General features: G+C 70.1%; 40 protein-coding genes. 21 read left to right on the forward strand and 19 right to left on the reverse strand.

Annotation, left to right across the window (positions count from 1 at the left end):
- The first annotated feature begins 214 nt into the window (after positions 1-214).
- The 4 genes from ACWGI8_RS02815 (at position 215) to ACWGI8_RS02830 (ending at position 7,415) form a co-directional block, all read left to right on the forward strand.
- Positions 215-1,174: a serine hydrolase gene (locus tag ACWGI8_RS02815; RefSeq protein WP_453658028.1), complete on the forward strand. Its 960-nt coding sequence runs from the start codon at positions 215-217 to the stop codon at positions 1,172-1,174.
- Between the two features lie 182 nt (positions 1,175-1,356).
- The gene (locus ACWGI8_RS02820) at positions 1,357-5,082 is read left to right on the forward strand and encodes an ABC transporter ATP-binding protein (RefSeq protein WP_453658030.1); all 3,726 of its coding nucleotides are present in this window, start codon (positions 1,357-1,359) and stop codon (positions 5,080-5,082) included.
- Between the two features lie 299 nt (positions 5,083-5,381).
- Positions 5,382-5,762: a hypothetical protein gene (locus tag ACWGI8_RS02825; RefSeq protein ID WP_453658032.1), complete on the forward strand. Its 381-nt coding sequence runs from the start codon at positions 5,382-5,384 to the stop codon at positions 5,760-5,762.
- 204 nt (positions 5,763-5,966) lie between these two features.
- Positions 5,967-7,415 carry a S28 family serine protease gene (locus tag ACWGI8_RS02830; protein ID WP_453658034.1) on the forward strand — a complete coding sequence of 483 codons (1,449 nt, stop codon included), beginning with the start codon at positions 5,967-5,969 and terminating at the stop codon, positions 7,413-7,415.
- 24 nt (positions 7,416-7,439) lie between these two features.
- On the opposite strand, the gene ACWGI8_RS02835 is transcribed toward ACWGI8_RS02830, so the two are convergent.
- From ACWGI8_RS02835 to ACWGI8_RS02860, 6 genes are all read right to left on the reverse strand, one after another.
- Complete coding sequence (locus tag ACWGI8_RS02835; protein ID WP_453658036.1) at positions 7,440-8,066, reverse strand: hypothetical protein; 627 nt, start codon at positions 8,064-8,066, stop codon at positions 7,440-7,442.
- 120 nt (positions 8,067-8,186) lie between these two features.
- Positions 8,187-10,040, reverse strand: coding sequence for a glycoside hydrolase family 3 protein (locus ACWGI8_RS02840; protein ID WP_453658038.1), 1,854 nt, complete (start codon positions 10,038-10,040; stop codon positions 8,187-8,189).
- A gap of 326 nt (positions 10,041-10,366) precedes the next feature.
- Positions 10,367-10,783 carry a hypothetical protein gene (locus ACWGI8_RS02845; RefSeq protein ID WP_453658040.1) on the reverse strand — a complete coding sequence of 139 codons (417 nt, stop codon included), beginning with the start codon at positions 10,781-10,783 and terminating at the stop codon, positions 10,367-10,369.
- Between the two features lie 200 nt (positions 10,784-10,983).
- Positions 10,984-11,769: a sugar phosphate isomerase/epimerase family protein gene (locus ACWGI8_RS02850; RefSeq protein WP_453658042.1), complete on the reverse strand. Its 786-nt coding sequence runs from the start codon at positions 11,767-11,769 to the stop codon at positions 10,984-10,986.
- Complete coding sequence (locus ACWGI8_RS02855; RefSeq protein WP_453658044.1) at positions 11,766-12,710, reverse strand: bifunctional helix-turn-helix transcriptional regulator/GNAT family N-acetyltransferase; 945 nt, start codon at positions 12,708-12,710, stop codon at positions 11,766-11,768. Before ACWGI8_RS02855 ends, ACWGI8_RS02850 begins: the two co-directional genes overlap by 4 nt.
- A 319-nt stretch (positions 12,711-13,029) precedes the next feature.
- On the reverse strand, positions 13,030-14,121 hold the full coding sequence (locus ACWGI8_RS02860; RefSeq protein ID WP_453658046.1) for a LacI family DNA-binding transcriptional regulator: 1,092 nt from the start codon (positions 14,119-14,121) through the stop codon (positions 13,030-13,032).
- 138 nt (positions 14,122-14,259) lie between these two features.
- On the opposite strand from ACWGI8_RS02860, the gene ACWGI8_RS02865 reads away from it, so the two are divergent.
- Genes ACWGI8_RS02865 through ACWGI8_RS02875 form a run of 3 tightly spaced genes read left to right on the forward strand, consistent with a single transcriptional unit; the run spans position 14,260 to position 17,410 of the window.
- Positions 14,260-15,411 (forward strand): Gfo/Idh/MocA family protein, encoded by a 1,152-nt coding sequence (locus tag ACWGI8_RS02865; RefSeq protein ID WP_453658048.1) that lies wholly within the window; start codon positions 14,260-14,262, stop codon positions 15,409-15,411.
- Positions 15,408-16,565: a dihydrodipicolinate synthase family protein gene (locus tag ACWGI8_RS02870; RefSeq protein WP_453658050.1), complete on the forward strand. Its 1,158-nt coding sequence runs from the start codon at positions 15,408-15,410 to the stop codon at positions 16,563-16,565. The genes ACWGI8_RS02865 and ACWGI8_RS02870 overlap by 4 nt, the downstream gene beginning before the upstream one ends.
- A 47-nt stretch (positions 16,566-16,612) precedes the next feature.
- Positions 16,613-17,410, forward strand: a complete 798-nt coding sequence (locus ACWGI8_RS02875) for a sugar phosphate isomerase/epimerase family protein (RefSeq protein ID WP_453658052.1) — start codon at positions 16,613-16,615, stop codon at positions 17,408-17,410.
- 19 nt (positions 17,411-17,429) lie between these two features.
- Here ACWGI8_RS02875 and ACWGI8_RS02880 read toward each other — a convergent pair whose 3' ends face one another.
- Positions 17,430-17,936 carry a DUF937 domain-containing protein gene (locus tag ACWGI8_RS02880; protein ID WP_453658054.1) on the reverse strand — a complete coding sequence of 169 codons (507 nt, stop codon included), beginning with the start codon at positions 17,934-17,936 and terminating at the stop codon, positions 17,430-17,432.
- 283 nt (positions 17,937-18,219) lie between these two features.
- On the opposite strand from ACWGI8_RS02880, the gene recD2 reads away from it, so the two are divergent.
- Positions 18,220-20,448 (forward strand): SF1B family DNA helicase RecD2, encoded by a 2,229-nt coding sequence (gene recD2 / locus ACWGI8_RS02885; protein ID WP_453658056.1) that lies wholly within the window; start codon positions 18,220-18,222, stop codon positions 20,446-20,448.
- 167 nt (positions 20,449-20,615) lie between these two features.
- On the forward strand, positions 20,616-21,905 hold the full coding sequence (locus ACWGI8_RS02890) for a citrate synthase (protein WP_453658058.1): 1,290 nt from the start codon (positions 20,616-20,618) through the stop codon (positions 21,903-21,905).
- A gap of 438 nt (positions 21,906-22,343) precedes the next feature.
- On the opposite strand, the gene ACWGI8_RS02895 is transcribed toward ACWGI8_RS02890, so the two are convergent.
- The 3 genes from ACWGI8_RS02895 to ACWGI8_RS02905 form a co-directional block, all read right to left on the reverse strand.
- Entirely contained in the window at positions 22,344-24,824 is a 2,481-nt protein-coding gene (locus tag ACWGI8_RS02895; protein ID WP_453658060.1) for a heavy metal translocating P-type ATPase, read from the reverse strand.
- A gap of 67 nt (positions 24,825-24,891) precedes the next feature.
- Positions 24,892-25,206 (reverse strand): heavy-metal-associated domain-containing protein, encoded by a 315-nt coding sequence (locus tag ACWGI8_RS02900; RefSeq protein ID WP_453658106.1) that lies wholly within the window; start codon positions 25,204-25,206, stop codon positions 24,892-24,894.
- A 118-nt stretch (positions 25,207-25,324) separates the two neighbouring features.
- A complete protein-coding gene (locus tag ACWGI8_RS02905) occupies positions 25,325-26,089 on the reverse strand; it encodes a TetR family transcriptional regulator (RefSeq protein ID WP_453658062.1) in 765 nt (254 codons plus the stop codon).
- A gap of 164 nt (positions 26,090-26,253) precedes the next feature.
- Here ACWGI8_RS02905 and ACWGI8_RS02910 point away from each other — a divergent pair, with 164 nt between their 5' ends.
- Both ACWGI8_RS02910 and ACWGI8_RS02915 read left to right on the forward strand, forming a co-directional pair.
- Entirely contained in the window at positions 26,254-28,524 is a 2,271-nt protein-coding gene (locus tag ACWGI8_RS02910) for an MMPL family transporter (protein ID WP_453658064.1), read from the forward strand.
- 41 nt (positions 28,525-28,565) lie between these two features.
- Complete coding sequence (locus ACWGI8_RS02915) at positions 28,566-29,621, forward strand: zinc-dependent alcohol dehydrogenase family protein (protein ID WP_453658066.1); 1,056 nt, start codon at positions 28,566-28,568, stop codon at positions 29,619-29,621.
- A gap of 39 nt (positions 29,622-29,660) precedes the next feature.
- On the opposite strand, the gene ACWGI8_RS02920 is transcribed toward ACWGI8_RS02915, so the two are convergent.
- The 3 genes from ACWGI8_RS02920 to ACWGI8_RS02930 form a co-directional block, all read right to left on the reverse strand.
- Positions 29,661-30,263: a GNAT family N-acetyltransferase gene (locus ACWGI8_RS02920; protein WP_453658068.1), complete on the reverse strand. Its 603-nt coding sequence runs from the start codon at positions 30,261-30,263 to the stop codon at positions 29,661-29,663.
- An 85-nt stretch (positions 30,264-30,348) separates the two neighbouring features.
- The gene (locus tag ACWGI8_RS02925; RefSeq protein ID WP_453658070.1) at positions 30,349-30,546 is read right to left on the reverse strand and encodes a helix-turn-helix transcriptional regulator; all 198 of its coding nucleotides are present in this window, start codon (positions 30,544-30,546) and stop codon (positions 30,349-30,351) included.
- Between the two features lie 257 nt (positions 30,547-30,803).
- Positions 30,804-31,715 carry a sugar phosphate isomerase/epimerase family protein gene (locus ACWGI8_RS02930; RefSeq protein ID WP_453658072.1) on the reverse strand — a complete coding sequence of 304 codons (912 nt, stop codon included), beginning with the start codon at positions 31,713-31,715 and terminating at the stop codon, positions 30,804-30,806.
- A gap of 130 nt (positions 31,716-31,845) precedes the next feature.
- Here ACWGI8_RS02930 and iolC point away from each other — a divergent pair, with 130 nt between their 5' ends.
- Genes iolC through ACWGI8_RS02955 form a run of 5 tightly spaced genes read left to right on the forward strand, consistent with a single transcriptional unit; the run spans position 31,846 to position 38,071 of the window.
- The gene (iolC, locus tag ACWGI8_RS02935) at positions 31,846-32,922 is read left to right on the forward strand and encodes a 5-dehydro-2-deoxygluconokinase (RefSeq protein ID WP_453658074.1); all 1,077 of its coding nucleotides are present in this window, start codon (positions 31,846-31,848) and stop codon (positions 32,920-32,922) included.
- The gene (locus tag ACWGI8_RS02940; protein WP_453658076.1) at positions 32,919-33,809 is read left to right on the forward strand and encodes a Cgl0159 family (beta/alpha)8-fold protein; all 891 of its coding nucleotides are present in this window, start codon (positions 32,919-32,921) and stop codon (positions 33,807-33,809) included. Before iolC ends, ACWGI8_RS02940 begins: the two co-directional genes overlap by 4 nt.
- A 16-nt stretch (positions 33,810-33,825) precedes the next feature.
- On the forward strand, positions 33,826-34,638 hold the full coding sequence (iolB, locus tag ACWGI8_RS02945; RefSeq protein ID WP_453658078.1) for a 5-deoxy-glucuronate isomerase: 813 nt from the start codon (positions 33,826-33,828) through the stop codon (positions 34,636-34,638).
- On the forward strand, positions 34,635-36,545 hold the full coding sequence (gene iolD / locus ACWGI8_RS02950; RefSeq protein ID WP_453658080.1) for a 3D-(3,5/4)-trihydroxycyclohexane-1,2-dione acylhydrolase (decyclizing): 1,911 nt from the start codon (positions 34,635-34,637) through the stop codon (positions 36,543-36,545). The genes iolB and iolD overlap by 4 nt, the downstream gene beginning before the upstream one ends.
- 23 nt (positions 36,546-36,568) lie before the next feature.
- A complete protein-coding gene (locus ACWGI8_RS02955; protein ID WP_453658082.1) occupies positions 36,569-38,071 on the forward strand; it encodes a CoA-acylating methylmalonate-semialdehyde dehydrogenase in 1,503 nt (500 codons plus the stop codon).
- Positions 38,072-38,165: 94 nt separating this feature from the next.
- On the opposite strand, the gene ACWGI8_RS02960 is transcribed toward ACWGI8_RS02955, so the two are convergent.
- From ACWGI8_RS02960 to ACWGI8_RS02970, 3 genes are all read right to left on the reverse strand, one after another.
- Positions 38,166-39,029, reverse strand: a complete 864-nt coding sequence (locus ACWGI8_RS02960) for a hypothetical protein (protein WP_453658084.1) — start codon at positions 39,027-39,029, stop codon at positions 38,166-38,168.
- Positions 39,030-39,405: 376 nt separating this feature from the next.
- Entirely contained in the window at positions 39,406-40,593 is a 1,188-nt protein-coding gene (locus ACWGI8_RS02965) for a S8 family peptidase (protein ID WP_453658086.1), read from the reverse strand.
- Between the two features lie 206 nt (positions 40,594-40,799).
- A complete protein-coding gene (locus tag ACWGI8_RS02970; protein ID WP_453658088.1) occupies positions 40,800-41,237 on the reverse strand; it encodes a GNAT family N-acetyltransferase in 438 nt (145 codons plus the stop codon).
- A gap of 142 nt (positions 41,238-41,379) precedes the next feature.
- Between ACWGI8_RS02970 and ACWGI8_RS02975 the strand changes: the two genes are divergently transcribed.
- Positions 41,380-44,163: an alpha/beta fold hydrolase gene (locus tag ACWGI8_RS02975; protein WP_453658090.1), complete on the forward strand. Its 2,784-nt coding sequence runs from the start codon at positions 41,380-41,382 to the stop codon at positions 44,161-44,163.
- Positions 44,160-45,038 (forward strand): ABC transporter permease, encoded by an 879-nt coding sequence (locus ACWGI8_RS02980; RefSeq protein WP_453658092.1) that lies wholly within the window; start codon positions 44,160-44,162, stop codon positions 45,036-45,038. The genes ACWGI8_RS02975 and ACWGI8_RS02980 overlap by 4 nt, the downstream gene beginning before the upstream one ends.
- 19 nt (positions 45,039-45,057) lie before the next feature.
- Here the strand turns inward: ACWGI8_RS02980 and ACWGI8_RS02985 are convergent, their stop codons facing one another.
- Positions 45,058-45,651 (reverse strand): DNA-binding response regulator, encoded by a 594-nt coding sequence (locus tag ACWGI8_RS02985; RefSeq protein ID WP_453658094.1) that lies wholly within the window; start codon positions 45,649-45,651, stop codon positions 45,058-45,060.
- Positions 45,652-46,035: 384 nt separating this feature from the next.
- Between ACWGI8_RS02985 and ACWGI8_RS02990 the strand changes: the two genes are divergently transcribed.
- Positions 46,036-47,607, forward strand: coding sequence for a YfbK domain-containing protein (locus ACWGI8_RS02990; protein WP_453658096.1), 1,572 nt, complete (start codon positions 46,036-46,038; stop codon positions 47,605-47,607).
- Positions 47,608-47,736: 129 nt separating this feature from the next.
- Complete coding sequence (locus ACWGI8_RS02995; RefSeq protein ID WP_453658098.1) at positions 47,737-48,198, forward strand: anthrone oxygenase family protein; 462 nt, start codon at positions 47,737-47,739, stop codon at positions 48,196-48,198.
- Between the two features lie 207 nt (positions 48,199-48,405).
- Here ACWGI8_RS02995 and ACWGI8_RS03000 read toward each other — a convergent pair whose 3' ends face one another.
- A complete protein-coding gene (locus ACWGI8_RS03000; protein ID WP_453658100.1) occupies positions 48,406-48,987 on the reverse strand; it encodes a cupin domain-containing protein in 582 nt (193 codons plus the stop codon).
- Positions 48,988-49,319: 332 nt separating this feature from the next.
- Here ACWGI8_RS03000 and ACWGI8_RS03005 point away from each other — a divergent pair, with 332 nt between their 5' ends.
- Entirely contained in the window at positions 49,320-49,838 is a 519-nt protein-coding gene (locus tag ACWGI8_RS03005; protein ID WP_453658102.1) for a flavoprotein, read from the forward strand.
- A gap of 126 nt (positions 49,839-49,964) precedes the next feature.
- Here ACWGI8_RS03005 and ACWGI8_RS03010 read toward each other — a convergent pair whose 3' ends face one another.
- Positions 49,965-50,168, reverse strand: coding sequence for an acyl-CoA carboxylase epsilon subunit (locus ACWGI8_RS03010; protein WP_453658104.1), 204 nt, complete (start codon positions 50,166-50,168; stop codon positions 49,965-49,967).
- Positions 50,169-50,206 lie beyond the last annotated feature (38 nt).

Consider the following 50,206-nt stretch of genomic DNA (forward strand, 5'->3'; position numbering starts at 1 on the left):
CACTTCATGAGTGACCCGCGGGTGAGTTCGCGCGGGCCCGACCAGGCCGCCTCCGGCTCCTCCTGGCCGGCGACGGCCACCAGAACGCCGCCCGGACCACCCCCGTTGTACCGAGTGCCGACGACCGTGCGGCTGCCGCGCCGATGAGACGTACGACTCCCTGCGGCGCCCAGGTTCCATACAACCTTTCGGGTGCTGCGGAGTCATGTGAGGCGTGAAGAGAAACCCCATACCCCGCCGCAGCCGCGGGGCCCTCTGCGCGGCGGTCGCCCTCGGCGTACTCCTGCCGACTGCCGCCACCGCTACGCCGGCCGCCGCGGCCGGGCCCGTCGTGGCCTGCACCTCCCAGAAGGCGGGCCTCGCCGCCAAGCTGGTCACGGACATCACCGCCGCCCTCAAGGGCCGCGCCTCGACGACCGCCGTGCTCGTCAACGACCGGATCACCAAGACCAGCTGTGTGCTGCGGCCGGACCAGCAGTTCGACTCCGCCAGCGTCGTCAAGGCGACCGTGCTCGCCACCCTGCTCTGGGACGCGCAGAAGAGCGGCCGAGCGCTGACGGCCACCGAGAAGTCACGCGCCACAGCCATGATCACCAAGTCGGACAACGACGCCACCAGCGCACTCTGGCGCCAGCTCGGGGTGACCAAGGTCAAGGGCTTCCTCACCGCCGCCGGCATGACCAAGACCGTCCCGGGCTCCGGCGGCTACTGGGGGCTCACCCAGATCACCGCGCGTGACCAGCAGAAACTGCTCGCGCTGATCACCGCGAAGAACACCGTGCTCACGGACGCCTCGCGCGGCTACATCCTGCAGCTGATGAACGCCGTCATCGCGTCGCAGCGCTGGGGCACCCCCGCCGGCGCCCCCTCCACCGCCAAGATCCACGTCAAGAACGGCTGGCTGTTCCGGTCCACCCACGGCTGGCGCGTCCACTCGATCGGCGCGTTCACCGGAACGGCGCACAACTACCAGATCACCGTGCTCACGCACGACAACGCGACGATGACCGACGGCATCAACACCATCCAGGCCGTCGCCCGCGCCGTCCACAAGGACCTCAACCCCACCGCGCGCCTCGGCTACACGCCGACCGCCACTCCGCAGGAAGCGATTCCGGCGGTCCCGGGCCGCCCGGCGCAGGACGCGGTGTCCGCGAACCCGGCGCTCCGCTAAGCCCTGTCCCGGCAGATCGGAAGGCCCTGACCTGGCAGATGAGCCACGATGGAGACGGTCCCTGGTCCTAGGACCGGGGACCGTACTTCGTTGCGGCCCGTTGCGGCTTGTTGCAACGGGATGAAATCCGATCGCGCCCGCGTTGGTGCCTTCCGGCGGAACGGAACAACGGGAGGCTTTTGGTGACGGCGGCGGCAGAGCATTCATGGGCACGGCGGCTGGCCGGATACGCCTGGCGGTACCGGCGGAACGTGGTGCTCGCACTCGGATCGTCCCTCGCCGGCATGGCGGTGTTGGCCGGCGTTCCGCTGATCACCAAAGTCGTCATCGACGACGTCATCGGCGGTCACAGCCGGTCGCTGTACGTGTGGACCGGACTGCTCGTAGCGGCCGCCGTCGTCATCTACGTCCTCACCTACATACGCCGCTACTACGGCGGCCGGCTCGCCCTCGACGTCCAGCACGACCTCCGTACCGACATGTACAGGACCATCAGCCGGCTCGACGGGCGCCGTCAGGACGAACTCTCCACGGGCCAGGTCGTCGGCCGTGCCACCAGCGACCTCCAGCTCATCCAGGGTCTGCTCTTCATGCTCCCGATGACGATCGGGAACGTCCTGCTCTTCCTCATATCCCTGGTCATCATGGCCTGGCTGTCCCTGCCGCTCACCCTCGTCGCTGTCGCCGTCGCACCTGCTCTCTGGTTCATCGCCAAACGCAGCCGGGTGAAGCTGCACCCCGCCACCTGGTACGCGCAGCAGCAGGCCGCCGCCGTCGCCGGAGTCGTCGACGGAGCCGTCTCCGGCGTCCGCGTCGTCAAGGGATTCGGCCAGGAGGAACAGGAGACCGCGAAGCTCAGGGACGTCGGCCGCACGCTCTTCGCCGGCCGGCTGCGCACCATCCGGCTCAACGCCAAGTACACCCCCGCCCTGCAGGCTGTCCCCGCGCTCGGACAGGTCGCCATGCTCGCGCTCGGCGGCTGGCTGGCCACCCACGGACAGATCACCCTCGGTACGTTCGTCGCCTTCTCCACCTATCTGGCCCAGCTGGTCGGACCGGTGCGGATGCTGGCCATGGTGCTCACCGTCGGACAGCAGGCCAGGGCCGGTGTCGAGCGGGTCCTGGAGCTCATCGACACCGAGCCGACCCTGAAGGACGGTACGAAGGAACTCCCGGCCGACGCCCCGGCGACCGTCGAGTTCGACAACGTCAGCTTCGCCTACGGGGACGGGGAGGGCTCGCGGCCGGTGCTGGCCGGCTTCTCGCTGGAGCTGCGCCCCGGTGAGACCGTGGCGGTGGTCGGCTCCTCCGGCAGCGGCAAGTCCACCGTCTCGCTGCTGCTGCCCCGCTTCTACGACGTCACACACGGAGCCGTCCTCGTCGGCGGCCACGACGTCCGCGAGCTCACGCTGGACTCGCTGCGGGCCGCCATCGGCCTCGTACCGGAAGACAGCTTCCTCTTCTCCGACACCGTCCGCTCCAACATCGCGTACGGAAAACCGGACGCGACGGACGACGAGATCCGAGAGGCGGCCCGCACCGCACAGGCGGACCGCTTCATCGACGAGCTTCCCGACGGCTACGACACCACGGTCGGCGAGCACGGCCTCACCCTCTCCGGCGGCCAGCGCCAGCGCATCGCCCTCGCCCGGGCCATCCTCGCCGACCCCCGGCTGCTGCTCCTCGACGACGCGACCTCGGCCGTCGACGCGCGCGTCGAGCACGAGATCCACGAGGCGCTGCGCGGCGTCATGGCCGGCCGTACGACGCTGCTGATCGCCCACCGCCGCTCCACCCTCGGCCTCGCCGACCGGATCGCAGTCCTCGACGACGGCCGGCTCGCCGACATCGGAACCCACGACGAGCTGCAGGAACGTTCCGCGCTGTACCGGCGGCTGCTGACCGACCCCGACGGGATGGGCGTCTCCCCGGGCCGCACCGTCCCCGTCGAGATCCCCGAGGACCGCACGCTCCGGGCCGAGATGGACGCCGAGTTCGACGCCGAGCGCGGCATCACACCCCCGCTCTGGGTCCGCAAGGAAGAGGCCGAGGAGGACGCGGTGGCCGGTGCCACCCCCGAACTCCTCGCCCAGGTCGCGGCGCTCCCGCCGGCCGACGACACCCCCGGGGTCGACGAGGCGCGGGCCGTGACCCCCGAGGAGTCGTACGGGCTGCGCCGGCTGCTGCGCGGCTTCGGCCTGCCGCTGCTGGTCAGCCTGCTGCTCGTCGCCGTCGACGCGGGCATGGGTCTGCTGCTTCCGGTGCTGATCCGGCACGGCATCGACGACGGTGTCGAGCGGGTGGCGATCGGCGCGGTGTGGGCGGCCTCCGCCCTGGCGCTGGTCACGGTGCTCGTCCAGTGGGCGGGCCAGATCGGCGAGACCCGGATGACCGGACGCACCGGCGAACGCATCCTCTACGCGCTCAGGCTGAAGATCTTCGCTCAGCTCCAGCGGCTCGGCCTCGACTACTACGAGCGCGAACTGACCGGCCGGATCATGACCCGGATGACGACGGACGTGGACGCTCTGTCCACGTTCCTGCAGACCGGACTCGTCACCGCGTTCGTCTCGGTCGTCACGTTCTTCGGCATCATGGTCGTGCTGGTCGTGATCGACGTGCAACTGGCGCTGGTCGTCTTCGCCACCCTGCCGGTACTGATCGTCGGCACGTTCTTCTTCCGCCGCCGGTCGGTGAAGGCGTACGAGCTGGCCCGCGAGCGGATCAGCGTCGTCAACGCCGACCTCCAGGAGTCGGTCAGCGGGCTGCGGATCGTCCAGGCGTTCCGCCGCGAGCGCTCCGGAAACCAGCGGTTCGTGGAGCGCAGCACCAGCTACCGCGAGGCGCGGGTGCGCGGCCAGTGGCTGATCTCCGTGTACTTCCCGTTCGTCCAGCTGCTGGCCTCGGTGGCCGCTGCGGCCGTCCTGGTCGTCGGCGCACGCCGGATCGAGGCCGGCACGCTCACGACGGGCGCGCTGGTCGCGTACCTCCTCTACATCGACCTCTTCTTCGCGCCCGTGCAGCAGCTGTCGCAGGTCTTCGACGGCTACCAGCAGGCGACGGTGTCGCTGGGCCGGATCCAGGAGCTGCTGCGGGAGCCGACGTCGACGGCGCAGGCCGGCGAACCCCTGGACGTGCGGTCGCTGCACGGCGAGATCGCCTTCGAGGACGTCAGCTTCGCCTACGGGGGCGACGGCGACGGCGCGGCGGAAGCCGCCCTGACCGGCGTCGATCTGCGCATCCCCGCCGGGCAGACCGTCGCCTTCGTCGGCGAGACCGGCGCCGGAAAGTCGACACTGGTGAAGCTGGTGGCGCGGTTCTACGACCCGACGTCGGGCCGGGTCACCGTCGACGGTTCCGATCTGCGCGACCTCGACCTCACCGCGTACCGCCACCGGCTCGGCGTCGTCCCGCAGGAGGCGTACCTCTTCGCCGGTACGGTCCGCGACGCCATCTCGTACGGGCGTCCCGGAGCGACCGACGCCGAAGTGGAGGCGGCCGCCCGCGCGGTCGGTGCCCACGACATGATCGCCACCCTTGAGGACGGCTACCTGCACGAGGTCGCCGAGCGCGGCCGCAACCTCTCGGCCGGCCAGCGCCAGCTCATCGCCCTGGCCCGGGCCGAGCTCGTCGACCCGGACGTACTGCTGCTCGACGAGGCGACCGCCGCGCTCGACCTGGCCACCGAGGCGCAGGTCAACCAGGCCACCGACCGGCTCACCGGCCGGCGCACCACGCTCGTCGTCGCCCACCGCCTCACCACGGCGGCCCGCGCGGACCGGGTGGTATTGATGGCCCACGGCAGGGTCGTCGAGGACGGCACGCACGACGAACTGCTGGCGCTGGGCGGCCGGTACGCCGAGCTGTGGCGGACGTTCATCGGCGCGGAGGCGCCCACTCCGGCCTGAGTTCAGGGACGCGTCGGAGTTCAAGGGCAGGGGCGCGTGGGGGTTCAGGGCTGCGTGGGAGTTCAGGGACGCGTGGGAGTACCGGGCTGCGTGGGAGTTCAGGGACGCGTGGGAGTACCGGGCTGCGTGGGAGTTCAGGGACGCGTGGGAGTACCGGGCTGCGTGGGAGTTCAGGAGTGCGCCGGGGCACAGCGGGCCGAGCCCGAGTGTGCGTGACCGAGCGATGGTGCCCGGAGGAAACCGCGCGGGCGTTCGCTGCGTCGTACGTCAGTACGGCGTGGTGCGGGAGGGGAGCAAGAGTGTTCGGAAAACTGCTGGTGCACATACTCGCGGTACTCGCGGTCGTGGTGGCCCTGTCGCTGACGGGCCCGGCGACGCAGCGGGCGGAGGCCATGTCCGCCTGCTCCGGGCGCCCTGTGAAGACAAAGAAGTTCGCCACGGGGGAGCTGCGCATCTACAAGAAGCGGGAGTACGTGTGCGCCCTCACGGTCGCCAGACAGCCCGGCGCTCGGCGGGCGATGTCGGTGTCGCTCCAGCCGCGCGGCGGTCGGGCAGCCGTCGACAAGGGCCGTTTCACCCGGCAGGCCGGCCCGGTCACCGTGTACGCACTCAACCGATGCGTCCGCGTCTCGGGCGCGATTGCGGGGAGGAGCGCCTCGACGGGCTGGATCCTGTGCTGAGCGTGCCGCTCGCCGTACGGGTCCGCTGATCCTGTGCCGCACGCCGCGCTGATCCTGCGCTGACCGCTGACCGCTGACCGCTGAAGCCGCACCACGCGCCGACTGCGCCGGCTGACTCCCGCCCGCCGGTACAACTGGGTCTGGCGGTACGGGTGTTACCCCCGCTAGGTTCACCGCGACCGCTGTGAACCAAGGGGAGGGTGCATGCGCAAGGCGCTGAGATGGCTGTTGTCGCTCGTCATGCTCATAGGCATGGCAGGCACGACGGCGAGCGCGGCCACCGCCGCCGATCCGGCCACCACTTCAGGCCCGGTCTCGGACATCAAGGACCGGATCCTCGCGATCCCCGGGATGAGCCTGATCGAGGAGAAGCCGTACCCCGGCTATCGCTACTTCGTCCTCAACTACACCCAGCCGGTCGACCACCGGCAGCCGTCCAAGGGCACGTTCCAGCAGCGCATCACCCTGCTGCACAAGGACACCGCCCGCCCCACCGTCTTCTACACCAGCGGCTACGCAGTCGGTACGAACCCCCGACGCCGTGAGCCCACCCAGATCGTCGACGGCAATCAGGTCGACATGGAGTACCGCTTCTTCACCCCGTCCCGGCCCAGCCCGGCCGACTGGAGCAAGCTCGACATCTGGCAGGCCGCCAGCGACCAGCACCGTGTATTCGCCGCGCTGAAGAAGATCTACGCCAAGAAGTGGATCGCCACCGGCATCTCCAAGGGCGGGATGACGGCCACGTACTACGAACGCTTCTACCCGCGGGACATGGACGGCATCGTCGCGTACGTCGCACCCAACGACGTGAGCGACAAGGAGGACTCGGCGTACGACCGGTTCTTCGAGAAGGTCGGCACCAAGGAGTGCCGCGACCGGCTGACCGCCGTCCAGCGCGAGGCACTCGGCAAGCGGCGGGCCGCGATCACCGCCAAGTACCAGGAGTGGGCCACCGCGAACGACGGCACCTTCCGTACCATCGGCTCGCTCGACAAGGCGTACGAGAGCCTCGTCTCCGACTACGCATGGGCTTTCTGGCAGTACAGCCTGCTCGCCGACTGCGCATCCGTACCGGACGCGAAGACCGCCACCGACCAGGAGATCTACGACTCCCTCGACGCGATCTCCGGCTTCGCCTCCTACACCGACCAGGGTCTGGAGCCGTACACGCCGTACTACTACCAGGCTGGCACCCAGCTCGGCGCGCCCACGCTCACCTACCCGCAGCTCAAGGACGTCCTGCGGTACCCGGGTTACTTCACTCCCCGGTCGTACGTGCCCCGCGCGATCCCGATGCCGGCGTTCGACCGGCGGGCGATGGCGAGCGTCGACACCTGGGTGCGTCACAACGCCCAGCACATGATGTGGGTGTACGGCGAGAACGACCCGTACGGCGCGGAGCGCTTCCGCACCGGCAAGGGCTCGCGTGACGCTTACGTCTTCACCGAGTACGGCGGCAATCACGGCGCCAGCGTCGCGGGTCTGCGGGACGCGGACCGCACGAAGGCGACCGCGCGGATCCTGGAGTGGGCGGGCGTGGCCCCGGCCGCCGTTCAGCAGAACCCGGAGCTGGCGAAGCGGCTGACGCGGTACGACGCGAAGCTCGACAAGCAGGACATCGAGCGCGAGCCGTTCGCTCTGCGGCCGTAGCGTGCTGTGCCCGTCGCCGCTGGGTCAGAGGCGACGGGCACAGCCCACCGGCCTTTCGCCGTCGAGCTGCACGTAGAGATCGGTCGACGGCGGGCACTGGGCCCGCTCGTCCACCGCCGACGCCACCTCGAACTCGGGCCGCTGCTCGCCCGAACCGTCGCAGGCGGATTCCTTCACCTGCCCCTTGCGAGAGGTGGAGACGCAGTCACCGACGACGGTGTGCGGTCCACCGCCACCGCCGGGGTCGCCCGGATGCGGTGGTTCCAGATTGCGCATGCAGGCATACCCCTGCGGCACCGCCCCGTCTCCGTCCTCGTCCAGCGCGGGCCGGCTCTCCGAGATGTGCAGTACGAAGTCGGTGGCGGCGGGGCATGCGGGCCCCGCCGAGGGCCGTCCCTCGTACCGCGTGATCACCCTGGCCGCCGCCTTCTCGCTGGTGCAGGGCACCTCACGGACGTCGGCCCGGCCCCGGCTGCTGCAGTCGCCGGGCCCCAGGAACACCGCCCCGTACCCGGACGGCGTCACGGTCTCCGTCGCCCGGGCCATCCCGGAGCCAGAAGCATTGCCTCCGGGCATCTGCTGGCAGGCGACGACCTGGCCGGTGAGGACGAGAGCGCACACCACCCCCACGCCCAGACGCCGTAATCGCATGTTCCCCCCGATCGGTCCGTCCAGCGTGACCCGTCGGGGCGGGCGCACGCCAGGGGAGCAGGGGGCTTTCCGCCGCGTGGGGGTGGTGCGCAGGTTGCGCGGCGTACACCGCGCTACGCCTTAATACGTCAGCCCGTGTCCGACCGGGTACAGCACCTGCGTCGGATCGTCCGCGCGCTGCACGGGCACGGGCAGTCTGCCCTCGGGCTCGGCCCGGCCCGCGATCACCCTTACGGCTGCCCGGAGTTCGACATCCGTCCAGCTGTACGCGGCGAGTGAGGCCGCGAAACCGGTGCCGGTCAGCTGGGCGATGTCGTACGGATTGCGGATGGCGACCGTGACCACCGGTACACCCGTCGCGACCAGCCGGGACACGAGGGTGCGCTGGGGGCTGGTCGCCGAGACGTTGTACGTACCGACGATGATGACGTCCTTCCCGGCCGCGGCCGCCACCGCCTCCTCGATCTTGGCGGCAGTCGGGGTGATGCCGGTGGACAACGCCGCGGCGGTGAAGCCCAGTTCGGTGAAGGCCCTGGCGAGGGTGGCGGTCGGCGGGCCCGTCGTGCCGGAGGGGGAGGCCGGGTCGGCGCCGACGACCAGCACGTTCCGGTGGCGGCGGCGGGACAGCGGCAGCAGCCGTCCGTCGTCGGCCAGCAGGGTCGTCGTCCGCTCGGCCATCCGGTCGGCGGCGGCCAGATGGGACCGGGTGCCGACGATGCGGTCCACGCCGTCGTGCGAGACGAACGGGTCTTGGAACAGCCCCAGTTTCGACTTCAGGAGGAGGATGCGCAGGATCGATTCCTCGATGCGCTCTTCCGTCAGCTCGCCGCCCTTGACGGCCTGGAGCACGGCGTTCCATGCGACGGCCAGGTCCGGCGGATTGAGCAACTGGTCGCAGCCTGCCTTCAGGGCGAGTACGGGCACGCGGTCGTCCCCGTACTTCTGCCGAACGCCCGCCATGCCGAGGGAGTCGGTGACGACGACGCCGTCGTAGCCGAGCTGTTCGCGGAGGATGCCGGTGAGAATGGGGTGGGAGAGCGTCGCCGGGTCCTCCCTCGGGTCGAGCGCCGGGACCACGATGTGCGCGGTCATGATCGAGTCGATCCCGGCGGCGATCGCCGCCCGGAACGGCGGCGCATCCAGCTCACCCCACTGCTCGCGGGTGTGGTGGATGGTGGGGAGCGCGTAGTGGCTGTCGTCCTTGGTGTCGCCGTGTCCCGGAAAGTGCTTGGACGTCGCGGCGATGCCCGAGCCCTGGTACCCGCGCACCTGAGCGGCGACGAGCCCGGCCACCGCCTGCGGGTCGGAGCCGAACGACCGTACGCCGATGACCGGGTTGGCCGGGTTGACGTTCACATCGGCGACCGGCGCGTAGTTCTGGGTGATGCCCATCGCGGCGAGCTCGGCGCCCGCGATCCGCGCGGCCTCACGGGCGTTGGAGCGGGAACCGCCCGCGCCCAGCGCCATCGCGCCCGGTACCAGGGTGGCGGGCTTGCCGACGCGGGCGACGATGCCGTGCTCCTGGTCGGTGGATATCAGTAGCGGGAGGGGCGTGGGCCGGGCGAGCCCCGCCTGCTGGATGCCGTTGGAGAGATCGGCGATCTGGTGCGGGTCGCGGGTGTTGTGCGCCCAGGCGAAGTAGATGATGCCGCCGACGTGGTAACGCCCGATCAGCTCGACGGCGGTGCGGACGCCGATCTCCTTGAGGTTGGCGTCGATGTCGCCCTGGTCCGGAGCAGTGGCGGAGTGTCCGTACACCCGCATAACGAAGAGCTGGCCGACCTTCTCCTCCAGGCTCATCCGGGCGATGAGCTGCCGAAGACGGTCGCACTCCCGATCGTGACGACGGTCGGGGTCGGCGCTGTTCGTGAGGTTGCCGGCATGCGCGGGGGCGGAAGAGAGGGCGACGGATGCCGCTCCGGCGGCGGTCGCGGCGAGGAGAGTACGTCTGGAGGGGGTGGTCCGCTCGGGCACTGGTGCTCCTTCCGTGAAGGAAACTTCCAAGGGCCACGGATATCCGGAAAGTAACTGCCAGTCAAGAGATTCTGCCGGACGGGCGTGCGACAGCGGTGGACGGGGGCCGGGCGTGGCGCGGGCGGGCCGCGAGTGCGGCGTGGCGCGGGCGTTGCGGGGCGCGGCCAGGGCGTAGGGAGGGGTGTCGGGAAGAGCGTGGGGAGGGGATGGGGAGGGGATGGGTGTTGGGAGGGGTGTCGGGAAGAGCCCGCCGCGGGCGCTTCAGGGCCTGCGTCCGTGGCGGTGTGCTGCTGGTCGCCCTGAAGCTGTAATCCCCCTTTCGCGCTTCAGCGCCACTCGTGTACGTCGACGAGGGTGCCGGCCGTCAGGTCCGGATGCCCCCAGAAGTCGCCGACCTGGGTCCCGATCACGAGCACCGGAACCCCGTGGGTGTCCAGATGTGCCGTGTAGAACCCGAAGATCCAGGACGGGTCGGCCACCAGGTCGCGCGGCGGCTTCAGCCGGGCCAGCTCCGACCCGTCGGCCTCGTACACCACCGCGTTGTCCGTCGGCGTGTACGGCGTGTCGTCGAGCGCCTCGACGACGAGAACCCGGCCCTCCCAGACCAGCGCGGCCTGCGTCGGACTCGCGAACTCCTTCTCCACGGTCTGCCCGGCGTACGTCCAGCGGACGACGCGGTCGCCGTGGCTCCAACCGATGACGACGGGGGCTTGGTTCTGCGGGTCCTGCGGGTGCTGGCTCACTGGGGACTCTCCACGCGGTCGCCGATGAGAATCAGCCTACTGCGGCCGCCCCGGCTGATGATCTCTCCAGCCGTGTCCCGCCGCGCGGCGGCGGCCCGCCCGGCGCAGGCGTACTCGGCTCCGGCGGCGGCCCGTCCGGCGCAGGCGTACTCGGCTCCGGCGGTAGTCGCTGCACCGTGGCGTGCGGGTTTCCCCGCGTCTCAGTGACCTCCTCGCAGTGATTCCAGATGCGCCCTCCCGGCCTCCAGCAGCACCGGCAGCTCCGCCGCTTCCGGGTGCCAGCGCTTCTCGTACTCCCAGCAGACCCAGCCGTCGTCGCCCGCGAGCGCCAGGCAGGCGGTGAGCGGCAGGACACCGGCTCCGAGTGGCAGAGGCGCGAGGTCCTGTGCCGAGGCGACATCCTTGACCTGGACATAGCCGAGGTACGGACCCAGCGCCGCATGGGTGGCGGCAGGGGACTCGTGCTCCAGCCAGGGGTGCAGGACGTCCCACAGCGCACCCAGGTGCTTATGACCGACCCGGCCCAGGATGCGGGACGCCGCGGCGCCCGTCCGATGGGAGTCGTGGGTCTCCAGCAGGATGCGCACGCCCAGGTCAGCTGCGGTCTCCGCCGCCGTGGCGAGGCGGCGGGCGGCGGTCGCGTCCGCCGTCTCGGGATCCTGATCGCCACCGCCCGGGAAGACCCGTATGCACGAGGCGCCCAAGTCCTTGGCCAGGAAGAGCAGTTCGCTGAGCTCCTGCCGCACGGCGTCGTCGTCACCCGCCGCCGCCACCCGTGCGTAGCCGGCGACCGTCAGAATCTCCACACCGGCCCGGGCGAACTCCTCGGCCACCGCGGCTCGTTCGCGCGCTCCGATGCCCGGGTGGACCGGCTCCTCCGGATCGGCGCGCAGCTCCACCCCCTGATAGCCGGTCGCGACGGCAAGGGCAGCCACCTCGGGGATGGGCATGGCAGGGACGCCGAGGGTCGAGAAGGCGAACTTCACTTGGGCGATCCTTCCTGGAGGGGGAGCCGCCAGTCCTGGCCGACAAGATCGGCCCCGTACGAGCGGTGCGGCTTTTCGGCGACGAGTGTGAACCCGGCGCGCTGGTAGATCCTGTGGGCGGCGGTGAGGACGTCATTGGTCCACAGCACCAACTCCCGGTACCCCACTTCACGGGCGAAATCCACGACGGCGCCCACCAGTCGGTCCCCGAGGCCATGGCCGCGCGCTTCCGGTTCGACCAGGAGCAGCCTCAGCCGGGCGGTGGCCGGTGCGTCGTCCCGTACACACATCACCGAGCCCACCGGTTGGCCGTCCAGCTCGGCTATCCACACCCGCTCCAGATGTGGGTCGTGGTCCTGGGCGAAGTCCGCGACGATACGCGCGACCAGGCCCTCGAAGTCCGTGTTCCACCCGTACTCCGCGGCGTACAGCGCGCCGTGGCGCTGGACGATCCAGCCCAGGTCGCCGGGCGCGGGATCGCGCAGCACCGGACCCTCGCCGTGCCGGTCCCGGTCGGGCCGGGCCTCGCCCAGTATGTGCCGCACCGTGCGCATGGCTTCCGTCAGACGGGTGCGGTCGTCCGCGGGCACGCTGGAGAGGAGCTTGCCGACGGCCTCTCGTGACCGCTCGTCCAGCAGTGCGGTCGCCTCGCGCCCGCGTGATGTGAGAGTGATGCGCTGGCGCCGCGAGTCCACCTCCGAGGGAGCCCGCTCGACCAGGCCGTCGCGCTCGAACTTGCCGAGCAGCCGGCTCAGGTAGCCGGCGTCCAGGGAAAGCTCCAGCCGGAGGTCGGCGGCGTCGGTGCGTGGGGCGTGGGCCAGTTCGTAGAGCACGCGCGACTCCGTGAGCGTGTACGGCGTGTACAGGTGCTTGCTGTAGTCGAGTGCGCCGATGAGGTTGGTGTAGAAGCGGTTGAATGCGCGGATCTCATGAACGGCCATGACTTGCCCCGACCTTTCCTTTGACTGAGTCAAGAGTAGGTTCGGGCATCCACCCCGACAAGGCCTGTGGATAACTCCGGCCCGGCGTGTACGGGCCGGGCGCGCATCGCCTCGGCGGCCATCGCCCCGGCAACTGGTCGGCTGGTGTCCACCGGCCCGGCTGTCGACAGCCGTCAGCCGACAGCCGACAGTCGGCTGCCGACAGCCGTCAGCCGGGCAGGCCCGTATGTACCTGCCCGGCGGCCGGCCGGCCGGGTTGTACCGGCCCCGCCCGACCGCTTCGCAGCCCGACTGCTTCGCCGGGCCCGCACTCGCCCCGTCAGCGCTTTCGCGGCGGTGCCGTGGACGCCCTCGCCATCAGCTCCGCGCCGATCGTCGCGATCCCGCCCGGCGGCGGGGCCTCCTTGCCCATCGCGAGCCGGCCCGCCCGCACCCCGGCGTCGTACAGCGGCAGCCGCACCGTGGTCAGCGCCGGCACCGCGTCCACCGAGAACGGCAGGTCGTCGAAGCCGGCCACCGAGATGTCCTCCGGAATGCGCAGTCCACGATCGCGTACGGCGGCGCAGGCACCCAGTGCCACGGTGTCGTTGGCCGCGACGATCGCCGTGAGGTCCGGGTCGCGGCGTAGCAGTTCCAGCGTGGCGTCGTAGCCCGAGCGGCGGTCGTACGGGCCGTGGATCGTGAGCCGCTCCTGATCGGCCAGGCCGGCGCCGCCCCCGGCGCCCGCGTCCTCGCCGATGCCCGCCGCGGCCAGTGCCGCCCGGTGGCCCTCGAGGCGGTGCCGGGTCGTCGTCCGTTCGGCCGGCCCCGCGACGTAGCCGATCCGGCGGTGCCCGAGCGCGATCAGGTGCTCGGTGAGCCGCCGTCCGCCGCCGCGGTTGTCGAAGGCGAGGGTCGCCGTCACGGAGTCGCCCGGCATGGGCGGCCGGCCGCACAGCACCACCGTCGTCCCCGCGTCCGCGAGCCTCGCGATCTTCGCGGACATCGCGGCGATGTGGTCCGGGTCCTCCAGCGCCCCTCCGGTGAGGACGACCGCGGCGGCCCGCTGCCGCTGCAGCAGGGTGAGGTAGGTCAGCTCCCGCTCCGGCGAGCCGCCCGTGTTGCAGACGACCGCCAGCTTCTCGCCGCCCGCCCGTCCTGCCGCGCCCTCGCCGATCGCGGTCTGCGCGGCCCCGGCCATGATCCCGAAGAACGGGTCGGCGATGTCGTTGACGAGGATGCCGACCAGGTCGGACGTGGCCGCTGCGAGCGAGCTGGCCGGCCCGTTGAGCACGTAGTCGAGTTCGTCGACCGCGCGGAGCACCCGCTCCCGCGTCGACGCGGCGACGGGGTAGTTGCCGTTGAGAACCCGGGAGACGGTCGCCGGGGAAACCCGGGCGCGGGCGGCCACATCAGCCAGCGTGACTGTCATCGCTTTCCTCCGAGGGAGATTGGGCCGCGCCCTTGTCCGGGCTGGTGTCGGCAGGCTAGCGTCATAGCCGATAGAAAGCGCTTGCTATAACCGATTCGCGACCCTATCGAGGATTCGAGGAAATATGGAGGCACCTTCGTGACACGCAGGACAGTGTGGATCGCCATGAATGGCGTCACGGGGCGGATGGGCTACCGGCAGCACCTCGTGCGCTCCCTCCTCGCGATCCGTGAACAGGGCGGTCTGGATCTCGGCGACGGCGATCTCCTCTGGCCCGAACCCGTCCTCGTCGGCCGGCGCGAGCACGCCCTGCGTGAGATCGCCGAACGCCACGGCCTGACGGAGTGGTCCAGGGACCTCGATGCGGTGCTCGCCGACGGAACGGTCGACATCTACTTCGACGCCCAGGTCACATCCGCCCGCGTCGGGGCCGTCAGAAAGGCGATCGCGGCGGGCAAGCACATCTACACCGAGAAGCCCACCGCGACCGATGTGTCGGGGGCGCTCGAGCTGGCCCGCCTCGCTCAGGCCGCCGGTATCAAGCACGGCGTCGTCCAGGACAAGATCTTCCTGCCGGGACTGCTGAAACTGAAGCGACTCGTGGAGGGCGGATTCTTCGGCGAGATCCTCTCCGTGCGCGGAGAGTTCGGCTACTGGGTCTTCGAAGGCGACTGGCAGGAGGCCCAGCGCCCCTCCTGGAACTACCGTTCCGAGGACGGCGGCGGCATCGTCGTCGACATGTTCCCGCACTGGGAGTACGTACTGCACGAGCTCTTCGGCCGTGTGACGAGCGTCCAGGCGCAGGTTGTGACGCATGTTCCGCAGCGCTGGGACGAGCGCGGCAAGCCGTATGCGGCGACCGCCGACGACGCGGCGTACGCGGTCTTCCAGCTGGAGGGCGGAGCCGTCGCCCAGATCAACTCCTCCTGGGCGGTCCGCGTGAACCGCGACGAACTGGTCGAGTTCCAGGTCGACGGGGTGCACGGTTCGGCGGTCGCGGGTCTGCGGCGCTGCCGCGTCCAGCACCGCGGTGCGACGCCGAAGCCCGTGTGGAACCCGGATCTGCCCGCGACGGAGTCCTTCCGTGACCAGTGGCAGGAAGTGCCCGACAACATGGTCTTCGACAACGGATTCAAGGCGCAGTGGGAGCTGTTCCTGCGGCACGTCGCAGCGGGGGAGCCGTACCACTGGGACCTGCTCGCGGGCGCGCGCGGAGTGCAGCTTGCCGAGCTGGGGCTGAAATCGTCGGCAGAGGGACGCCGTCTCGACGTTCCGGAGCTGACGCTGTGACGATCCGGCTGCCGGGCGTCGACGGCGCACCACGTACGTACGCGCCGCGTACCGAACCCACTGCCTACTCCGTAGGCAGTGCACCGCTCGTCTCCCGCACGGTCTTCTCGGCGGCGCACGTCGTCGCGGATCCGTACGCGGACACCGCACCGGACGGTCCCGCTGTTGTCGACTGGGATGCCACTCTCGCCTTCCGGCGCCATCTGTGGGCGCACGGACTCGGTGTCGCGGAGGCGATGGACACCGCACAGCGGGGGATGGGGCTGGACTGGGCGGGCGCCGCGGAGCTGATCCGGCGCTCGGCTGCGGAGGCGAAGGCGGTGGGCGGCCGTATCGCGTGCGGCGCCGGCACCGACCAGCTGACCGGCCCGGCGGATCTCGCCGCGGTCCGCGCGGCGTACGAGGAACAGCTCGCACTCGTCGAGGACAGCGGAGCACAGGCGATCCTCATGGCGTCCCGGGCGCTGGCCGCGGTCGCCCGCACCCCCGAGGACTATCTCGGCGTCTACAGCCACCTCATGAGGCAGGCGCGCGAGCCGGTCGTCCTGCACTGGCTCGGACCCATGTTTGATCCCGCATTGGACGGCTACTGGGGGAGCGGCGACCTCGACACGGCCACGGAGACCTTCCTCCAGGTGATCGCCGAGCATCCGGACAAGGTCGACGGAGTCAAGATCTCGCTGCTGGACGCCCGGCGCGAGATCGACCTGCGACGGCGGCTGCCCGAGGGAGTGCGCTGCTACACGGGCGACGACTTTCACTACCCCGAGCTGATCGCGGGCGACGACCACGGCTTCAGCCACGCCCTGCTCGGGATCTTCGACCCGCTGGGGCCGGCCGCGGCCGAAGCCGTACGCGTCCTGGACACGGGCGACACCAAGGGCTTCCGTGAACTGCTCGACCCGACCGTCGAACTGTCGCGCCATCTCTTCGAGGCGCCGACCCGCTTCTACAAGACGGGAGTCGTCCTCCTGGCGTGGCTGGCAGGTCACCAGTCGCACTTCACGATGGTGGGTGGCCTGCAGTCCGCGCGGTCGTTGCCCCATCTCGCGCGGGCGTACGAACTGGCCGATGGGCTGGGTCTGTTCCCGGACCCGGCGCTGGCGGAGGCCCGGATGAAATCCCTGCTCACGGTGTACGGAGTTGTCCAGTGACCGACGAATCGCGCGCTCATGGCCTCTCCCGGTTCAGCATCAATCAGATGACCGTCAGACAGCTCACGCTGCCGGAGCTCACCGAGGCGTGCGCGGGGCTCGGCGTACCCGGAATCGGCCTGTGGCGCGAACCCGTACAGGCGTACGGCGTCGAGGCCGCGGCCAAGCTCGTACGGGAGGCGGGACTGGCCGTCACGACGCTGTGCCGGGGCGGCTTCTTCACCGCGACCGACCCGGGGGAGCGGGCACGAGCCCTGGACGACAACCGCGCGGCCGTCGACGAGGCGGCGACGCTGGGAACGGACACCCTCGTACTCGTCTCGGGCGGACTCCCGCCCGGCAGCCGGGACCTGGCTGCCGCACGGGAACGCATCGCGGACGCGCTCGGCAACCTCGCGCCGTACGCACAGGAGCGTGGCGTGCGCCTCGCGATCGAACCGCTCCACCCGATGTACGCGGCGGACCGCTGCGCCGTCTCCACGCTGACGCAGGCGCTCGACATCGCGGAGCGGTTCCCCGCGGAGCAGGTGGGCGTGGTCGTGGACACGTATCACATCTGGTGGGACGACCAGGCGCCCGCGGCGGTCACCCGCGCGGGCGCGGGCGGGCGGATCCACTCCTTCCAGCTGGCCGACTGGGTCACCCCGTTGCCGGCGGGGGTGCTCAACGGCCGCGGCCAGTTGGGTGACGGTGTGATCGACCTGCGCGCCTGGCGCGAGAGGGTCGACGCGGCGGGCTACACAGGCCCGGTCGAGGTGGAGCTGTTCAACGACGCTCTATGGGCACGGGACGGTGTCGAGGTGCTGTCCGAGACGGCATTGCGGTACGTACGGCACGCGCTGTAGTACTCCGCGCCTGCTTCGCTCACCGTTTCCTCGTGCCCCCCGGCAGATCGCCGAGTACGTCTGCCGGGCCGCCGGGCGAGTTGTCGGGAGAGCCGGGCGCGGCCCCCGCGGACCGGCGTTTCGCCGCGCGTTTAGTGAGGACGGTCAGAACCACCGGGACCAGCAGCTCGAAGACCCGGCTGACCGTCGCCACGGGCATGCCGGTCCTCTTGGCGACCGCGGCGGCGGCGGGCCTGGCCAGTTTGGTGAGAACACCCGCCATCAGGCCGCCGCCGAGGAGCCCGCCGCCCAGCGTCGCGACGCCCTCCAGAGGCGGTTCGGAGATCTCGGCGACGGCCTCGCGTACCTCGTCCGCCTGCTCGGGTGTCGCCGCGGCCTCCCGCAGACCGTCGAAGAGCGCGGACACCGAAGTGCCGACGGCATCCTCAGCCCCGGCCGCGTCGGTGCCGAGTGCACCGGCGATCTCCTGGAGCTTGTCGTCCCCGAGCTCGTTCAGTACGTCCCGCTGAAAGGAATCGTCACTCATGGCGAAAACGTTAAGACTGCCCTGCTATGTCAGCATTTCGAGATTCCGGAAAAATAACTGCCCGCAGTCGTGCAACCCTTCTGGCGTGAGGTGAGTCGTACTTGGCATCGGGGTTCCCGGGGAGGGATCTGGGGGGATCAGGGAGCTCCGATGGGGGAGGCGGGGCCCGGTCGATCGACCGGGCCCCTTGAAGTCGGTCGCCGAGGCAGGTTGTCCACAGGTCTGCCCCGTTGGTTGTCCACAGACCCGGCACGTTGTCCGACCCTGGCGGTAGCGTCGGATCATGTCCAATCTGGCAGTGCTCGAAGGGGTCCTGGAGCGGATCACCTACGCCAACGAGGAGAACGGGTACACGGTCGCCCGCGTCGACACCGGTCGCGGCGGCGGTGACCTCCTCACCGTGGTCGGCTCGCTCCTCGGTGCGCAGCCGGGTGAATCGCTGCGGATGGAGGGCCGCTGGGGCTCCCACCCCCAGTACGGCAAGCAGTTCACCGTCGAGAACTACACGACGGTCCTCCCCGCCACCGTCCAGGGCATCCGCCGCTATCTCGGATCGGGCCTCATCAAGGGCATCGGCCCCCGAATCGCCGAGCGGATCGTCGACCACTTCGGGGCGGACACCCTCGACGTCATCGAGCAGCAGCCCAAGAGGCTCGTCGAGGTCCCCGGCCTCGGCCCGAAGCGCACGAAGATGATCGGCGCCGCATGGGAGGAGCAGAAGGCCATCAAGGAAGTCATGGTCTTCCTCCAAGGGGTCGGTGTGTCCACGTCCATCGCCGTGCGGATCTACAAGAAGTACGAGGACGCCTCGATCTCCGTCGTGAAGAACCAGCCGTACCGCCTGGCGGCCGATGTGTGGGGCATCGGGTTCCTCACCGCCGACCGGATCGCCCAGGCGGTCGGGATACCCCACGACAGCCCGGACCGGGTCAAGGCCGGCCTGCAGTACGCCCTGTCGCAGTCCACGGACCAGGGCCACTGCTTCCTCCCGGAGGAGCAGCTCATCGCGGACGCCGTGAAGCTCCTCCAGGTGGACACCGGCCTCGTCATCGACTGCCTCGGCGAGCTCGCGGCCGACGACGAGGGAGTCGTTCGGGAACAGGTCCCGGCCGCGGACGGGGGCGATCCCGTGACCGCGGTCTATCTGGTGCCGTTCCACCGCGCCGAGCTGTCCCTGTCCGCCCAGCTGATCCGGCTGCTGCGCGCCGACGAGGACCGTATGCCGGCCTTCCAGGACGTGGCCTGGGACAAGGCGCTGGCCTGGCTCGCGGACCGCACGGGCGCGGAGCTCGCCCCCGAGCAGCAGGAGGCCGTGCGCCTCGCCCTCACCCGCAAGGTCGCCGTCCTGACCGGCGGTCCTGGCTGCGGCAAGTCCTTCACGGTCCGCTCCATCGTGGAGCTGGCTCGCGCCAAGAAGGCCAAGGTGGTGCTTGCCGCGCCCACCGGCCGCGCGGCCAAGCGGCTCGCCGAGCTCACCGGAGCCGAGGCGTCCACCGTCCACCGGCTGCTGGAGCTGAAGCCGGGCGGCGACGCGGCGTACGACCGGGACCGGCCACTCGACGCGGATCTGGTGGTGGTCGACGAGGCATCCATGCTGGACCTGCTGCTCGCCAACAAGCTGGTGAAGGCCGTGGCTCCGGGTGCGCATCTGCTGCTGGTCGGGGATGTGGACCAGTTGCCGAGCGTCGGCGCGGGGGAAGTGCTCAGCGACCTCCTCGCGGACAGCAGCCCGGTGCCCTCCGTCCGGCTCACACGGATCTTCCGGCAGGCCCAGCAGTCCGGCGTCGTCACCAACGCGCATCGCATCAACTCCGGGGTGCAGCCCCTCACCCAGGGCCTCAGTGACTTCTTCCTCTTCGTCGAGGAGGACACTGAGGAGGCGGGCCGGCTGACCGTGGACGTCGCTGCACGGCGTATCCCGGCGCGCTTCGGTCTGGATCCGCGGCGCGATGTGCAGGTGCTCGCCCCGATGCACCGAGGCCCGGCCGGTGCGGGCAACCTCAACGGGCTGCTGCAGCAGGCGATCACCCCCGCCCGCCCCGATCTTCCGGAGAGGCGGCTCGGCGGCAGGGTCTTCCGCGTCGGCGACAAGGTCACTCAGATTCGCAACAATTACGAGAAGGGGGAGAACGGAATCTTCAACGGCACGGTCGGCGTGGTGACCTCACTCAATACGGTCGATCAGCGGCTGACGGTGCTGACGGACGAGGACGAGGAGGTGCCGTACGACTTCGACGAGCTGGACGAGCTCGCGCACGCCTACGCCGTGACGATCCACCGCTCCCAGGGCAGTGAGTATCCGGCGGTGGTGATCCCGGTCACCACCGGAGCGTGGATGATGCTCCAGCGGAATCTGCTCTACACGGCCGTGACACGCGCCAAGAAGCTCGTTGTACTCGTCGGTTCCCGCAAGGCGATAGGACAGGCAGTCCGCACCGTTTCCGCAGGCAGGCGCTTTACCGCACTCGACCACCGGCTGACAGGTGGACGCTTCGTGGGAAAGATCACCTAAGACTTCCGGAACCGGGGCGAAGGGGGCAGTATGAGCAGGCTGGCGGCACTGAGTGCCGCCAAGAGGGCCAATGGTCGACCCCGAGTGCACTCTCCTCAGCCAAATGGGGGATGGTAGAGACAGTCAGGGCACCTCGAAGAAGAGGCACTACGTCGGTGAGGGATGACGTGAGCGACAACTCTGTAGTACTGCGGTACGCGGACGGTGAATACACCTACCCGGTGGTCGAGAGCACCGTCGGTGACAAGGGCTTCGACATCGGGAAGCTCCGGGCGCAGACCGGTCTGGTGACCCTGGACAGCGGTTATGGCAACACAGCCGCCTATAAATCCGCGATCACATACCTCGACGGCGAGCAGGGGATCCTCCGCTACCGCGGCTACCCGATCGAGCAGCTGGCCGAGCGTTCCACCTTCCTGGAGGTGGCGTACCTGCTGATCAACGGTGAGCTCCCGACGGTCGACGAGCTGGCCACTTTCAAGGGCGACATCACCCAGCACACCCTGCTGCACGAGGACGTCAAGCGCTTCTTCGACGGCTTCCCGCGCGACGCCCACCCGATGGCGATGCTGTCGTCCGTGGTCAGCGCGCTGTCGACGTTCTACCAGGACAGCCACAACCCGTTCGACGAGCAGCAGCGCAACATGTCGACGATCCGGCTGCTGGCCAAGCTGCCGACGATCGCGGCGTACGCCTACAAGAAGTCGATCGGCCACCCCTTCGTCTACCCGCGCAACGACCTCGGGTACGTGGAGAACTTCCTGCGGATGACCTTCTCGGTCCCGGCGCAGGAGTACGAGCTGGACCCGGTCGTGGTCGCCGCGCTCGACAAGCTGCTCATCCTGCACGCGGACCACGAGCAGAACTGTTCGACGTCCACCGTGCGTCTGGTGGGCTCCTCGCAGGCGAACATGTTCGCCTCGATCTCCGCCGGTATCTCCGCCCTGTGGGGGCCGCTGCACGGCGGCGCCAACCAGTCGGTGCTGGAGATGCTCGAGGGCATCAAGGCCAACGGTGGCGACGTCGACTCCTTCATCCGCAAGGTGAAGAACAAGGAGGACGGCGTCCGTCTGATGGGCTTCGGCCACCGCGTCTACAAGAGCTTCGACCCGCGTGCCAAGATCATCAAGGCGGCGGCGCACGATGTCCTCTCGGCGCTCGGCAAGTCCGACGAGCTGCTCGACATCGCCCTCAAACTGGAGGAGCACGCGCTCTCCGACGAGTACTTCGTCTCGCGCAACCTCTACCCCAACGTGGACTTCTACACGGGCCTGATCTACCGGGCCATGGGCTTCCCGACCGAGATGTTCACCGTGCTCTTCGCGCTCGGCCGGCTGCCCGGCTGGATCGCCCAGTGGCACGAGATGATCAAGGAGCCGGGTTCCCGCATCGGCCGCCCGCGCCAGATCTACACCGGTGAGGTCCTTCGGGACTTCGTCCCGGTCGAGGCCCGCTGACGCCCGATGCCTGACATCGCGGGCAGTCGCCCGAGGTGTCGTCCCGGGCTGTCGCCCCCTGGGTACAGCGAGAACCCAGGTGACGGCGAGGGCCCCGGTACAGCGAGAAGCGCCCCGCTTCCGATCCCCCCACGGGTCGGCGAGCGGGGCGCTTCCCATATCCCCGGTGCGGATTCCCCCCACGGGATCCGGCCCGGGCGTCTGCTGGTGTCCAGCAGAAGCTCTTCGCGCGGTCTGCCGGGGTACGTATCTACGGGAGGGCCGCTCAAAGCTCCCCGGTCGTACGTGCCCCGGCCAACGCTTGCCTGGGACGTCCCCCAAGACATCCCATGAACGTCCCCCAAGACGTTCTGGCATCGCCCACTTAGACTCGCGAAGAGCCCGAATGGTTACCCTCAAATATCTGTGATCTGGATCTCTTTGTGAAGGTCCTGTGTATCACGTGAAGGATCGCAGACGCAGGCTGTTGCTGACCACGAAAACGGACGAGAAAGCCATGGCAATTCCCGCGATCATGGGATTGAGCAGTCCGGCGGCGGCCAGCGGCAGCGCCGCGACGTTGTAGCCGAAGGCCCAGAAGAGGTTGCCCTTGATCGTGGCGAGGGTCCGCCGCGAGAGCCGGATGGCGTCGGCGGCGACCCGCAGATCGCCCCGTACGAGCGTGAGGTCGCCGGCCTCGATCGCGGCGTCGGTGCCTGTGCCCATGGCCAGTCCCAGATCGGCGGTGGCCAGCGCGGCGGCGTCGTTCACGCCGTCGCCGACCATCGCGACCGTACGGCCCTCTGCCTGAAGACGCTGGACCACGGCCACCTTGTCCTGCGGCAGCACCTCGGCGCACACCTCGTGGATGCCGACCTCGGCCGCAACCGCCTCGGCGACCGCGCGGTCGTCGCCCGTCAGCAGCACGGGCCTCAGCCCCAGCGCCCGCAGCCGGACGACCGCCTCGGCGCTGGTGCTCCTGACCGCGTCGGCCACGGTCAGTACGCCGCGGGCCTTGCCGTCCCAGGCCACGGCGACGGCGGTGCGTCCGGTGATCCCGTCGAGCTCGCCAGGCGGTTCCACTCCGGCGTCGATGAGCAGGCGGGCTCGGCCGACGAGTACGGTGTGGCCCTCCACGGTGCCGCGCACGCCGAGGCCGGGGACGTTCTCGAAGGCCTCGGGGACGGGCAGCGGGCCGACGCGTATCGCCGCGCCGTCCGCGACCGCGCGGGCGACGGGATGCTCCGAGGCGTGCTCCAGGGCGCCCGCGAGCCGCAGCAGCTCCTCCTCGGTGGTGGAGCCACTGACGTACACGTCCTGCAAGTGCATTCGGCCGGTGGTGACCGTTCCGGTCTTGTCCAGGACGACGGTGTCCACCGCGCGGGTCGACTCCAGGACCTCCGGTCCCTTGATCAGAATGCCGAGCTGTGCGCCGCGGCCCGTACCAACCATGAGGGCCGTGGGGGTGGCCAGGCCCAGCGCACAGGGACAGGCGATGATCAGCACCGCGACGGCGGCCGTGAAGGCTGCGGTCGTATCGTCGGTGATCAGCAGCCAGGCGACCAGGGTGCCGAGCGCGATCAGCAGGACCACGGGGACGAAGACGGCCGATATGCGGTCGGCGAGCCGCTGCACCCGGGCCTTGCCGTTCTGGGCGTCCTCGACCATCCGGGCCATCCGGGCCAGCTGTGTGTCCGCCCCGACGCGCTTCGCCTCGACGACGATCCGGCCTGCGGTATTGACGGTCGCGCCGGTCACGGCGTCGCCGACGCTGACGTCTGCTGGTACGGATTCGCCTGTCAGCATCGAGGCGTCGACGGCCGAGGTGCCCTCGACGACGGTGCCGTCGGTGGCGATCTTCTCCCCCGGGCGCACGACGAAGAGGTCGCCGACGGCGAGCCGGGCGGCCGGGATGCGTACCTCTGCGCCGTCCTTGAGGACGGCCACGTCCTTGGCGCCCAGCTCCAGCATTGCGCGCAGGGCGGCACCGGCCTTCCGCTTGGCACGCGCCTCCAGATACCGGCCGAGGAGGATGAAGGTGATGACGCCCGCGGCGACTTCGAGGTAGATGGCCGACGCTCCGCCGGCGCGGCCGGCTGTCGTGTCCACGGTGAGGTCGAAACCGTGGCGCATGCCTGCCATGCCCGCATGGCCGAAGAAGAGCGCCCAGAGGGACCAGCCGAAGGCGGCGAGAGTGCCGAGGGAGACGAGGGTGTCCATGGTGGCTGCGCCATGCCGGAGGTTGGTCCACGCGGCGCGGTGGAACGGCAGCCCGCCCCAGACGACGACGGGAGCGGCCAGGGCCAGGGAGAGCCACTGCCAGTTGTCGAACTGGAGGGCGGGCACCATGGCGAGCAGCACAACGGGCGCGGCGAGCAGGGCGGACACGCGCAGCCGCTGCCCCAGCGCGGTGACGGGATCCCCGTTGCGGGCTGCGGGGCGGGTGTCGCTCGCGGTCTCTGGATGAGCCCTGGGCTGGGTTTCCGCCGCGGTTTCGAGGCGAGCCCTGGGCAGCTGGGTTTCGGTGGCGGTTTCGAGGCGAGTTCGGGGCCGGGTTCGGGTCGCGGTCTCTTCTCCGGGCCCAGGCTGCCCGGGCTCGGTCCTGTCCGGCAGCTGGGCGACCGGATTTCCGCCTGCCGTGTCCGGGTCCGGGGCCGTACACGCCGTGGCCCGAGCGCCGGGTATCGCGGTTGGTGGCAGGAGCGGTGTGGCCGAGTAGCCCGTCTTCTCGACCACGGCGACGAGATCCACGACGTCTGTGGCGTCGCCGTAGGTGACGCGGGCCTTCTCGGTGGCGTAGTTCACCGTAGCGGTGACGCCGTCCATGCGGTTGAGCTTCTTCTCCACACGGGCCGCGCACGACGCGCAGGTCATTCCGCCGATCAGGAGCTCGATCCGCGAGCCACCCGCGTCCGGGATCTCGTTTGTGCTGCTGGTCATCTGTGCTGGGTTCCAAGGCCGGGGCCGGGCCGTCCGCCGCAGCTGAGGCCCGGCCGGAAACGGGGTGTCAGGCCTGGCCGACGAGCTCGTAACCGGCCTCGTCGACCGCCGCGCGCACCGCGGACTCGTTCAGTGGCGCGTCGGAGATCACGGTGACCTGTCCGGTGGCGGCGACGGCCTTGACCGAGGTGACGCCCGCGATCTCGGAGATCTCGGCGGTCACTGCCCCCTCGCAGTGACCGCACGTCATGCCCTTCACCTCGTACACCGCGGTGACGCCGCCCAGCTGGACGTCTGCCACGCCGCCGCCGTGGCACGAACCGGAAGGCGAGCAGCAGGAGCCGGTGGCCTCGGGAGTCTCGGTCTTCGTCTCGACGGTCATGGCGTTCTCCTGTTCGAGGGCGTGTCGCTTTGCGATCACTTCGTGCAACGAAGTCATGGTGCATCAAGAGAGGACCCTGGGAATGACGGGACTCCCTGACAGTCGCCACACTATACCCCTAGGGGGTATAAAGCGAGCTTGCCCCGGTATCGGTGTGTCCCGGCGTCGCCTGGTCGAACAGTGGTGAGAGGTAGCGGCGCAGCACCGTCTTCAGCTCCGCTTTGTACGCCTCCCGTTCGTCCCCCTCGTGGGCGAGGATCAGGTCCAGGCCCGCCTTGACGACGGAGAACACCATGCTCGCCGTGCGGTGGAGCTCGGCGGGGTCGGCGTCGGGGAGGAAGCCGCCGAGGATTTCCTCGACGCGCGTGAGCAGCGCGGAGTGCACGGCGTCGTGTTCCTCGGTGATCCGGCCGGGGATCTCGGAGCCGTGCATGAGGACGGCGAAGGCCGGGTTCTCGCAGTTGAACTCGATCAGTGGATCGAGGGCGGAGTCCAGCAGTTCGTCGAGGGGGAGAGTGGGGTCGAGCGCGTCGAATGCCGCACCGTGGGACTCGCGCCAGCGCTGCATCAGCCGGTCGCCCAGTTCGACGGCGATGGCCTCCTTGTTCGGGAAGAACTGGTACAGCGTGCCGGGTGAGACGCCTGCCTCGCGGGCGATCGCGTTGGTACTGGCCGCGGTGTAGCCGCAGCGGCAGAAGATGCCCGCCGCAGCCTCCAGGAGCTGGGCGATGCGGCGCTCGCCGCGGGCCTGGCGGCGGCGTGGCTGTGTGGCCTTGGGCTCCGCGGGCTTGGTCTGCGTGGGCTTGGTCTGCGCGGGCTTGGTCTGCGCGGGCTTGGTCTGCGCGGGCTTGGTCTGGGCCTCGGCGTCGGGTGCCTGTGGCATGTGAATCACCAATCCCCAGCTTCTCAGGTTCGGTTGACAAACGCGAGTGGTCGCTCGCATTCTTGAGAAACGCGAGCGATGACTCGTGTTTGCCAGTCTATGGCAATGGACGATCCGTGCTGCCTGCTGCGCGGCACCGGTCTCGGTGAAGGGGACACCGCACGATGTCCGAAGTCAACGCTGAGCCGCGCCTTGGCGGCTGGACCAGGGCCGTCACCGCGCGACCACGGTTGTCGCTGCTGCTCGCCCTGATCATCACGGCACTCGCCGTGTTCGCGGGCAGCGGAGTGGGCGACCGCATGGGCAGCGGTGGCTGGGAGGACCCCGACGCCCAGTCGACGTACGCCAAGAACGCGCTCGACCGCGAGTTCCCGGCCGCGCGGCCCAATCTGCTGCTGCTCGTCGGCAGCGGGCCGGCGGGCGTGGACGATCCGGCGGTCGCCGCCGAGGCCGCCCGGCTGACCGAGCGGCTGGCAGGTGAGAAGGGCGTCACGGGCGTCGGCTCCTACTGGCAGAGCAAGTCGCCCGCGCTGCGCGCCGAGGACGGCCGCGAGGCTCTGATCGCCGCTCGGATAGAAGGGGACGAGAAGGCGGCCGGCGAGGTGCTGGAGCGCATCGCCCCCGAGTACCGGGGGACACACGGTCCTGTGAAGGTCTCCGTGGGCGGGCCCGTCGCCGTCATGCACGACATGCAGACGATCATCCAGGAGGACCTGCTGCGGGCCGAGATGATCGCCCTGCCGGTGACCCTGGTGCTGCTGGTGATGGTCTTCGGCAGCGCGGTCGCGGCCCTGCTGCCGCTGGGCATCGGCATCGTCGCCATCCTCGGCACGAACGCGGTCCTGCGCGGACTCACCGAATTCACCGATGTCTCGGTCTTCGCGCAGAACCTCACGACAGCTCTCGGTCTCGGACTCGCCATCGACTACGCCCTGTTCATCGTGCGCAGATACCGGGAGGAACTGGCAGCGGGTGCGCAGACCCGCGAGGCGGTCGGGGTCACCCTTCGCACGGCAGGGCGGACGGTGCTGTTCTCGTCCCTCACGGTGGCCGTTTCGCTGGCCGCGATGCTGGTCTTCCCCCAGTACTTCCTGCGGTCGTTCGCCTACGCCGGGATAGCGGTGGTGCTGCTGGCCGCCGCGGCCGCTCTTGTTCTGCTCCCCGCCGCGCTGATGCTGCTGGGGGACCGGGTGAACGCGCTGGATCTGCGCCGCCTGCTGCGCCGGGGGCGCAGCAGGAAGGCTGCCGCCTCGGACGGCACTGAAGGCGCGCGCTGGGGCAGGGCGGTGGCGTGGGTGATGCGGCGGGCGCCGGTCTTCGCCGCGGCCACCACCGCCGGGCTGGTGCTGCTCGGACTGCCCTTCCTCGACGTGAAGTTCGGGCGCGCCGACGACCGCCAGTTGCCGGCGACCGCCGAGGCGCATGTCGTGCAGCAGCACATCCGGGACGGATTCCCCGGCAGCCCCGGCGGCGGCCTCGATGTCTTCGCCGAGGGGGTGGCCACCCCCGCGCAGTACGCCGAGTACCGGGAGCGCGTCTCGGCACTCCCGGGCGTACTGCGGGTGGACGGGCCGCTCGTCTCCGGCACGCACGCGACCTTCATGGTGCTTCCCGACGGCGAGGCCGTGGGCGAGGAGTCCCAGCGGCTCGTGCGGGAGCTCCGCGCGGAGCCTGCCCCGTTCGCGACGTCGGTCACCGGCGCGGCCGCGATGCTGGTCGACTCCAAGGACGCGATCGGTGACCGACTGCCCTGGGCGGCGGGCATCATCGCCGTCGTCACGCTGCTGTTGGTCTTCCTGCTCACCGGCAGTGTGATGATCCCGCTCCAGGCCGTCGTTCTGAACGGTCTCAGCCTCACCGCGATGTTCGGGGCCGTGGTCTGGGTCTTCCAGGAAGGCCATCTCTCCGGACTTCTCGCCTTCACGTCCACCGGCGACATCGAGACGACGCTTCCGGTCCTGATGTTCTGTGTCGCCTTCGGCCTCTCCATGGACTACGGAGTGTTCCTCCTCTCCCGGATCAAGGAGGAGTACGACCGCACCGGCGACCATGAGCATGCGGTGGCCTACGGACTGCGCCGCACGGGCGGGCTGATCACTGCCGCGGCCGTGATCCTCGCTGTCGTGATGGTCGCGATCGGCACCTCGCGGGTGGCCAACGCGAAGATGCTCGGTCTCGGGATCGCCCTCGCCGTCCTCATGGATGCGATGGTGGTGCGCAGCCTTCTGGTTCCGTCGGTGATGAAGCTGACGGGGCGGGCTACCTGGTGGGCGCCGGCTCCGCTGCGCGCCTTCCACGCGAGGTTCGGCCTCAGCGAGGGCGAGATATCCGGGCCCGCCCCGGCGGAGCAGGGCGTCGAGCAGCGGGACGAGGCCGCGCGGAGCATTCCGGGGCCGGACGACCGGGACCGCGACAAGGCCGCTGTGGGCGGTTAGGTTCGAACCGATTCGAGCGAAGCCAGGGAGAGGCGTGGCCGATGAGGGCTGTGGTGTTCGAGCAGTACGGGCAGGACGCCGGCGTGCGCGAGGTGCCGGACCCGGTGCCGTCGGAGCACGGCGTGGTCGTGCGCGTCGAGGCCACCGGGTTGTGCCGCAGCGACTGGCACGGCTGGATGGGTCATGACCCGGACATCACCCTCCCTCATGTCCCCGGGCATGAGCTGGCCGGAGTGGTCGAGGCGGTGGGCCCGGGGGTCGCCAACTGGCAACCCGGGGACCGGGTCACCGTGCCGTTCGTCTGCGCCTGCGGCCGCTGTGCCTCCTGCGCTGCAGGCGACCAGCAGGTCTGCGAGCGCCAGACCCAGCCCGGGTTCACGCACTGGGGCTCTTTCGCCGAGTTCGTGGCGCTGGAGCATGCGGACGTCAATCTGGTGGGTGTGCCCGAGGAACTGTCGTTCGCGACGGCAGCGGGGCTCGGCTGCCGGTTCGCGACCGCATTCCGGGCCGTGGTCTCCCAGGGACGGGTGGCGCCGGGCGAGTGGGTGGCCGTACACGGCTGCGGTGGAGTCGGACTGTCCGCGGTGATGATCGCGGCGGCGTGCGGGGCGCGGGTCGTCGCGGTGGACGTCTCACCGCGCGCCCTGGAACTGGCACGGAAGTTCGGCGCGGCGGAATGCGTGGACGCCACGGCGCTCACGGGTACGGGCGGCACTGCCGAGGCGGTGCGCGAGCTGACCGGTGGCGGTGCCCATCTCTCGCTCGACGCGCTCGGCTCGCCCATCACCTGCGCGGCCTCCGTGCAGAGCCTGCGCCGCCGCGGACGGCATGTGCAGGTGGGCCTGCTGCCCTCGGCGGCCGGTGACCCTGTCGTGCCCATGAGCCGGGTCATCGGTGAGGAGCTGGAGATCATCGGCAGCCACGGGATGGCGGCCCACGCCTATGGACCGATGCTGGAGATGGTTCGCTCCGGGGCGCTCCGGCCGGACCTCCTGGTGACCTCGGTGATCTCCCTGGACGCCGCTCCCGCCGCGCTGTCGGCCATGGGGAGGACCCCGGGGGCGGGCGTGACGATCATCGAGCCCGCCCGCGGCTAGGGCCTGATCCGCCGGACAGGCCCTGAACGCCTCCGGGTTTCACAGGCGGGGGTGGCCACGGTGGACTGTCCATTCACGAGCCAGGACCGACATGACCGTGGCGTCGATCCACCCGTCTCCGTGGCGCAGGGCCTCGCGCTCGGTGCCCTCGGCGACGAAGCCCGCCTTCTCGTAGGCTCGCCGGGCCCGGGGATTGAAGTCGAAGACGCCCAAGGAGATCCGGTTCAGGCCGAGTTGCCCGAAGCCATAGCCGATGATCAGCCGGATGGCCTCGGTGCCGAGACCGCGGTCTCGGCCGCTGGGGCCGATCAGGGTACGGAAGGAGCAACTGCGGTTCCGCTCGTCCCACTCGTTGAGGACAACCTCGCCGACGAGTTCACCGGTGGCTCGGTCGACGACAGCGAGGTCGAGGCGGTCGGTCTGGTCGCTGCGGGTCGCGTACCAGGAACGCAGACGCGCCTCGGGGAGAGGGGGATCGCCGGCGCTGCCGGTGAAGAGGAGCACCTCCGGATCGCTGAGGATCACGGCCATGGTCGGAGCGTCCGCCTCGGTGAAGGGGCGTAGGACCACCCTCTCTCCGGTGAGGGTGGGCTTGACGGAGAAGTCCGTGGTCGGTTGTTCGGTCGCCGGGGAATTCGTCACCGGGGAATTCTTGAGAACGCGGTGTGCGGGGGCAAGCCGATTTCGGGGCGGGCCCCGCACCGGCCGGATGCGGGGCCCGTCGGCCTCACTCCCTGCGGCTCCTGTTGCCGGGGCGGTTGGCCACCCAGATACGGATGGTGTCCGCGTACCAGTAAGGCTTGCCGGCCTCCACATGGTCCGGCGGAGGAAGGAGGCCGTGTTTGCGATACGAACGCACCGTGTCCGGCTGCACCTTGATGTGCGCGGCGATCTCCTTGTAGGACCAGAGCTTTCTGTCGGTCATCTTTGGCACCTCCCTGCGCGCGCCACAGCGGCGGCAGGGGAGCCGTCGGGGGAGCTGCGGCGCGGACGCTGGCGATCACTGAGCCCGTGCCCGTTGAACGACACAGAGTGACCTGAGGGGAGGGGGTGTCGGGGAGCTGTGACGGAAGGCCCGCGTAACGGAGACATATGTGACGAGGAGGTGACTTCTGTGACGTAAGCGAGTCACGCCATTGGTTGTGCAGAGCCGGCCGAGGCTCTGACCGGACAGGCTTGGCCTCACGCCCCGCAGGAGCGGAGGAAGCGGCGGGTGCGTTCGGCGATCGGGAAGGGCTTGTCCGGAGGACAGGGGTACATGTCCTGCTCGACGATGGCGAACAGTTCGGCATCGAGCCGCTGGGCCGCGGCGAGCACCGGCTCCAGAGCGGGCACGCCTGCGGGCGGCTCGCACATGACGCCACGCGCCACGGCCGGGCCGAACGGCACTTCGTCCGCGACCACTTCGGCGAGGATCTCCGGGTCCACCTGCTTGAGGTGGAGGTAGCCGATCCGCTCACCGTAGGTCTCGATGAGCTTGACGCTGTCGCCGCCGCAGTAGGCGTAGTGCCCGGTGTCCAGGCAGAGCGAGACCAGGTCCGGGTCGGTCGCGTCGAGGAAACGGCTCACGTTCTCCTCGCTGTCGATATGGGTGTCCGCGTGCGGGTGGACGACGATTCGCAGCCCGAAGCGGTCGCCGACCTCCTTGCCGAGTCGTTCGGTCTGGGTGGCGAGGTCTCGCCACTGGGCCGCGGTGAGCGTGCGGTCCTCCAGCACCTGGCCGGTCTTGTCGTCGCGCCAGAAGGAGGGGATGACGACGAGATGGTCGGCGCCCATCGCGCGGGTGAGGGCGGCGATGTCGGCGACATGGGCCCAGGTCGTGTCCCAGACGGCCGGCCCGTGGTGCAGCCCGGTGAAGACGGTTCCGGCGGAGACCTTCAGCCCGCGCGCCGCGGTCTCCTCGGTGAGCACCGCGGGGTCGGTCGGGAGGTAGCCGTACGGGCCGAGTTCGATCCACTCGTACCCCGCCTGCGCGACTTCGTCGAGGAAACGCCGCCAGGGGACCTGTTGCGGGTCGTCGGGGAACCAAACGCCCCAGGAGTCCGGGGCCGACCCGATCCGGATGCGGTTGAGCGAGGGTGCGGAGGAGGTCATGGCGGTCAGCTTTCCGGCCGCCCGAGAAAGGTGTCAAGCTTTCGTCCGAATGTAAGGACAAAATGTTGACAGCGTTCAGGAGAGCGGGCTAGACCAGGGGACAGCCGGGCGTGGAACCGAAGGGACACGTATGCCTCAGCCGTACGACGTGATCACGATGGGCCGGATCGGAGTTGACCTATACCCCCTGCAGACCGGGGTTCCGCTGGCGCGCGTCGAGACCTTCGGGAAGTTCCTCGGCGGCTCCGCCACGAACGTGGCGGTGGCGGCGGCCCGGCTCGGTCGCCGCTCCGCGGTCATCACCCGCACGGGTCAGGACGCCTTCGGGGAGTATCTCCACGAGGCGCTGCGGGAGTTCGGGGTCGACGACCGCTGGGTGACGGCGGTGCCGGGACTGCCCACGCCGGTCACGTTCTGCGAGATCTTCCCGCCGGACGACTTCCCGCTGTACTTCTACCGCCGGCCCAAGGCGCCCGATCTCGAACTGCACGCGGACGATCTCGACTTGGCGGCCATCGGTTCGGCGCGGGTCTTCTGGATGACCGGCACGGGCCTGTGCGCGGAGCCGAGCAGGACCGCGACCCTCGCGGCTCTGGAACACCGGGCGAAGTCCGGTACGACGGTCTTCGACCTCGACTGGCGCCCGATGTTCTGGGAGAGCACGGACCGGGCGGCTCCGGACGAAGCGAGGCCGTACTACGTACAGGCCCTCGCTCACGCCACCGTTGCCGTCGGCAATCTCGACGAGTGCGAGATCGCGACCGGCGAGCGCGAACCGTATGCCGCGGCCCGCGCGCTGCTCGGTGCCGGGGTCGAGCTGGCCGTGGTCAAACAGGGACCCAAGGGCGTGCTGGCCGTCCACCGGGACGGCACCACCGCCGAGGTCCCGCCGGTGGAGGTTGAAGTGGTCAACGGACTCGGCGCGGGTGACGCGTTCGGCGGAGCCATGGTGCACGGGCTGCTGGCCGGCTGGGAGCTGGAGCGGGTGATGCGGTTCGCGAACGCCGCGGGAGCGATCGTCGCCTCCCGCCTCGCCTGCTCCTCGGCCATGCCCTACACCACTGAAGTCGACGCTCTCCTCGAGGGCCACCCACCGGGCCCCGCTTCCGGCATCGCACCCGGCCCGGACCCGGACCCGGATCGGGACCCGGACCCGGACCCGAACCCGCTTCCCGGCCCCGGTGCCGCACCCGGGGCAGCGTCGTGACCCGCGTCGACGTCGCCGGCCTCGTCAGGATCAGGGCGCACCACCCCGAGGCCGTCGCCGAGGCCGCCGCCCGCCGGCGGAGGCGCCCACTCGTCGGGAGCAGCGGCCGGCTGATGATCGTCGCAGCCGACCATCCCGCCCGCGGCGCCCTCGCCGTCGGCGATCAGCGGCTGGCCATGGCCAACCGCACAGGCCTGCTGGAGCGGCTCTGCACCGCCCTGGAGCGCCCCGGCGTCGACGGGGTCCTCGCCACCGCCGACATCCTGGAGGACCTCCTTCTTCTCGGCGCCCTCGAGGACAAGGTCGTCATGGGCTCGATGAACCGTGGCGGGCTCGCGGGCGCCGCCTTCGAACTGGACGACCGCTTCACCGGACACCGCGCGGAGGACCTGGCCCGGCTCGGCTTCGACGCCGGCAAACTGCTGCTCCGTATCGACTACGACGACCCGGGCTCCCTCGAGACGCTGCATTCCACGGCCCGCGCAATCGACGAAATGGCCGCGTACCGGCTGCCGGTCTTCGTCGAGCCGTTCATCTGCCGCCGCGTCGACGGTCACCTGCACAACGACCTGTCCGCCGAGGCCGTCACCCGCTCCATCGCCATCGCCTCCGGCCTCGCGGGCACGTCGGCGTACACATGGCTGAAGGTCCCGGTCACCGAGAACCCGGACGACATGGCACGCGTGATGGAGACCTCGACGCTGCCGGCCGTGCTGCTCGGAGGCGAAGTGGGCGGTTCCGCCGGTGGGCAGGAGCGGGCGTACGAGAAATGGCGCGGAGCCCTGCAACTGCCCACGGTCCAGGGGCTGGTGGTGGGACGCTCACTGCTCTATCCGGTCGACGGCGATGTGGCGGGGGCCGTCGATACGGCCGTAGGACTGCTCTAGGGGGTACGGAGAACTCATGGACGACCACATGCATGTACGGGCAGGCACTGCGGCCGAGGGGCCGTACGCGCTGGACATCGACCCCAAGACGGCCGGATGGGGCTACTCCGCGCTGCGGATCCTGGAGCTGCCCCCGGGCGGTTCGCATCTGCTGGGCACCGGGGACAGCGAGTGGATCGTGCTTCCGCTGAGCGGCGGATGTTCGGTGCAGACGGACGGCACGACCATGGAACTGCAGGGCAGGCAGAGCGTGTTCGCCGGAGTCACCGACTTCGCGTACGTGCCGCGCGACGCCCATGCACAGATCGCCTCCGGCGCGGGAGGCCGTTTCGCCCTGGCAGGAGCGAAATGCGAGCGACGACTCCCCGCTCGCTACGGCCCCGCGCCGGAGGTCCCCGTCGAAGACCGCGGCACCGGCAGTTGCGCGCGCAGGGTGCACAACTTCGCCGCCGCCGACTCCTTCGACTGTGACCGCCTCATCGCCGTCGAGGTGCTCACCCCCGGCGGCAACTGGTCGTCGTATCCGCCGCACAAGCACGATGAGCACCGGCCCGGCGAAGAGACCAGACTGGAAGAGATCTACTACTTCGAGATCGAGGGCGAGCACGGCTTCGGCTACCAGCGGGTGTCCCCGTCCCGCCCCGGCGGCACCGACCTGCTCGCCGAGGTCCGCAGCGGCGACGCCGTTCTCGTCCCCGACGGCTGGCACGGCCCGTCCATCGCCGCCCCGGGCCACGACATGTACTACCTGAACGTCATGGCGGGCCCGGGCCCCGAGCGGGAATGGCGGATCTGCTTCCACCCCGATCACACGGAGGGCTACCGATGAGCACGGGACCCAGCACGCGCCGCCCCGGCACCCGCCGACTCACGACCGCCCAGGCCCTCGTCGCCTTCCTCACCCGTCAGTACTCCGAGCGCGACGGCCACCGCCAGCGGCTGATCGGCGCCACATGGGGCATCTTCGGCCACGGCAACGTCGCGGGAATCGGCCAGGCCCTCCTCGAAACCGGCGAGTCCGGCGACGGCATGCCGTACTTCCAGGGCCGCAACGAACAGGCCATGGTGCACGCGGCCGTCGGCTACGCCCGCCAGTGCGGCCGGCTCTCCACCCACGCCGTCACCACCTCCATCGGCCCCGGCGCCACGAACCTCGTCACCGGCGCGGCCCTCGCCACGATCAACCGGCTCCCCGTGCTGCTCCTGCCCGGCGACGTCTTCGCGAGCCGTCCCGCCGACCCGGTCCTCCAGCAGCTGGAAGTGCCCTACGCGGGGGACGTCTCCGTCAACGACTGCCTGCGTCCCGTGTCGAAGTACTTCGACCGGATCACCCGCCCCGAGGCACTGATCCCGGCCGCCCTCGCCGCGATGCGGGTCCTCACCGACCCCGCCGAGACCGGCGCGGTCACGCTCGCGCTGCCGCAGGACGTGCAGGCCGAGGCATACGACTGGCCGGAGGAGTTCTTCGCCGAGCGCGTCTGGCACGTACGCCGCCCGATGCCGGACCCGGACGAACTGGCGGCGGCGGCCGCGGCGGTACGGTCGGCCCGCCGACCCCTGATCATCGCGGGCGGCGGCGTGCACCACAGCCGCGCGGAGATCGCGCTCAAGACGCTGGCCGAGGCGACCGGCATCCCCGTGGCCTCGACCCAGGCGGGCAAGGGGTCACTGTGCCACGACCATCCACAGGACGTCGGCGGCATCGGCCACACCGGCACCGCGACCGCCGACGAGCTGGCGCGAGCCGCGGATCTGATCATCGGCGTCGGCACCCGCTACTCCGACTTCACCACCGCCTCCGGCACCCTCTTCACACACCCCGACGTCCGCTTCCTCAACCTCAACATCACCGGCTTCGACGCCCACAAGCTCTCCGCCCTCCCGCTCGTCGCGGACGCCCGGGCGGGCCTGCACGGTCTCATCGCGTCCCTCCACGGCCACCACGTGGAGCACACCTACGAGACGGAGTACACCGACGACAAGGAGCGCTGGGAGCACCGCGTCGACGCCGCGTACGAGACGCGCGACGAGGACGTACGCCCCACTCAGCCGCAGGTCCTCGGCCTACTCGACGCTCTGATCACCGAGGACGACATCGTGATCAACGCCGCGGGGTCCCTCCCGGGCGATCTCCACAAGCTGTGGCGGACCCGCTCGCGCGACCAGTACCACGTCGAGTACGGCTACTCCTGCATGGGCTACGAGATCCCCGCCGCGATCGGCGTCGCGATGGCAGCGCCCGGCCGGCCCGTGTGGGCCCTCGTCGGTGACGGTACGTATCTGATGAATCCCACCGAAATCGTCACCGCGGTCCAGGAGAACATTCCCATCAAGGTGGTGATCCTCCAGAACCATGGGTACGCGTCGATCGGCGGGCTGTCCGAGTCGGTCGGCTCCGAGCGGTTCGGCACCGCATACCGCTACCGGGAGCCCGACCGTACGTACACAGGGCCCCCGCTCCCGGTCGACCTCGCGGCCAACGCAGCGTCCCTGGGGATGCGGGTGATCCGGGCCAAGACCGTGCGTGACCTGCGCGAAGCCCTCGCGGAGGCCCGTGCGGAGGACCGCCCCACATGTGTCTACGCCGAGACCGAAACGGCAGACACTGTGTCGGGCGCGCCCCCGGCCCAGGCGTGGTGGGATGTTCCCGTGGCCGAGACCGCGACCCGCCCGTCGGCGGTCAAGGCACGGGAGGAGTACGACCGGCAAGTCGCAGCCCGACGCCGCCATCTCTGAAGGATCTGAAGGAGCTTTTCGTCATGACGAAGACCGTCAACCACTGGATCGGTGGCAAGACCGTCGAGGGCGCGTCCGGCAACTGGGGCCCGGTCACCGACCCGGCGACCGGAGCCGTGACCACGCAGGTCGCACTCGCGTCCGTCGAGGAGGTCGACGCGGCGGTCGCCGCCGCGAAGGCCGCGTACGCCACCTGGGGCACGTCTTCCCTGGCCCAGCGCACCACGATCCTCTTCCGCTTCCGCGCGCTGCTGGACGCCAACCGCGACGCGATCGCCGAGCTGATCACCGCCGAGCACGGCAAGGTCCACTCGGACGCGCTGGGCGAGGTCGCCCGCGGACTGGAGATCGTGGACCTGGCCTGCGGCATCACCACCCAGCTCAAGGGCGAGCTGTCCACCCAGGTGTCGAACCGGGTGGACGTCGCGGCCATCCGCCAGCCGGTCGGCGTCGTCGCCGGCATCACGCCGTTCAACTTCCCGGCGATGGTGCCGATGTGGATGTTCCCGCTCGCCATCGCCTGCGGAAACACCTTCATCCTCAAGCCGAGCGAGAAGGACCCGTCCGCGTCGCTGAAGATCGCCGAGCTGCTGGCCGAGGCGGGCCTTCCGGACGGCGTGTTCAATGTCGTCCACGGCGACAAGGTCGCGGTCGACCGTCTCCTGGAGCACCCCGACGTCTCGGCGGTCTCCTTCGTCGGCTCGACGCCGATCGCCAGGCACATCCACACCACCGCGTCGGCCAACGGCAAGCGCGTCCAGGCGCTCGGCGGCGCCAAGAACCACATGCTGGTCCTCCCGGACGCGGACCTGGACGCCGCGGCCGACGCCGCCGTCTCCGCCGCGTACGGCTCCGCGGGCGAGCGCTGCATGGCGATCTCCGCGGTCGTCGCGGTCGGCGCGATCGGTGACGAACTGGTCGACAAGATCCGTGAGCGCGCCGAGAAGATCAAGATCGGCCCGGGCAACGACCCCACGTCCGAGATGGGCCCGCTCATCACCAAGGCCCACCGCGACAAGGTCGCCTCGTACGTCCACGGCGCGCCGGACCAGGGCGCCGAGGTCGTCCTCGACGGCACGGGCTACACGGTGGACGGTTTCGAGGACGGCCACTGGATCGGTCTGTCGCTCCTCGACAAGGTCTCGACCGACTCCGACGCGTACCGGGACGAGATCTTCGGCCCCGTGCTGTGCGTGCTGCGCGCCAAGACGTACGAGGAGAGCATCGAGCTCATCAACGCCTCGCCGTTCGGCAACGGCACCGCGATCTTCACCCGCGACGGCGGCGCCGCCCGCCGCTTCCAGATGGAGGTCGAGGCAGGCATGGTCGGTGTGAACGTGCCGATTCCGGTGCCGGTGGGCTACCACAGTTTCGGCGGCTGGAAGGACTCGCTCTTCGGCGACCTCCACATCTACGGCAACGACGGCGTGCAGTTCTACACCCGCGGCAAGGTCGTCACCACCCGCTGGCCGGACCCCTCCGAGGCCCCGGCGGGCGTGGACCTGGGTTTCCCGCGCAACCACTGACACCCGACCGGACTCTTCCCCACGCCGCGCGGCTCGTACGGAACCCTCACCCCGTACGGGTCGCGCGGTCGTCTTCGGTGGCCGGCCGTGCCCATCAGTGGTTCGAGCCCTTGATCTGATGACGAGAGACCTGTTCCCGTGCCGTGCGCCACTGTGACCGGGTCTGCTCGACCACGTTGTCCCACTGTCGGCGGATCTCACGGTCCGAAGGGCGGTGGCCCTGACGGATCCGGCTGAGTTCGTCTCGTACTTCTCGTCCCAGTGCCGCCGATGCAACCAAGGCGAGCATCAATGCGAAGAGGGCGGAGATCATCGCGAAGACTGCACCGACCACCCCGTAGCGTGCGGCAGAGGAGTTGAAGAGACGCGGCATGTAGATGGTCGCGCCCACTGAATAGGCCGCCGTCAGAACGGCGCCGGTGACGCCGAAGGGAAGCAGGTCCACCCAGCTGATCCGCTTCGCCGACAGGATCCAGCCGCTCCAGAGGAGGAATGCAGCGGTCACCGGTATCTCACACACCAAGGCGACCAGACCCAGCGCGTCCGCGCCGAGGAGCGCGGAGAGCAACGTGGTGACCACGGCGTAGCCACCGAGAGTGAGGATCCACCACAAGCCGTTGCGCGTGTTGCGCACACTGAGGGGCTTGAGTTCCCATGTCTGTTCGAAGAGTCGCTGTGCGGCTCGCGTGAAACTCAGTACCGAGATCGTCAGAAACGCGACCCCGAGGATGCCGAAGCTCACACTGGTCCCTTCGGCAGGAGAGAACAGAGAGCTGACTGCCGTGGCGCCTGCTCCGGTGAGGTTGTAGCGCCTGATGATCCGCTCTGCGGCGTCGTAATTCTCGAAGACAGCGCCAAGGAGGATGGAGAGCGGGACCAACGCCGTCAAGGCGCTGGACGCCAGGGCCATCGAACGGTCGAAACCCACGATCTTCTGGAAACGGTTGATGACCCGCAACGCGAAGGCAGGCCGCAGCCAGAACGTCAGTGTTCTGACGAGGCGTTCTCGATTGATCCCCGTTGTCCTGCCCTCCGTGAAGATCGGGACCTTTGTGGGCGGCGCGAGCCTAACGGATGGACGCCGGACCGATGAAGGGCGACACGAGAAGCAGCACGTGGACCGCACGACTGCCCGATGCCTCACATCGTTCCCATGCCGCTCCACCCTGGGAGATTGGAGATGCCCGAGGAGCGGCCCCACCCGGGTGGGGAGGAGCTCCTCGGGCATCTCATGCACTGACCGTCAAAACGTCAAAACACAGACAGGCACTGACCAGCAGTGGCTAAAAGCCGCTATAGCGACTAATGGCGACAAATAGAGGCGACCGTCGATGTCAGAACAGCGAGTGCAGCAGCTTGTTCGGGGAGCCCGTGCGCGCGTCCACGACCTTGCCGCTTGTTGCGTTGTTCACCAGCGCGTCGCGGACCTGGGCCGGGGTGGCCGTGGGGTGGTTCGCGAGGTAGAGCGCTGCGACGCCCGCCGTGTGCGGGGTGGCCATCGACGTACCGGAGATGGTGTTGGTCGCGGCGTCGTTGTCCTTCCACGCCGACGTGATGTTCACCCCCGGCGCGAACAGGTCCAGGCAGGTGCCGTAGTTGGAGAACGACGCCCTGCGGTCCGTGTTGTCCGTCGCGCCGACCGTGATCGCCTCGGGGACGCGGGCAGGGGAGTAGTTGCACGCGTTCACGGGGATGCCGATGAGAATGCCGTTGCCCGCCGCGATCGAGTAGCTGACGCCCGACGCGATGGACTTCTTCACCGCGTTGTCCAGGGCGGCGCTGGCCCCGCCGCCCAGACTCATGTTGGCGACGGCAGGCTTGACCGCGTGCGCCGTCACCCAGTCGACACCGGCGATGACGCCCTCCGTCGTACCTGAGCCTTCGCAGTCCAGCACGCGGACCGCGACAAGCTTCACGCTCTTGGCGACACCGTAGGTCTTGCCGCCGACCGTGCCCGCGACATGCGTGCCGTGGCCCTGGCAGTCCTGGCCGTTTTGGCCGTCGCCGACGGTGTCCGTTCCGATGCTCGCGCGGACGCCGAACTCGCTGTGCGAGGTACGGATGCCGGTGTCGATGATGTACGCGTTCACATTCGACGCGGTGGTGTTGTACGTGTACGTCGTCGACAGCGGGAGGTTCCGCTGGTCGACGCGGTCGAGGCCCCAGGTGGCGTTCGACTGGGTGTCGTTGAGCCGCACAGTGGCGTTCTGCTCGACGTAGTCGACGCGCGGATCGGCGGCGAGACGAGCAGCCTTCGCCTTGGACATCGACGCGGAGAATCCCTCGAGGACGGACCGATAGGTGTGCTTGGGCGTCACACCGAGCTCGGCGGCGCGGGTGCTGCCGTCCTTGAGAACGACGATCCAGCTGTCCTGGACCGCGGTTGCAGTGGGGGCGAGACGGAGATCGCCGAGGGGCGCGCTCTGCGCGGTGGGGGTGGCGGCGAACTGGAGACCGGCTGCGAGGGCGACTGCGGGGAGCAGCGCGCCCATGCGTATGGAGCGCCGGGCAGTAAATCTCATCTCGTGCACCTGACCTTTCTTTGATCGGAACACGACAAAATCCGCATGGCTCGTGCGGATGTGCAGGACAGCGTCTCGTGCAGTGATCGAGCAGACAAGAGGTTGTTACTGATGGGTTCAAGGCAATGTCCGAGTGCCGTACCGAATTTGGCGGACATCACCGATATCAGCGGTGCAGGCCCCGGCGATTGCGCTCCAGTGGCCCGTCAGCGCGAATCGCCCGAACCGTCATCGGTCATGAATTCCCAGGTCAGCGTGGTGAATTCACCCTCGTTCACGGCATGTGCGGAGGTGTACGTCGCCAGCGCCGGTTCGTTGTCGGTGTCGACACCGACCCACATGTCGTAGCAGCCGCGCTCCCGGGCGACCGTCGCCAGTGCCTGGGTCAGCGCTCTTCCGATACCGCGCCGCCGGTACCCCTCGTCCACCGACAGCTCGTACAGACACATCTCCGCGCCCTTGTCCGGGTGGAGCATCTCGATGCCCGAGACCATCCCGGCCGGCGCACCGTCGACGTAGGCGATCAGCATCAGATGCCCGGGCGCTGCCAGGAAGCGCTCCGCCCACTCCGTGCGTGCCGGGCCGTCGTACAGATGCTCGGCGGAAAGGAGCTCGGCGACGGTCGTCGCGCGGCGGATCTCCATGGCAGCTCCTCCTCGGGCCGGTCCGGCCTTCGTGTACCGCGTCTGGTGTACGAGGACGGTACCGGGTACTACCCGAGGAGGTCGCTGAGTTCCGCCCGGCGGCAGCCGCGCTCGGCATGGGCGTCCGCTTAAGGTTTCAACCATGAAGATCCGACTTCCCCGGCGGGCGAGCGTGCCTCGGCGACGCGGGCGATGGTTCGCAGGGATCGCCGCCTTTGCCGTGCTCGCAGGCGCGGGTACATGGACAGCGGCGGCCTCGGACGACGAGCCCTCCGTGCACCGCGAGGACCAGGTGCTGCCCATGCCGGGGGCGAGGATCGACACCTCGTTCTTCACGTCTGCCGCCTCCGGCACCGGGCGGCGGCCCGCGGTGCTGCTGGGACACGGCTTCGGCGGCAGCAAGGACTCCGTACGGGAGCAGGCGGAGGCGCTGGCCCGTGACGGGTACGCCGTACTGACCTGGTCCGCGCGCGGCTTCGGCGCGTCGACCGGCGAGATCGGGCTCAACGACCCGGATCACGAGGTCAAGGACGTCTCCCGGCTCATCGACTGGCTCGCCAAGCGCCCGGAGGTCCGCCTGGACGCGACGGGCGACCCCCGCGTCGGGGCGACGGGTGCCTCGTACGGCGGGGCGGTCTCGCTCCTCGCGGCGGGGTACGACCGGCGCGTCGATGCGATCGCTCCCGAAATCACGTACTGGAACCTCGCGGACGCGCTGTTCCCGGACGAGGTCTTCAAGAAACTCTGGGCCGGCATCTTCTTCACCACCGGCTCCGTGGGCACATCCGGACCCGCACCGGACGCGGAGGCTCCGGCGGGGACGGACACACCCGCCGGGACCGAACAGGGCGCGGCCGGGCGCGACGACAACGGCCCGGCTGCCATTGGCGGCTCTGCCGCACCCCCATGCGGGCGTTTCCAGCCCACCCTCTGTGCGATGTACGAACGTGTCGCCGCCGCAGGCCGACCCGATGCCGAAGCCCGCGCGCTGCTGGAGGCGCGCAGCCCGTCCGCTGTAGCCGACCGCATCAAGGTGCCCGCGCTCATCGTGCAGGGCCAGTCCGACTCGCTCTTCCCGCTCTCGCACGCCGACGCGATGGCCAAGGCGATCAAGGGGAACGGTGCGCCTGTCGCCGTCGACTGGATCGCGGGCGGACACGACGGCGGGGACCTGGAGACCGACAGGATCCAGGGGCGGGTCTCCGCGTGGTTCGACCGGTATCTGAACGGGAACGAGGCCGCGGACACCGGCCCGGTGTTCCGCGTCAGCAGGACCGGAGGAGTTGACTCCACCGACGGGCAGGCGACCCTGCGCGGCGCCACCGCCGCGAGTTACCCGGGCCTGCGCGCCGACGGACAGACCTTCGAACTCGACGGTCGCGCGCAGACCTTCCGCAATCCGGCAGGGGCGAACCCGCCCGCCATCTCCGCGGTGCCGGGCGTCGGCGGGGGGCTGTCGCAACTGTCCTCACTCGGCGTCGGGCTCTCCCTCGACTTCCCCGGGCAGTACGCCCGCTTCGACTCCCAGCCACTGGACCGGCGTACCCGGATCACCGGCTCGCCCACCGTCCGGGCCACGGTGACGTCCGACAACGGCGAAGCGGTCCTCTTCGGCAAGGTGTACGACGTCGGCCCCGACGGCCGTCAGCAGGTGCTGCCCGCGCAGCTCGTCTCCCCGGTCCGGGTCCAGGGCGCCGAGCCGGGCCGCACCGTCGAGCTGACGCTGCCTGCCGTGGACCACGAGGTCGAGGCCGGCCACCGGCTCCGCCTCGTCCTCGCCGCCACCGACCTCGGCTACGCGTCACCGGCCGCGCCGGCCACTTACACCGTGGCCCTCGCAGGGAAGCTGACGGTGCCCACCGCGCCCGGCGTCACGACCCAGGCCGCCGGGATGCCCTGGTGGGTGTGGGGCCTGCCCGCCGCGGGCGCGGCAGTCGCCGCCGTGCTGCTGCTCACCGCCCGCCGCCGCACCACGGCCCCCGCGCCCGACCCTGAACTTGCCGACGTACCCCTGCAGATCGACGGACTGACCAAGCGCTATGCCAAGTCCGCCGACCGGTACGCCGTGAGGGACCTCTCCTTCCGTGTCGAGAAGGGCCAGGTGCTCGGACTCCTCGGCCCGAACGGCGCCGGCAAGACCACCACTCTGCGCATGCTGATGGGGCTGATCGCTCCCGACGACGGCGAGATCCGCGTCTTCGGACACGCCATCAGGCCCGGTGCGCCCGTGCTTTCCCGGGTCGGCGCATTCGTCGAAGGGGCGGGCTTCCTGCCGCATCTGTCCGGCCGGGAGAACCTGGAGCTGTACTGGCGTGCCACCGGCCGCCCCGCCGAGGACTCCCGCATCGAGGAGGCCCTGGAGATCGCGGGCCTCGGCGATGCGCTCGCCCGCGCCGTGCGCACCTACTCGCAGGGCATGCGGCAGCGCCTCGCCATCGCGCAGGCCATGCTCGGTCTGCCGGATCTGCTGATCCTCGACGAGCCGACGAACGGGCTCGACCCGCCACAGATCCGTGAGATGCGGGACGTGATGATCCGGTACGCAGCCGGAGGCCGGACCGTCATCGTCTCCAGCCACCTGCTGGCGGAGGTCGAGCAGTCCTGCACGCATCTCGTCGTCATGGACCGCGGCCGACTGGTGCAGGCGGGCCCCGTCGCGGAGATCACCGGCTCGGGCGACACCCTGCTGGTGACGACCGCCGAGGAACTGTCCGCACCACTCGTGGAGAAGATCGCGGCCCTGCCCGGGATCGGCTCCGCGGTCCTCACGGACGACGGAGACGGGCTGCTGGTCCGTCTGGACGGCGCGAGCGCGGCCGGTCTGATCGCCGAACTCGTACGGCTGGACGTGCCGGTGACCGCCGTCGGCCCGCACCGGCGCCTGGAAGACGCGTTCCTCACCCTGATCGGAGGAGCATCCGCATGAGCACCGTGCACAACGGGCCGACCGTGGCGACCGCACCCGGCTATCGGGCGCGGCACACCCTGCCGCTCCGCGTCGAGGCGGTACGCCAGCTGAAGCGGCGGCGGACCCTGGTGATGGCAGCGATCCTGGCGGTGCTGCCGTTCGTACTGATCGTCGCTTTCGCGATCGGCGGCACTCCGGACGAGCGCGGCGGGGGCGGCGACCGCATCACGCTGATGGACACGGCGACCGCTTCCGGTGCGAACTTCGCCGCGACCTGCCTCTTCGTTTCGGCGGGCTTTCTGCTCGTGGTGCCGGTCGCGCTGTTCTGCGGGGACACCGTGGCGTCCGAGGCAAGCTGGTCCTCCCTTCGCTATCTGCTTGCGGCACCCGTGCCCCGGGCGCGGCTGCTGTGGTCGAAGCTGGCGGTCGCACTGGGCTTCAGCGCGGCGGCGATGCTGCTGCTTCCGCTGGTCGCACTCGCCGCGGGAACGGCGGCGTACGGCTGGGGGCCGCTGGCGCTGCCCACCGGGGGCTCCCTGGCGACGGCGGACACCGTGCCGCGGCTTGCGCTCGTCGTCGCATTCATCTTCGTCTCCCAACTGGTCACGGCAGGGCTGGCCTTCTGGCTGTCGACCAAGACGGACGCGCCGCTGGGCGCGGTCGGCGGCGCCGTCGGTCTGACGATCATCGGGAACGTCCTGGACGCGGTGACGGCACTCGGCTCCTGGCGCGACTTCCTGCCGGCGCACTGGCAGTTCGCCTGGGCGGACGCGCTGCAGCCCCAGCTGGAGTGGGGCGGGATGGTGAAAGGCACGGCCGTCTCGGTGACATACGCACTCGTCTTGTTCGCCCTGGCATTCCGCGGGTTCGCCCGGAAGGACATCGTGTCCTGACCCCCGGGGCGCCGCCCGCTCAGATCCAGCCACGGCGGGCCGCTTCCGCTCCCGCGCGGAAGCGGCTCGCCGTCCCGAGGGCCGTCAGGAGCTCGCCGACGCGGCGGCTGTACGTGCGGGCCGACATGCCCAGACGGGTCGCGGCCGCCTCGTCCGTGAGACCCGCCAACAGTGCGTCGAGGACCGGGCGCAGATGTGCGGGGGCCGTCCCGCAGGCGGCGGCCGCGAGGTCGTCACCGCCGTCCCACCAGGCGTGATGGGTGCGGACCAGGGCCTGGACGACGACCGGGTCGCGGATCAGCAGCACTCCGTTGCAGTGCAGGTCGAGATCGAGCGGCAGGGCCGCGACCGTACGGTCCGCGACGACCAGTTTGAACGGGATCGAGTCCGCCACCCGCGCCCGCCCGTCGATGTGTCCGGCCGGCGGCAGATACGGGAGTGCCCGCCGCGGCACGATACGGCGGACCGTCGGCGGTCGCCCCGCCGCAGTGCGGGTGCAGGCGATGGCGAGCGCACGGAACGCTTCGGGCGCGGCCGCCTGGCCCACCGGGTCGTCGAACGTGAGCAGTTCATGACGGGCCGAGTGGACCAGACCCGTCAGTGTGGCGCTCACCTGCGCGGGTCCTCTGACAGACCGTCCCGGCACCTCGGGCAGGGCAGGCCTGCACTTCACGGAGCCCGGTCTGGGCATGGCGATGACATTCGGCACGGCTGACCACCCCCCTGATCTCGGAGCCGTACACCACTCCATGTACGCACGTGACTGCGAATCGTGACAAGCCCCAGTTCAGGGGATGGCGAGTGTCTGCCAGTCGCTTCAGTCGCGACGTGGGTGTCCGTCAGTCTGGAGTTGCGGCGCGGGAAGCGATCCATGCCGATTCCGCCCAGCGACCGCTTGCCGTTGCCGCATTGAGATTCATCCGCAACTCGTTCGACTGCTCCCCCGGACCGTCTCGCACGTCACATTCACAAGTGCTGACGATCCAGGGGGACGGAAATGACGCCGTACACAAGGACGTACAGAGGAGCGGTCGTGGCGCTGCTGGCCGGGGCAGTGCTGCTGACCGGCTGCGGTGCGGGTGGTGGGCAGGTCGATCGCGCGGCGCAGGGCGGGGGCGAGCACCGGGGCGCGGAGGGCCAGCCGGCGCCGATGGTGCCCGACGGCGGCGGCCGGCCTGCGGAAGGCGGCCATGACGAAGGAAAGGAGGGCGAACAGAGCAGCGACGCACAGCGGGACATGGCGCCCGCACCCGACTATCTGTCCACGTTCGCGCTGGATGTGGACACGGCCTCGTACGGCTACGCGCGGCGCAGCCTCGCCGAGGGACGGCTGCCCGAGCCGGACTCCGTACGGCCCGAGGAGTTCGTCAACAGCTTCCGGCAGGACTATCCGCGCCCCGAGGGCAACGGGTTCACGGTGAGTGTGGACGGCGCCCACGCGGCCGGCCGGGACGGTGAGGACTGGTCGCTGATGCGGGTGGGCCTGGCGACTCGTTCGTCCACGCGCAGCGCCGAACGGCCCCCGGTCGCGCTGACGTTCGTCGTCGACATCTCCGGGTCGATGGCCGAGCCCGGCCGGCTCGACCTCGTCCGGGAGTCCCTCGGCATCCTCACCGACCAGCTGCGCGAGGACGACTCCATCGCCCTCGTCACCTTCAGCGACAAGGCCGAGACACGGCTGCCGATGACCCGGCTCGCCGGCAACCGGGACACCATCCACAACATCGTCGACGAACTGGAACCGACCGACTCCACCAATGTGGAGGCCGGCGTGCGCACCGGCTACGACGTCGCCGTCGAGGGCCGCAGGCGTGGGGCGAACAACCGGGTCGTGCTCCTCTCCGACGCACTGGCCAACACCGGTGAGACCGACGCCGACGCGATTCTGAAGCGGATCGAGGACGCCCGCCGCGAGTTCGGCATCACGCTCTTCGGCGTCGGTGTCGGCAGTGAGTACGGCGACAAACTGATGGAGCGGCTCACGAACCGGGGTGACGGCCACACCACGTACGTGTCCACCTCCGCGCAGGCCAGGAAGGTTTTCGTCGACCAACTGGCCGCACATGTCGAGTTGAGGGCCCGCGACGCGAAGGCGCAGGTCGCCTTCGACCCGCAGACGGTGAAGGAGTTCCGGCTGATCGGATATGAGAACAGGGCGGTTGCCGACGAGGACTTCCGCGACGACAGGGTGGACGGCGGGGAGGTCGGCCCCGGTCACACCGTCACGGCGCTGTACGCGGTACGGCTCCGGGAGGGCGCGAGCGGGCATGTCGCGACGGCGACCGTGCGCTGGCTCGACCCACGGAGTCGGGCCCCCCATGAGGCGTCGGGCACTGTGGAGACGGCCGCTCTCGGCGGAGACCTCTGGTCGCCGCGTACCTCGCCGCGGCTGCAGGTCAGCGCCGTCGCCGCGTACTTCGCCGAGCGGCTGCGCGGTTCCGACACTCCGGGCGTGCCCCGGTTGGACGCCCTCGGGGAGCGGGCAGGCACCCTCGCGAAGCGCACGGAGGACGCGTCCGTACGTCAGCTGGCCGAGTCGATCCGCCAGGCCGACGCGCTGCTCGAGTGACAGGCTGACCGGTAGGGGTGGCTGAGCGGTAGGGGTGGCTGACCGGCGGAGCGGCCGGCCACCTCTCCGCCTGCCTGGCCGCGGCAAGTGGGCTGCGTACGCCCCCGCGTCCGCGTCATGATGTGCGGCATGGCCACCTTGCTGCTCGCCCTCGCCGTCATCTTCACCGGCCTGTACGCGGGCTTCATGCTGATCTTCCAGACCGCGATCATGCCTGCGCTGGCCAGGCTCTCTGACGACCAGTTCGTACCGGCCATGCGACGCATCAACGAAGAGGTGCCGCGCGCCGTGTTCCTGGTGGTCTTTCTGGCCGTCATCGCGTTCCCGGTGGCCGCCCTCGCGGTGCCCGTCGAGGGCCGTTCGGACACCCAGATGTGGCTGATCCTGGCCGGACTGGTGTGCGCCGTACTCAACCACCTGGTCACGATCGCCGGGAACATCCCGCTGAACAACGCGCTGGCCTCCTCCGAGGCCTCTCCCGACTCCGAGGTCCGTGCCGCGTTCGAGGCGAAGTGGAGTCGTCTCCACCGTGTCCGGACGGTGCTCGTCCTCGCCTCGTTCGCCCTCCTCGTATGGGCCTCGCAGGCGTGACGGAAAGCCGACACTGACGGCAAGTCGACAGCTCCCAGGGGCGGGGAGCCTTGTACGGTCGTAACGGCACACGTGAGACAACGATGTCGGCTCGGACTCCGGCGCGCCCCGCCGGGCACGGCCGGGGACGGGTTGCCCCGGTCGTTCCCCCATGCCGACGGGGGCCGATCCCCCCACCCGGGGCAACCCGTCTCCTTCGGAAGCGGTTCAGCGGCCGGGCAGTCGCTCCCCGCACCGACCGCAGTAGCGTGCGTCGGACTCCGCCGCGAGTCGCCCGCATTCCGGGCACACCCGGTCCAGCAGACACGGGGCCTCACCGCCCTCCTGCGCCGAACCGTCCACGTCAGCCCAGCCGTCGACGTCCGGGGATGCAACTTCCAACCCACTGAAGTCCGTAGGCCTGTCGACGTCAGCCGCCCCACCGGCGCTCTTGATGACCAGCCCGGGGCGCCGGCGGTGCACGCTCAGCTGGACGAGCCCCTCGGGCCCGGCGCGCAGCGCCCGCCGGCTGCCGTGAGGCAGCCACACCACCGATCCCGCGGTGACCTCGTGGCGCACGCCGTCCACGTCCAACAGCCCGCTGCCCGCGGCCACATACAGCAGAACATCCAGATCCGGCTCCACGTGCTCACCGATCCCGGCGTCCGGTGGCAGCCGCACCACATTGGCGTCGAGCTGCCGCCCGCCTTCCGCGAGGCGCCACAAGGCCCCGCCCCGCTCGGCTGACGCATCATCGGCCAGCAGGTCGGCCAGCCGCGCGAGTACGCCCGGGCCGGAAGGAGACGCCATGCCATTCCTCCTGCGCTCAACCCCCACGCCGGATCCTCGCCGGACCCCCGAAGCCACGGATGCTACTACTGCCTCAGCGCCCCGACGGCCGGACGGGCCGGGGTCCGAGCGCTGCCCGCCCCCTCCATGCGGCCGCCAGGCAACCGTTCGGCAGCCGTCAAACTGCCCTTGAGCAGCAGTCGTCAAACGGTCCGACATCATTCAGACAGCGTCGACCAGGAGTCCCGCATCGAGGGTTCAGGAGACCCGCATCGAGGGTTCGGGAGTCCCGGGTTGAGGGTTGAGGAGTCCCGGGTTCGGGAGTCGAGGGTTCAGGAGTTCAGGAGTTTCGCGTGAGTGAGCAGCCGAAGAAGCCGTTCCTTTACGTCATCGTGTGCGCGGCCGGGAACGCCGGCGACGTCGGCAAGCTGATCACCGGCGCGCAGGAGCGTCAGTGGGATGTCGGGGTCATCGCCACCCCTCAGGGCCTCGGCTTCATCGACGCCGAAGCCGTGACGGCCCAGACCGGCCACCCGATCCGCTCGGCCTGGCGCCGCCCCGGCGAGGCCCGTCCCTTCCCGCCCGCGGACGCGATGGCGGTGGCTCCGGCCACGTTCAACACCATCAACAAGTGGGCCGCTGGACTGGCCGACACCCTTGCCGTGGCGACGCTGTGCGAGGCGTACGGGGCGGGCGTCCCCACCGTCGTGCTGCCGAGCGTGAACGCCGACCTCGCCGCCCATCCCGCGTACCGGGAGAGTGTGGCCCGGTTGCGCGGGATGGGCGTACTGATGGGCGGGGGCGGGCCGTTCCGCTGGGAGGAGGCACTGGAGCTGCTCGCCCCGGCGATGGCGGCCCGACGAGCCGACTGAGCGCCTACGGCCGTATCGACGACCCTGTCCACGGCCGTATCGACAACCCCCTCCACGGCCGTATCGACGACCCTGTCCACGGCCGTATCGACGACCCTGTCCACGGCAAACTCGGCGGCTGCGCCGTCAGAGCGCGGTCCAGTCGCCCGGGGCACGGAAGGCGGACGCCGCGCGCCAGCGTGCGGTGTCTCGCGGCGGTGGACCCAGGGCGGGCCCGGGCACGGGCTCGTTGCGTGCGCGGTGGAGCAGGACCGCGGCGAGGGCGGCGAGTTCGTCAGGGTCCGGGTCACCGCGTACGACGCGGATCAGAGGATCGGGAGTGCGGGGCATCTGGCCTCCTTGTCAGCGGATTCCGCGCCCTTCCGCGC

This window comes from Streptomyces sp. NPDC054841 (assembly GCF_053611045.1).

Bases quoted from the DNA above. Each gene is read 5' to 3' on its own strand.
- ACWGI8_RS02990 (WP_453658096.1), top strand. From the start codon at position 46,036: ATGACGCCGTACACAAGGACGTACAGAGGAGCGGTCGTGGCGCTGCTG.
- ACWGI8_RS02835 (WP_453658036.1), bottom strand. From the start codon at position 8,066: ATGCGATTACGGCGTCTGGGCGTGGGGGTGGTGTGCGCTCTCGTCCTC.
- ACWGI8_RS02875 (WP_453658052.1), top strand. From the start codon at position 16,613: ATGACCGTCAGACAGCTCACGCTGCCGGAGCTCACCGAGGCGTGCGCG.
- ACWGI8_RS02910 (WP_453658064.1), top strand. From the start codon at position 26,254: ATGTCCGAAGTCAACGCTGAGCCGCGCCTTGGCGGCTGGACCAGGGCC.
- ACWGI8_RS03010 (WP_453658104.1), bottom strand. From the start codon at position 50,168: ATGCCCCGCACTCCCGATCCTCTGATCCGCGTCGTACGCGGTGACCCG.
- ACWGI8_RS02975 (WP_453658090.1), top strand. From the start codon at position 41,380: ATGAAGATCCGACTTCCCCGGCGGGCGAGCGTGCCTCGGCGACGCGGG.
- ACWGI8_RS02970 (WP_453658088.1), bottom strand. From the start codon at position 41,237: ATGGAGATCCGCCGCGCGACGACCGTCGCCGAGCTCCTTTCCGCCGAG.
- iolB (WP_453658078.1), top strand. From the start codon at position 33,826: ATGGACGACCACATGCATGTACGGGCAGGCACTGCGGCCGAGGGGCCG.
- ACWGI8_RS02965 (WP_453658086.1), bottom strand. From the start codon at position 40,593: ATGAGATTTACTGCCCGGCGCTCCATACGCATGGGCGCGCTGCTCCCC.
- ACWGI8_RS03000 (WP_453658100.1), bottom strand. From the start codon at position 48,987: ATGGCGTCTCCTTCCGGCCCGGGCGTACTCGCGCGGCTGGCCGACCTG.
- ACWGI8_RS02880 (WP_453658054.1), bottom strand. From the start codon at position 17,936: ATGAGTGACGATTCCTTTCAGCGGGACGTACTGAACGAGCTCGGGGAC.
- ACWGI8_RS02860 (WP_453658046.1), bottom strand. From the start codon at position 14,121: ATGACAGTCACGCTGGCTGATGTGGCCGCCCGCGCCCGGGTTTCCCCG.
- ACWGI8_RS02905 (WP_453658062.1), bottom strand. From the start codon at position 26,089: ATGCCACAGGCACCCGACGCCGAGGCCCAGACCAAGCCCGCGCAGACC.
- ACWGI8_RS02955 (WP_453658082.1), top strand. From the start codon at position 36,569: ATGACGAAGACCGTCAACCACTGGATCGGTGGCAAGACCGTCGAGGGC.
- ACWGI8_RS02900 (WP_453658106.1), bottom strand. From the start codon at position 25,206: ATGACCGTCGAGACGAAGACCGAGACTCCCGAGGCCACCGGCTCCTGC.
- ACWGI8_RS02995 (WP_453658098.1), top strand. From the start codon at position 47,737: ATGGCCACCTTGCTGCTCGCCCTCGCCGTCATCTTCACCGGCCTGTAC.
- iolC (WP_453658074.1), top strand. From the start codon at position 31,846: ATGCCTCAGCCGTACGACGTGATCACGATGGGCCGGATCGGAGTTGAC.
- ACWGI8_RS02855 (WP_453658044.1), bottom strand. From the start codon at position 12,710: ATGGCCGTTCATGAGATCCGCGCATTCAACCGCTTCTACACCAACCTC.
- ACWGI8_RS02980 (WP_453658092.1), top strand. From the start codon at position 44,160: ATGAGCACCGTGCACAACGGGCCGACCGTGGCGACCGCACCCGGCTAT.
- recD2 (WP_453658056.1), top strand. From the start codon at position 18,220: ATGTCCAATCTGGCAGTGCTCGAAGGGGTCCTGGAGCGGATCACCTAC.
- ACWGI8_RS02915 (WP_453658066.1), top strand. From the start codon at position 28,566: ATGAGGGCTGTGGTGTTCGAGCAGTACGGGCAGGACGCCGGCGTGCGC.
- ACWGI8_RS02925 (WP_453658070.1), bottom strand. From the start codon at position 30,546: ATGACCGACAGAAAGCTCTGGTCCTACAAGGAGATCGCCGCGCACATC.
- ACWGI8_RS02830 (WP_453658034.1), top strand. From the start codon at position 5,967: ATGCGCAAGGCGCTGAGATGGCTGTTGTCGCTCGTCATGCTCATAGGC.
- ACWGI8_RS02895 (WP_453658060.1), bottom strand. From the start codon at position 24,824: ATGACCAGCAGCACAAACGAGATCCCGGACGCGGGTGGCTCGCGGATC.
- iolD (WP_453658080.1), top strand. From the start codon at position 34,635: ATGAGCACGGGACCCAGCACGCGCCGCCCCGGCACCCGCCGACTCACG.
- ACWGI8_RS02930 (WP_453658072.1), bottom strand. From the start codon at position 31,715: ATGACCTCCTCCGCACCCTCGCTCAACCGCATCCGGATCGGGTCGGCC.